Genomic DNA, 56,331 nt, shown 5'->3' on the forward strand with positions numbered 1-56,331 from the left:
TAAAGTAGAACTCGCCGTCTTCGTAGAGGAACTCAAACGTACCGGCACCGCGGTAGCCAATCTTCTTGCAGGCAGCAACGCAGCGCTCACCAATGCGTTCGATCAGTTTGCGGTTGATACCGGGCGCAGGAGACTCTTCCAGCACCTTTTGGTGGCGGCGTTGCATCGAGCAATCGCGCTCGCCCAGGTAGACCGCATTCTTGTGCTTGTCCGCCAGGATCTGGATTTCAATGTGGCGTGGGTTCTGGAGAAACTTCTCCATGTACACCGCCGGGTTGCCAAACGCAGCCCCGGCTTCTGCCTTGGTCATGGCTACGGCGTTCACCAAGGCGGCCTCGGTGTGGACTACGCGCATACCGCGACCACCGCCACCGCCGGCAGCCTTGATGATCACGGGGTAGCCCACGGCCTTGGCCATGCGGCGGATTTGCACGGGATCGTCAGGCAGTTCACCTTCTGAACCGGGTACGCAGGGCACACCGGCGCGGATCATGGCCTGCTTGGCCGACACCTTGTCACCCATGATACGGATGGACTCGGGTGTGGGGCCGATGAACTGGAAACCGCTTTTTTCGACGCGCTCGGCAAAGTCTGCGTTTTCGCTCAAAAAGCCATAGCCAGGGTGAATGGCTTCGGCATCCGTGACCTCGGCGGCCGAGATGATGGCCGGCATATTGAGGTAACTCTGAGCGGAAGGCGCGGGTCCGATGCAAACAGCCTCTTCGGCCAGCTTGACGTACTTGGCTTCGCGATCCGCCTCGGAATAGACCATGACCGCCTTGATACCCAGCTCGCGGCAAGCGCGCTGGATCCGCAAGGCAATCTCGCCACGGTTGGCGACCAGGATTTTCTTGAACATGGATGCGTGTGCTTATTCGATGATGAACAAAGGCTGGCCGTACTCAACCGCTTGCCCGTTTTCGCACAGGATCTGGGTGACGGTGCCAGACTTGTCGGCTTCGATCTCGTTGAGGATCTTCATCGCCTCAATGATGCAGATGGTATCGCCCTGCTTGATGCTGTCCCCCACTTCCACAAAGGGCTTGGCCCCCGGGGAAGACGAGCGGTAGAACGTGCCCACCATGGGCGATTTGACGGCATGGCCTGCAGGTGCGGCTTCGACCACTGGGGCAGCAACTGCAGCGGCTGGCGCTGCAGGGGCTTGGGTGGGAGGGGCTGCATAGACGGGCGCTGCGGCATAACCTTGCACCATGGCACCACCGCCCTTGACGATACGAACTTTGCCTTCGGCTTCGGTGATTTCCAGTTCCGACACATTGGAATCGGACACCAAGTCGATCAGGGTCTTGAGTTTGCGTAAATCCATGGAATCTCCAACAACCGATATTTGCGAAGCGGCGAATTTACCGCAAAAATACCGGCATTTGCTGATAATTTTTACTATCTCTGCGCAAAAACAGCGATTTTTGCCTACCGAACTGATAGGCCAGGGCATTGAAACAAGCCTGCGAAGGCAGGCCCCAACCTAGGCTGAGCCCTCTATTTTAACCCAGCCCATGCGGCCAGATCTTCGGGCAGCAGGCGACCCATCTTGCGCTGGATGACCGTGCCGTCCGACGCCACGGCCACCGAGAACGGCAGGCCACCGGTCAGGTTGCCCAGCTCGCGCCCCAGCTCCGTACCCGCCAAACCGGCCAGTGCAATGGGAAACTCCAGCGGCATGGTTTGGAGAAATTTTTGCACCGACTCTCTTTTGTCGATGGCCAATCCCAGCACTTGCCAGCCGTTACCCTTGTTTTCGCGGTAGAAGCGATTGATGAGCGGCAGCTCGTCCACGCAGGGTGGGCACCAGGTGGCCCAGAAATTCACCAGCAGCGGCCGCCCCTTGAACGCAGCCAGGGACACCACTTTGCCGTCCGGGGCCTCCCAGTGGTGGGCCCAAAAACCCGGCACCGGCTCTGCCGCGACCACTGCAGGCCCCGCGGATTGCCGCCAAACGGCCACGCCAATACCCGCCAACGCAGCCCCCACCGCCACGCCACCTAGCAGCGTGCGGCGCGAAACCGGTTCGGGCTCGGGAGAAGTGGGCAGTGGCTCAGTCATGGGCTACATCATGCAACAAGCGCTGCAGGGCCGCCGCATCACCTCGCGGACGCCGCCCGCGCGCATCGGGCTGCAACGCGCCCCGCACATCGTCCAGGTCATACACCAGCAAATGCACGCCCACTTGCTCGTTCAGCGGGCGGCACAACGCATGCACACTGAGCGCATCCACCATCTCGCCATGCAGGCCGGGCACGGAGCGAGCCTCAAAACGCACGCCGCCGTCAATCAGGGCAATTTCTGCGGATTTGGGGTCATCGCAAAACAACTGCAGATAAATGTCAGACCGTCGCGTAGCCGTACCATGCCAAACCGCCCCACTGACATGGGGACGGAACGGGGCCAGTCGGTCCATCCATTCCAGCGCCAGCACACGCAGGGCCTGCAGCTCCTGAGGTTGGGTGTCCGCACAGAACAGAGCGATGTACTCCTGCACCGCTGCTTCCAACTGGTCGTTGTCGGGCAAGGCCACACGCGCCGACACGCCCAGTTGCTTGACCGCACGGCGCTTGGCGGCGCCGTATTCCAGGCCTTCTTCCACCACCATGCGGGCGGCGGTGGCGGCGATTTCTTCTTTCAAGTCGTCCATGTCGCCATTGTGCCGCGCGCCTTACGCCCCTGATGCCGCACCGGGATTGCTTCAATTTTGATAGCTACTTGCGCACAGTTGATGGGGGCTAGAGGCTTAAAAGGCTTCAGGAGCGCCCAGCCACAGCCACGTAAAATAAGCCCATGCATATTCATATTCTTGGTATTTGTGGCACTTTCATGGGCGGTTTGGCTGCCCTGGCCCGCGAGGCCGGACACCGCGTCACCGGTTGCGACGCAGGCGTCTACCCCCCCATGAGCGACCAGCTGCGCGCCCTGGGCATCGAGCTGATCGAAGGCTTTGGCGCCGACCAGATGGCGCTCCAACCCGACATGTTCGTCATCGGCAACGTGATAAGCCGCGCCCACCTGGCCGACGGCACGCCCAAATTCCCACTGATGGAAGCGATTCTGGACGCCGGCGCCCCCTACACCAGCGGCCCGCAGTGGCTGGCCGAGCATGTGCTCCAGGGCCGCCATGTGCTGGCCGTGGCCGGTACCCATGGCAAAACCACGACGACTGCCATGCTGAGCTGGATTCTGGAAAGCGCCGGCCTGCAACCCGGCTTCCTGGTCGGCGGCGTGCCCATGAATTTCGGCATCTCGGCGCGCTTGGGAGGCGGGACGGCACCGGATTCTGCTCCGTGTCCCCCGCCCGCTTTGCGGGCTCCTCCTTTACCTACGCACAACCCGGTGCCGTCGCGCCTCCCGGTTTTTGTGATCGAAGCCGACGAATACGACACCGCCTTCTTCGACAAACGCAGCAAGTTTGTGCACTACCGCCCACGCACCGCCGTGCTGAACAACTTGGAATTCGACCACGCCGACATCTTTGACAACCTGGCCGCCATCGAACGCCAATTCCACCACCTGGTGCGTACCGTACCCAGCACCGGGCGCGTGGTGGTGAACGATGTGGAAGAAAGCCTGACCCGCGTGCTGCACCAGGGCTGCTGGAGCGAGGTGCGCAGCTTTGGCGCCGCGGTGAGCGACTTCACCGCCGTCGGTGAACCGCATGACTTTGCGGTGCACTACCAGGGCACACGTGTCGCCCAGGTGCAATGGGCGCTGGGCGGCGTGCACAACCAGCTCAACGCGCTGGCCGCCATCGCCGCGGCTGACCATGTGGGCGTGAGCCCCGCCGTGGCGGCAAAAGCGCTGGCCAGCTTTGAGAACGTGAAGCGCCGCATGGAAGTGCGCGGTGAAGTCACCCTGGCAGCTGGCGGCGCGGCCGTCACCGTGTACGACGACTTTGCCCACCACCCCACCGCCATCCACACCACCGTCAACGGCCTGCGCCGCAAAGTGGGGGCGGCGCGCATCTTGGCGGTGTTTGAGCCACGCTCCAACACCATGAAGCTGGGCGCGATGAAAGCCCAGCTGCCCTGGAGCCTGGAAGAAACCGACCTGGCGTTTTGCCACAGCGGCGGTTTGGGCTGGGACGCGGCGGAGGCACTGGCGCCCATGGGCGCACGCGCCGTGGTGTCGGACTCGATTGATGCGCTGGCCCGCCAGGTGGTGGCGCAAGTCCACCCCGGCGACCACATCCTGTGCATGAGCAATGGAGGCTTTGGCGGCATCCACGCCAAACTGTTGGCACTGCTGCAGGCGGCCTGATCCCGCGCTTATTTCAGTGCGCGGCGGGCCTTTACGGCCGCTGACAGCACATCCAACGATTCGATCGAATCGTCCCAACCCAGGCAGGCATCGGTAATGCTCTTGCCGTACTCCAGCTTCGCAGCATCGTCTTTGCCGGGGGTGAATTTCTGGGCACCGGCGTTCAGGTGGCTTTCCACCATCACGCCAAAAATGCTCTTGGAGCCTGCGCTGATCTGACCCGCGATGTCCTTGGCCACGTCCAGCTGCTTCTCGTGCTGCTTGCTGCTGTTGGCGTGGCTGCAGTCCACCATCAGGGTCTGGGGCAGCTTGGCCTTGGCTAGGTCGGCACAGGCGGCGGCCACATTGGCGGCGTCGTAGTTGGGCGTCTTGCCACCGCGCAGGATCACGTGGCAGTCCGGGTTGCCATTGGTTTGGACAATCGCCACCTGGCCGTTTTTGTGGACGGACAGGAAGTGGTGACCACCGGCTGCGGCCTGAATGGCATCGGTGGCGATCTTGATGTTGCCATCGGTGCCGTTCTTGAAGCCGATGGGAGCGGAGATGCCAGATGCAAGCTCGCGGTGCACCTGGCTCTCGGTGGTGCGCGCACCAATCGCGCCCCAGGAAATCAAGTCGCCCAGGTACTGCGGCGAAATCACGTCCAGAAATTCACTACCGGCGGGCAGGCCCAGGCGGTTGATCTCGATGAGCAGCTGGCGTGCAATGCGCAGGCCTTCATCGATGCGAAAGCTCTCGTCCAGGTAGGGGTCGTTGATCAGGCCCTTCCAGCCCACGGTGGTGCGGGGTTTCTCGAAGTAGACGCGCATCACGATTTCCAGCGTGTCCTTGTACTTTTCGCGCTCGGCCTTGAGGCGGCGGGCGTAGTCCAGCGCGGCGGCGGGGTCGTGGATGGAGCAGGGCCCGATGATGACCAGCAGGCGGTCGTCTTTGCCGGACATGATGTTCTGGATGGCACCGCGGGTGTCGGTGATCAGGGACTCCACCGGCGTGCCGCGGATGGGGAAAAAGCGGATGAGGTGCTCAGGAGGTGGCAACACGGTGATGTCCTTGATGCGTTCGTCGTCGGTCTTGCTGGTGCGGTCGGCGGGGTGGGACTGGCCGTACCAGTCACCGGTAGCCGTGGCTTGTGCGTTCATGGGTCGCTCCTGATGTCAAAGTTAAAGAGAAAAAGGCATAAAAAAACCGCCGGAGGTGCCGGCGGTTTTTTGGAAGATTCAGGACGTTTCTTGTGGGTACGTTCAGATCTCTCGACCGCCGGATGTGCGTGAGAACCAAAAGTAGCTAAAAAAGAAACGTGCGGAATGCATGGGGCTCAATGTAGCACAGGTTTCTGACAAGGCCTTACGCGGTGCCACCCACGGTCAACCCGTCGATGCGCAAGGTGGGCTGACCCACACCCACGGGCACGCTCTGGCCTTCCTTGCCGCAAGTGCCCACACCGCTGTCCAGCTTCATGTCGTTGCCTATCATGGAGACACGCTTGAGGCAGTCCGGACCGCTGCCCACCAGTGTGGCGCCCTTGACGGGATACTGGATCTTGCCGTTCTCCACCCAGTAGGCTTCGGAGGCTGAGAACACGAATTTGCCGCTGGTGATGTCCACCTGGCCGCCCCCGAAGTTGACCGCGTACAGGCCCTTCTTGATGCTCTTGACGATCTCTTCAGGTTCCTTGTCGCCACCCAGCATGTAGGTGTTGGTCATGCGCGGCATGGGCACATGGGCGTAACTCTCGCGCCGGCCGTTACCGGTGGGCGCCACGCCCATCAGGCGCGCGTTCATGCTGTCCTGGATGTAGCCCTTCAAGATGCCGTCTTCGATCAGTACATTGCGTTGGCTGGCGTTGCCCTCGTCGTCCACATTGAGTGAGCCGCGGCGGTCGGCAATGGTGCCGTCGTCCAGCACCGTCACGCCCTTGGCCGCCACGCGTTGGCCAATGCGGCCGCTGAAGGCGCTGCTGCCCTTGCGGTTGAAGTCGCCTTCCAGCCCGTGGCCAATGGCCTCGTGCAGCAGGATGCCGGGCCAGCCCGAACCGAGCACCACGGTCATCTCGCCGGCTGGCGCAGGGCGCGCATCCAGGTTGGTCAGCGCCGCGTGCACGGCCTGGTTCACATACTCTTCAATCTGCGCATCGGTGAAATAGGCCAAGCCAAAGCGGCCACCGCCGCCGCTGGAGCCGACTTCGCGCCGCCCCTTTTGCTCGGCAATCACGGTCACGCTCAGGCGCACCAAGGGGCGCACATCAGCGGCAATGGTGCCGTCGGCGCGCGCCACCATCACCACGTCGTATTCGCTGGCCAGACCGGCCATCACCTGGATGATGCGCGGGTCCTTGGCACGGGCCAGCTTTTCCACCTTGCCGAGCAGCTCCACCTTGGTGGTGCTGTCCAGCGTGGAGATCGGATCCAGCCCGGCGTACAGCTTGCGGCTGCCGGCAATCTTGGTGGTGGCGGTCTTGGTGCGCTTGGACTGGGCCGCGCTGGAGATGGTACGCACGGTGCGCGCCGCGTCCAGCAGGCTGGCTTCGGAAATGTCGTCGGAGTAGGCAAAGGCGGTTTTCTCGCCACTGACGGCACGCACGCCCACGCCCTGGTCGATGCTGAAGGAACCGGTTTTCACAATGCCCTCTTCCAGACTCCAGCCCTCGGAGCGGGTGTACTGGAAGTAGAGGTCCGCCTCATCCACCTGGTGCGCCTTGATTTCGTTCAGCGCCTTGGTGAGATGGCTCTCATCCAGCCCAAACGGGGTCAGCAGCAGGGACTTGGCCGTGGCCAAGCGTTCAATGGTGGGTTCGCGGGTGATCATTCGGCCATTTTAGGCCGCTGCAGAAATGCCAGCAGGGCGCCGTCGTCCAGCCCTTCCAGCCCTGCGGCTACTGCCGCGGCAAACACCGCGCTGGCAGCGTCACCCAGCGGACCCGCAAAGCCTGCTTGGGCCGCGGCTTCTTGCGCCAGGCGTGTGTCCTTGGCCAAGAGCGTCATGTGGGCGCGTGGCGCCAGGTCGCCCGCAATGGCGCGGCGCATGCGGTCGCTGCCAATCCAGCTCTGGCCGCTGGACTGCTCCACCACGTCCAGCGTGCGGTTCAGGTCCAGCCCCAGGCGACCCGCCAAAGCCATCACTTCGGCCGCGCCCACCAAGTTGATACCGGCCAGCAGGTTGTTGACCAGCTTGGTGCGCGCGCCGTCGCCCACGCGCTGGCTGATGTGAAACACCTTGCCCGAGAGCGCATCGAGCAGCGGCTGCACGCGGGCCACCACGGCGTCTTCGCCCGCAACCATGAGGCTCATGCTGCCGTCGCGCGCACGTGCCGGCCCGCCGGACATGGGCGCGTCGACGGTGTGGATGCCGCGCTCGGCCAACTGGGCGGCGATGGCTTCCACGTCTTGCGGGGCGATGGTGGGGCAGAGCAGCACCACATGACCGGCCGGCAGCTGCGGCGCCAAGCCCTGGGGGCCGAACAGTACATCGCGAGTCTGTGCAGCGTCGACCACACAGACGATAGTTGCTATGGATTTGCTAGCTGCTTGCGCACTATCGACGGGGGCTAGAGAACCAAAAGGCACCAAAGCCTGCACCTTGGTGGCATCGATGTCATGCACCCACGGCACCCAGCCCAGGCTGCACAGGCGCTGCGCCATAGCGCCGCCCATATTGCCCACCCCAACAATTCCAACGCTGAAACTCATGTCACGACTGAACCAGCCGTTTGGAATTCGAGATCGACATCAGAATGCCCAGCGCCAGCCCCAGCGTCACCATGGCGGTGCCGCCATAGCTGATGAAGGGCAGCGGCACGCCCACCACGGGCAGGATGCCGCTGACCATGCCCATGTTCACAAAGGCATAGGTGAAGAAGATCATGGTCACGGCCCCGGCCAGCAGGCGCGAGAACAGCGTGGGCGCCTCCAGCGCAATGGCCAGGCCGCGCAGCACCAGGAAGATGAAGGCCGAGATCAGCGCCAGCGTGCCAATGAGGCCAAACTCCTCCGAGAAGGCCGCGAAGATGAAGTCGGTGGTGCGCTCGGGGATGAATTCCAGGTGGGTCTGCGTGCCCTTCATGAAGCCCATGCCGGTGACGCCGCCCGAGCCGATGGCAATCATGCCCTGGATGATGTGAAAGCCCTTGCCCAGCGGGTCGCGTGTGGGGTCCAGCAGCGTGCAGATGCGCTGCTGCTGGTAGTCGTGCAGCACGGGCCAGCGCACGCCGTCGGCGCAAAGCTGGGGCTCGAAGAACACGATGAGCACAATGCCCACCAGCCCAATGGCCACGGGCGGGATCACCAGCTTCCAGCTCATGCCGGCAAAAAAGATGACCGACAGGCCTGCCGCCAGCACCAGCAGCGCGGTGCCCAGGTCGGGCTGTTTCATGATCAGGCCCACGGGCACGGCCAGCAGAATGCCGGCCACACCAAAGTCCAACGGGCGCAGCTGGCCCTCGCGCTTCTGGAACCACCAGGCCAGCATCAGCGGCATGGCGATCTTGAGAATCTCGCTGGGCTGGATGGTCACACCCACATTGAGCCAGCGCCGCGCGCCCTTTTTGGTGATGCCAAAGATGGCCACCGCAATCAGCAGCGCCACGCCCACGGTGTACAGCGGCACGGCCACGGCCATGAGGCGCTGCGGCGGGATCTGCGCCACCACAAACATGATGGTGGCGGCGATCAGCATGTTGCGGCCATGGTCCTCAAAGCGGGTGCCGTGGTCGTAGCCCGAGGAGTACATGGTCAGCATGCCCGCGCAGGCCAGCAGGAACACGGCAAACGCCAGCGGCCCGTCAAAACCCGCAAACCAGGGCGCAATGCGGTGGCGCAGGGGGACTTTTCCGAATTGGTACGACATCCTCGAATTATCCCGCCAACTATCATGGCCTCATGGCCTCTAACCCCACAAACTCCCCGATTACCCACCTGCTTTACTTGCACGGTTTCCGCTCCTCGCCCCAGTCCACGAAGGCGCGCGCGCTGGCCGCTCACATGGCGACCCACCACCCGCAGGTGCACTGGTGGTGCCCGCAGCTGCCACCCTCGCCCCAGGCGGCGATGGACGTGCTGCTGGCCGGCATTGCCACCTGGCCGCAGGAGACCATGGCGGTGGTGGGCTCCAGCCTGGGCGGGTTCTATGCCACCCATGTGGCCGAGCGCACCGGCTGCCGGGCCGTGCTGATCAACCCCGCGGTGGACCCCGCCCGCGACCTGGCCAAGTACATCGGCGAGCAAACCAGTTGGCACGCCCCTGAAGAGCGTTTTTTCTTCCGACCCGAGTACGTGGACGAGTTGCGCGCACTGGCCTGCGGCCCGCTGGCCCACCCCGAGCGGTATTTGGCCTTCATCGCCAAGGGCGACGAGGTGCTGGACTGGCGCGAAATGCATGCGCGCTATGCGGCCGGCTCCATGCGCTTGCTGGAGGGCGGTGACCATGCCCTCAGCGACTTTGACGATCACTTGCCCACCCTCCTGGCCTTTCTGGGCCTGACCTGAATCCGTCCCCAAGGACTGACTCATTTTGCGGGGACAATCAGTCCCCTATGTTTGTACTGTTTGAAGAAGCCGGAAAATTCATGGCCGGTCGGGTGCTGTCGGAGGCGGAAGCCTCTGCACAGGTGGAACTGGATTCCGGCAAGCGCGTCAAGGTCAAGAGCGCCAATGTCCTCATCAAATTCGAGAAACCCGCCCCGGCGGAGTTGATCGCGGCCGCCCAGAGCCAGGCCCAGGCCATTGAGCTGGAAATGGCCTACGAGTTCTCGCCCGACGAGGAATTCGGCTTTGCCGACCTGGCCAAAGACTATTTCTCGGCCCAGGCCACGCTGACCGAGCAGGCTGGGATGCTGTTCAAGCTGTTCGACACCCCCCACTACTTCCGCCGCGCGGGCAAGGGCCGTTTCAAGAAGGCGCCGGCCGACATCATTGCGCAGGCCCTGGCCGCGATTGAGAAAAAGCGTGTGATCGCCGAACAGATCGCCCAGTGGGCGACCGACCTGGGCGCGGGCACCTGCCCCGAGCCGATCAAGGAGCAGCTCTACAAGATCCTCTTCAAGCCCGACAAGAACGCGCCCGAGTACAAGGCCGTGGTCGAGGCCAGCCGCGCCACCCACACCGCGCCGCTGGAACTGCTGCAAAAGGCCGGTGCGATTGCCTCGCCCTACCAGTTCCACTGGAAGCGCTTTTTGCTGGAGAACTTCCCCAAGGGCACGGGCTTCCCCGCCATCACCGCGCCACCCATTGCGGACGAATTGCCACTGGCCCCAGTGCAGGCCTACTCCATCGACGATTCGCAGACCACCGAAATTGACGACGCGCTGAGCCTGCAGGGCCTGGGCAGCGGCACAGTCACCATCGGCATCCACATCGCCGCGCCCGGCCTAGCCGTGCAGCCCGGCAGCCCCATCGATGTGCTGGGCCGTGCCCGCCTGTCCACGGTCTACATGCCCGGCTACAAGGTCACCATGCTGCCCGACGACGTGGTGCAAACCTACACGCTGCAAGAAGGGCGCGACTGCCCAGCCCTGTCGCTGTATGTGACGCTGGACGAAGCGACGCTGGAGATCAAGGGCAGCGAGACCAAGCTGGAGCGCGTGCCGATTGCGCACAACCTGCGCCACGACCAGCTCGACGCCGTGGTCACCGAACCCTGGCTGCTGGACCCCACGTTTGAGCACCAAAACACGCCCCAGCCCTTGCCAGCATTGCGCGAGCAGCTATCATTTTTATACCGCCTGGCACGTGACCTGAAAGCCAAACGCGAGGTGGTGCGCGGCAAACCCGAGACCTTCAACCGGCCGGACTACAACTTCCGCCTGCAAGGCAACAACGGCGCCGAGCCGCAGGGCGACGAGACCGTGCTGATCAGCATTCGCCAGCGCGGTGCGCCGCTGGACCTGATCGTGGCCGAGGCCATGATCCTGGCCAACAGCACCTGGGGCAGCTGGATGGCCGAAATGGGTGTGCCCGCCATCTACCGCAGCCAGGCCAGCCTGGCGCCCGGCGTCAAGGTGCGCATGGGCACCAAGGCGCTGCCGCACGCCGGCATAGGCGTCAAGAGCTACGCCTGGGCCACCTCGCCGCTGCGCCGTTACACCGACCTGGTGAACCAGTGGCAGATCATGGCCTGCGCACGCCACGGCAAGACCGCCGCACTCGTGGCACCCTTCAAACCCAAGGATGCCGAGCTATTCGCCATCATCTCGGCCTTCGACACGGCCTACAGCGCCTACAACGGCTACCAGGGCGCCATGGAGCGCTTCTGGACCCTGCGCTATGTGCAGCAGCACGGCATCACCGAACTGGTGGCCACGGTGTTCAAGGAGAACATGGTGCGCGCCGACGACATTCCGCTGGTGCTGCCCGTGATGGGCGCGCAAGGGCTGCCGCGCAATGCCAAGGTGCGCATCAAGCTGGGCGAGATGGACCTGATCACGCTGGATGTGCACGGCACCGTGACTGAGCGCCTGGACGCACCGGTGGATGCTGCCGCGCCCGAAGAGGACGAAGGCGACGACGAGGAAGTGGCCGGCCCGATTGCGATTGCCGTGGACGTGAACGAAGCGCCCGAGGGCGGCAGCGATAATTCTGCTTCGTGAAGCTGCGCAACATCACCACACTCCAATGGGCCTTGGGTGCATCCATCGCGGTGCACGCGGTGCTGTTGACCGTGCGCTTTGTGGACCCCGAGGCGTTCAACCGCGTCTTTGAGGACAAGCCGCTGGAAGTGATTTTGGTGAATGCCAAGAGCAACGAGAAACCCGACAAGGCCCAGGCCATCGCGCAGACCAGCATGGCCGGCGGCGGCGACGTGGAAAAAGGCCGGGCTACCAGCCCCCTGCCGCCGTCCGCGCTGATGGATGTGGGCGATTCGCTGGAAGAAGAATCCGCCAAGAAACTCCAGACCCTGCAGGAACAGCAAAACCTGCTGCTGGCCCAGGTGAAGAACCAGTTGGCCGCCATGCCCCCGCCCGACCCCAGCCAACAGGCCAACAAGGCCGAGCAGGCCGACCGCGAAGAAAAGCGCAAACAGCTCATCAAGCTGCTGGCCGAGATCGAGCGGCGCATCAACATGGAAAACGCGCGGCCCAAGAAGCGCTATGTGAGCCCCGCGGTGCGCGAAGAGGTGTACGCGGTGTACTACGACGGGCTGCGCCGCGCCATTGAAGACCGGGGCACCGAGAACTTCCCGCAAAAAGGCGGCAAAAAACTCTATGGCGAGCTGACCATGGTGGTCACCGTGAACTTTGACGGCCGCGTGCTGGCCACCGAGGTGGTGCAAAGCTCGGGCAACTCCACGCTGGACAAACAGGCCGAGGCCATTGCCCACACGGCCGGGCCGTTTGGTGCGTTCAGCACGCCCATGCGCCGCCAGGCGGACCAGATTCTGGTGGTCTCGCGCTTCAAGTTCACGCGCGAAGAAACACTGGAAGCCAAGGTGTCGGCCTCGCAATGAAGTACGTGCTGCGTTGGCTGGTGCTGTGCATCGTGGCCCTGGTGGGGCTGCAGCTGTACTTTGTGGCCCGCATCGCCGCCATGGCCGTGGTGGCACCGCAAAGCACGGCGTTTGAGCGCTCGGAGGCCTGGCGCATCACTACCGAAAAAGGCGAACTGCGCTGGCACCAGGAGTGGGTGGACTACGCGCAGATTTCCGATCACCTCAAGCGCGCGGTCATCGCGTCGGAAGACGATGGTTTCAGCCAGCACGACGGTGTGGACTGGGAAGCATTGGAAAAGGCCTGGGCCAAGAACGCCAAGGCCGAGCAGCGTGCCGAGTTGCGTGCCCCCACCGGCAAGGCACCGGCCAAGCCGCCCAAGATTGTGGGCGGCTCCACGATCACGCAGCAGTTGGCCAAGAATCTGTTTCTGTCAGGCGAGCGCACGTTGGTACGCAAGGGCCAGGAATTTGTGCTCACGCTGTTGCTGGAGCATTTGCTGAGCAAGGAGCGTATTCTGGAGATTTACCTGAACAGTGTGGAGTGGGGTGAAGGCGTGTTTGGTGCCGAGGCTGCGGCCCAGCACTATTACCGCAAGCCCGCCAGCAAGCTCAACGCCTACGAGGCGGCGCGCTTGGCCGTGATGTTGCCGCGGCCCAAGTACTTTGAGAAGGTGCCCAACTCGGGCTACCTGGCAAGCCGCGCGGGGACCATCGTGGCGCGGATGTCCGACGCGCAGTTGCCCTAGGTCTTTTTGTTGCTCTCGCCCGCAGCGGACCAGGGGTGAGCCCCGCCGCTCGTGTCCCCCGGGGCGTGAGGGCCCTCCTCCTTGACCTCGCTTTGGTGCCCACCCCTGGTCCGCTGCTCGATCGATTTGCAACGCACGTCCATCACCCGGCTCCGGTGGGTGGGGTGCTCTGCGCAGTGAGGTCAAGGAGGAGGCCCTGGAGGGCCGGGGGACACGAACGGAGCAGAGTACCCCGCCCACCGGAGCCAGCGAGAGAAAACCCGCAGCGAAACACATGAACCCCTCTGTATCATCCCCGCCATGCTAGCCAAGATGATGAGTTACTTCCTGCTCGGCCTGATACGGGTGCTGACCGGTGCGCAAGCGCGCTGGCACGGTTGCCCGCCCAAGGCTGAACAGCGCATTTACTTTGCCAACCACCAAAGCCACGCCGACTTGGTGATGATCTGGGCCGCCCTGCCCCGAGAGCTGCGCCACATCACCCGCGCCATTGCCGCCAAAGACTACTGGACCAAGACACCGTTCAAGAAATGGCTCACCACCGAAGTGTTTCATGTGATCTACGTCTCGCGCGACCGCAGTGCAGTGGAAGACCCGCTGGAGCCGCTGATCGAGGCGCTCACCAATGGCGACTCCATCATCCTGTTTCCTGAGGGCACGCGCGGCCACTTTGAGGAACCCCAGGCCTTCAAGGCCGGGCTGTACAACCTGGCCACCAAGTTTCCCAACGTGGTGCTGGTGCCCGCGTGGATCAACAACGTGCAGCACGTGCTGCCCAAGGGCGAAGTAGTGCCGGTGCCGGTGCTGTGCTCGGTCACCTTTGGGGCGCCCATGCAGGTGGAAGCTGGCGAGGAGCGCCGCGCGTTTTTGGACCGGGCCCGCAGCGCCGTGATGGCCCTGCGTGAGGTATAGCCATGTACTTTTATCTGAAAAACATGACCGCCACGCAGCAGATCGGCGCGCTGTTCTTCATCGTGTTCGGACTGCTGTTTCTCGCTAGCTGCGTGTCCCTGGTGCTGTCCCTGCGCGAGCACGGCGATGACGACGCGGGCGATTTGCGTCGCAAGGAGCTGAAGAACCTGGACGGCGTGATCCGCACCAGCTGGCTCATGATGTTTGTGTTCTGGATCGGCTGGGTGGCGGGCGACTGGGTGGCGCTCACGCTGTTCGGCCTCGTGTCCTTCTTCGCGCTGCGCGAGTTCTTGACGCTGTCCCCCACGCGCCGCGGTGACCACCGCAGCCTGGTGCTGGCGTTCTTTGTGGTGCTGCCCATCCAGTACTGGCTGGTGGGCACCGAACACTTTGACATGTTTGCGGTGTTCATCCCCGTGTTTGTGTTTCTGGCGCTGCCGCTGACCAGCGCGCTGGCCAACGACCCGCTGCGCTTTCTGGAGCGCAATGCCAAGCTGCAATGGGGCATCATGGTCTGCATCTACGGCATGAGCCACGTGCCTGCGCTGCTGATGCTGAACTTCCCCCATTACAACAACAAAAACGCCTTCATGGTCTTCTTTCTGGTGCTGGTGGTGCAGACCTGCATGGCCGTGCAGCACCTGGTCTCGCGCAAGCTGCAGCGTGCGCCCGTGGCGCCCGCCATCAGCCGCAGCTTCAACTGGCCCAGCTGGTGGATTGGCATTGGCGTGGCCAGCGTGTTTGGTGCTGCATTGGCCGGTATCACACCCTGGGTACCGGGCACGGCATTCGCCTTCAGCTTCATTGCCTGCGTGGCAGGCTCCATGGGGCACTTTGTGATGAAGGCACTCAAGCGCGACCGCGGCATTCCGAGTTGGGGCGACGAGGGCACGGGCGTGACCGGTGCCGGCGGCCTGCTGGACCGGGTGGACGCGCTGTGCTTTGCTGCACCGGTCTTCTTCCATTCGGCCAGGTGGTATTTTGACCTCTAGCCCCCGTGGAACCTGCGCGAGCAGCTACTAAAACCATAGCATGCGAATTCTTGGCATAGACCCCGGCCTGCGCACCACCGGATTCGGCATCGTGGACGTGGTGGGCGCCGACGTGCGCTATGTGGCCAGCGGCACCATAGGCACCCAGCATCTGGACACGCGCGCCCTGCCCGAGCGCCTGAAGGTGCTGTTTGACGGCATCCGCGAGGTGGTGGAGCGCTACCAGCCCACCTGCGCATCTATTGAGATTGTGTTCGTCAACGTCAACCCACAGTCCACGCTGTTGCTGGGCCAGGCACGCGGCGCGCTGATCACCGCACTCGTCACCGCCAACCTGCCGGTAGCGGAGTACACCGCGCTGCAAATGAAGCAAGCCGTGGCCGGACATGGCCGCGCGCACAAGGACCAGATCCAGGAGATGGTGAAACGCCTGCTGAGCCTGCCCGGCCTGCCGGGGCCCGATGCGGCCGATGCGCTGGGCCTGGCCATCACCCACGCCCATGCGGGCAAAGCCATGGCCCGGCTGGCCGCAGCCGATGGGCTGGGCGGCAACGGCAAGTCGTCGTACCGCGCGGGACGTAGTCGCTAAACGGAAAGCTGGGGGTTCAGGCCTTGGTGTCCAGCAGGACGCCGGTCATCTTGTTGCTGGTTTTGAACACGGCCAGGTTGGCCATGAAGCTGTGTTTGGCTTGCAACTGCGACACCACGTCGGTCTCCAGCGCATTACCCGCGTTCTCTGCCCGGCGCACAGACGCCTGAACGCCGCCACCCGACTGCTCGGTCTGCACCGTTTCCTGGCGTTTGAAGCCCTCAGTCGCCAGGTTGGCCACGTTGTGGGCGGTGGTATCGAGCTTGGTTTGGGCCGCGTTCATGCTCGAGAGGGCAATCGAAGACAAGGAGTTCATGGGGCAATCCTTTCGCGGCAGGGCCAGAAGTGGCGCGGTCCCTATTATGCAACCCGCTCCAAAATCAGTACCGTGAAAAATCCCCCTGCGGCCAGCAGGGTCCATTTCAGGGTGGTCCAGCCATAGCGCTTGAAGCGTGGGTGACCCGTGCCCACATAGAAGGCAAAGCACACCGCCGCGCCCAGCAGGCACAGCATGATCAGCCAGCGAAATAGCAGCATGTACCTAGCTCACGCGGGCAACTCGCCGCCGGGCCGCCCCAAGGCGAGTTAGCCCCCTTGGGGGGCAGCGACCCGTGCAACGGCGGAGCGTGGGGGCCATATCACCAAGCCCGGGCGGGCTGGGCAAAGCCCACGGGGGCCTGTTTCACGTCTTCGAAGGTCACCACTTCCCAGCATTCGGGGTGGGCTTGCAGTTCGCGCAGCAGCTTGTTGTTCAGCGCATGGCCGGAGCGGCGTGCGCTGTAGGCGGCCAGCAGGGGCTTGCCGATGATGTAGAGGTCGCCCATGGCGTCCAGGATCTTGTGCTTGACGAATTCGTCGTCGTAGCGCAGCCCGTCGGCGTTGAGCACCTTGTAGTCGTCCATCACGATGGCGTTGTCCAGACCACCGCCCAGGGCCAGGCCGTTGGAGCGCATCATTTCCACGTCTTTGGTGAAGCCAAAGGTACGCGCCCGCGCAATGTCGCGCGAATACGAGCCCGTGCTCAGGTCAAACTCCACACGCTGGCCGGTGGAGTCCACCGCCGGGTGGTTGAAGTCGATCTCGAAACTCAACTTGTAGCCGTGGTAGGGCTCCAGGCGCGCCCACTTCTCGGTGGGGCCACTGCCCTCGCGCACTTCCACCGGCTTGGTCAAACGGATGAAGCGGCGCGGCGCGTTCTGCATCTCGATGCCCGCACTCTGCAGCAGGAACACAAAGGACGCCGCCGAGCCGTCGAGAATCGGAATCTCTTCGGCCGTGATGTCCACAAACAGGTTGTCCACGCCCAGGCCGGCGCAGGCCGACATCAGGTGTTCCACCGTGTGCACCTTGGCATTGCCGCAGGACAGCGTGGACGCCAGGCGCGTGTCGGTCACCGACTCGGCCGAGACCACGATGTCCGGCGCATTCGGCAAATCCACCCGGCGAAACACGATGCCCGTATCCGGCGCTGCCGGGCGCAGTGTGATTTCCACACGCTGGCCGCTGTGCAGGCCCACGCCAACGGCGCGGGTCAGGGATTTGAGGGTTCGTTGTTTCAGCACAGGCTGGATTTTACCGGGGCGCCAATTCACCTTCAGTCTGCCTGTTTACGCAGAAAAGCAGGGATTTCGTAGTCATCCATGCCGCCGCTGGACAGCGCGTCCACCTTGGCTGCCGCTTGTGTGCGGTTGGTGCGCCACACGCTGGGGGTGGCCATGCTGCCGTAGTCGGGCTGGGCCGCGCTCGCACCTGTGCCACCCAAGGCCGCTGCCGCGCCGGAAGGCTGGGCAATGGTGTTGAGCGTAGGCACGTGGAAAGGCACGTTGTCGGTACCGGTGCGCAGCACCTGCAGCGGAGGGGCTGTGCGACGGGCACCTTGGCGGCTCAAACCGGTGGCCACTACGGTCACGCGGATTTCCTCGCCCAGCGAGTCGTCGTAGGCCGTGCCGTAGATCACGTGCGCATCGGGCGACGCGTAGGCACGGATGGTGTTCATCGCCAGTTTGGACTCGGACAGCTTCAAGCTGCCCTTGGCGGCGGTGATCAACACCAGTACACCCTTGGCGCCCGACAGGTCGATGCCTTCGAGCAGTGGGCAGGCCACGGCCTGTTCCGCCGCAATGCGTGCACGGTCCGGGCCCTTGGCCACGGCGGTACCCATCATGGCCTTGCCGGGTTCACCCATCACGGTGCGCACGTCTTCAAAGTCGACGTTCACATGGCCGGGCACGTTGATGATTTCGGCAATGCCGCCCACGGCGTTCTTCAGCACATCGTTGGCATGGGCAAAGGCTTCGTCCTGGCTCACGTCGTCGCCCAGCACTTCCAGCAGTTTCTCGTTCAGCACCACGATCAGCGAATCCACATTGGCTTCGAGCTCGGCCAGGCCGCTGTCGGCGTTGGTCATGCGGCGGCCACCTTCGAAGTCGAAGGGCTTGGTTACCACACCCACGGTCAGGATGCCCATTTCCTTGGCCACGCGCGCAATCACGGGGGCCGCACCGGTACCGGTGCCGCCGCCCATGCCGGCGGTGATGAAGAGCATGTGCGCGCCATGGATGGCGGTGCGAATGTCGTCTTCGGCCTGCTGCGCGGCGTCACGGCCCTTGTCGGGCTTGCTACCGGCGCCCAGACCGCTGCCACCCAGCTGGATGGTCTTGTGGGCGCTGCTGCGGGACAGGGCTTGTGCGTCGGTGTTGGCGCAGATGAATTCCACGCCGCCCACGGCGGTCTGGATCATGTGCTCGACCGCGTTGCCGCCGCCGCCGCCCACGCCGATGACCTTGATTTGGGTGCCTTGGTTGAACGCTTCTTCTTCGATCATTTCGATGGCCATGTTGTTACTCCTGAAAAACTATTTGAATGAAAACTGGTGAAAACTGGGTGGGGGGTTTGGAGGTACGTGTTCATTTATGAAGGCGGACTCCCCCGTGCAAGCCAAAGTCTGTGTTTCATGGTTAGAAGTTCCCCACGAACCAGTCCTTGACGGAACCGAATGCTGTTTTCATCGAGCCGGCTTTTTGCGCCACCTTGTAGCCACGCATGCGGGCCAAGCGGGCCTCTTCGAGCAAGCCCATGACGGTGGCCGCACGGGGCTGCGCCACCATGTCGGCCAACGCGCTGTTGTATTTGGGGATGCCGCGGCGCACCGGCTTGAGGAAGATGTCCTCGCCCAACTCCACCATGCCCGGCATGATGCAGCTGCCGCCAGTCAGCACAATGCCGCTGGACAGCACTTCTTCGTAGCCCGACTCACGCATCACCTGGTTCACCAGGCTGAAGATTTCCTCAATGCGTGGCTCGATCACGCCGGCCAGCGCCTGGCGGCTCAGCATGCGGGGTCCGCGGTCGCCCAAACCAGGCACTTCCACCTGCGTCTCGGGATCCACCAGCAGCTGCTTGGCGTGGCCGCTCTCCACCTTGATGTCCTCGGCGTCCTTGGTCGGGGTGCGCAGTGCCATGGCGATGTCGCTGGTGATCAGGTCACCGGCAATCGGGATCACGGCCGTGTGGCGGATCGCGCCGTTGGTAAAGATCGCCACGTCCGTCGTGCCGGCGCCAATGTCTACCAGCGCCACGCCGAGTTCACGTTCGTCTTCGGTCAGCACGCTCAGGCTGCTGGCCAGCGGGTTCAGCATCAGCTGCTCCACTTCCAGGCCGCAGCGGCGCACGCATTTGATGATGTTCTCGGCCGCGCTCTGCGCGCCGGTGACGATGTGCACCTTGGCTTCCAGGCGGATGCCGCTCATGCCGATGGGCTCGCGCACGTCCTGGCCGTCGATGATGAATTCCTGTGGTTCCACCAGCAGCAGACGCTGGTCGGTGCTGATGTTGATGGCCTTGGCGGTTTCCACCACGCGGGCCACGTCAGCCTGCGTCACTTCGCGGTCTTTCACGGCCACCATGCCGCTGCTGTTGATGCCGCGGATGTGGCTACCGGTGATGCCGGTGTAGACCCGCGTGATCTTGCAGTCGGCCATCAACTCGGCTTCTTTGAGGGCCTGCTGGATGCTGGCCACCGTGGCGTCGATGTTGACCACCACCCCGCGCTTGAGGCCGTTGCTGGGCGCCACGCCGAAGCCTGCGAGCTTGAGTTCGCCACCGGGCATGACCTCGGCCACCACAGCCATGACCTTGGCGGTTCCGATGTCCAGCCCGACGACTAGATCCTTGTATTCTTTTGCCATAGTTGCACCTGGTACTTCTGTTATCGCTACTTTTTGGGGGCATCCGCTGCTAGCGTGGTCACGCCGCGCAGCCGGATGGCATACCCGTTCTCATGCCGCAGGTCCGCCGACTCCACGGCCGTCAGCGGCCGTGCGTAGCGGGTGGTGACCTGCGTCAGGGTTTTCAAAAATCGGTCCACGCGCGCGTTCACTTCGTCCGCATGGCCTCGGCCCAGCTCCAGCACCGCACCACTCTCCAGGCGCGCACGCCAGCTGCCACGGCCGGTAAGCTCCAGCTGCTCCAGCGGCAACTCCATCTTGTCGAACTGCGGCGCCAGCACGCGGTACAGCGCCAGCACCTCGGCACTCTGGCCCTCGGGGCCATTCAGGCGCGGCAGCGCTTCCTGCTCCACCTCGCCCACGTTGGCCTCGAACACTTCGCCGTAGTTGTTGATCAGGCGCAGCTCGGGGTCGGCGCCCCAATAGGCCACAGCCTGGTGTTCTTGCAGGTCCACCCGTAGGCGGTTGGGAAACTCGCGCCGCACCACCGCATGGCGCACCCAGGGCACCGCCTCAAACGCCGAGCGCACACGCGCCAGGTCCACGGTGAAGAAGGTGCCGTTCAGGCCCGGCGCCACGTTGGCGCGCAGGGTCAGCGGGTTGTTGTGGTTCATGTCGCCGGTGACGCTGATGCCCTGCAGGTCAAACACCGGCAGACGCGATACCCAGCGCGCCGCGGCCACCATAGCCAGACCGGCAAACGCCATGAACAGCACCACAGCGGTGGTGTTCATGAGTTTGACGTCCAGCGGGGTGGCCACGGAAGAGTTCATGCAGAAACGCCTCCGTCCGTCGCGGTGCTTTGCAGCAGACGCACGCACAGGTCTTCGTAGCTGATGCCGGCCGCGCGGGCCGACATGGGCACCAGCGAGTGGCCGGTCATGCCGGGCGAGGTGTTGATCTCCAGCAGGTAGGGTGTGCGGGTTGTCGCGTCGATCATGACGTCGGCGCGGGCCCAGCCGCGGCAGCCCAGCACTTGGTAGGCCTTGCAGACCATGGCCTGGATCGCTTCTTCTTCCCCCACGGGCAGTTGGGCGGGCACCAGGTACTGCGTCACATCGGTGAAGTACTTGTTCTGGTAGTCGTAGTTGCCCTCGGGCGCCACGATACGAATCACTGGGAAGGCCTCGGGCTGGTCGTTGGGGCCCAGCACCGGGCAGGTCACCTCGTCGCCCGCGATGAACTGCTCGCACAGCACCACAGGGTCGTGTTGCGAGGCCAACGCGTAGGCTGCGTCGCACTGGTCGGCCGACAGCACCTTGGTGAACCCGATGGAGGAGCCTTCGCGCGCGGGCTTGACGATCATGGGCGCGCCCAACGCAGCCAACGCTGCATGGGTTTGCGCTGCGCTGCTGACCTGTTGCCAGGCCGGGGTGGACAGGCCTTCGAAGCGCCAGATGCGCTTGGTCATGACCTTGTCCATGGAAATGGCGGAGGCCATGACACCGGAGCCGGTGTAGGGAATGCCCAGCAATTCGAGTGCGCCCTGCACCGTGCCGTCTTCACCATAGCGGCCATGCAGCGCGATGAAGCAGCGCGCAAAGCCTTCGCGTTTCAGATCGTCCAACGGGCGCTCAGACGGGTCAAACGCGTGTGCGTCCACCCCCTTGGACAGCAGGGCCTTGAGCACACCGCTGCCCGACATGAGGGACACCTCACGCTCCGCCGAAGCACCGCCCATCAGGACAGCCACCTTACCGAGATTCAAGTCATTTTGAGCCATAGCCCTTATCCACGCTGCGCAAGCAGCTCCTGTTTTTGTAGCATGTCAGCAATCTTTCCGGGCACAGCGCCAATCGACCCGGCCCCCATGCACATCAGCACATCGCCATCGCGGGCGTTGTCAATCGCGGCCTGCGGCATGTCGGTAATTTCGTCCACGAAGATGGGCTCCACCTTGCCGCCGATGCGCAGTGCGCGCGCCAGCGAACGGCCGTCAGCCGCCACGATGGGCGCCTCGCCCGCGGCGTACACCTCGGCCAGCAGCACCGAATCTGCGCCTGCGCCAATCACCTTCACAAAGTCTTCAAAGCAATCCCGCGTGCGCGTGTAACGGTGCGGCTGGAACGCCAGCACCAGGCGGCGACCCGGGAAGGCACCGCGCGCCGCGGCCAGCGTGGCTGCCATTTCCACGGGGTGGTGGCCGTAGTCATCAATGACCGTGACCGTGCCGCCCGGCTTGCCATCGATGCTGGGCAGGGCTAGATCGCCATAGCGCTGGAAGCGGCGGCCCACGCCCTTGAACTCGGCCAGCGCCTTGACCACGGCGGCGTCGGCAATGTTGAGTTCTACCGCCACGGCGATGGCCGACAGCGCGTTGAGCACGTTGTGCAAGCCCGGCAGGTTCAGCACCACGTCCAGGTCGGGCAACACCACGCCATTGCGGCGCTGCACGGTGAAATGCATCTGGCCACCCATGGCGCGCACGTTCACGGCGCGCACTTCAGCGTCCTCGTTGAAGCCATAGCTGGTGATGGGGCAGGTGACCTGCTCGCTGATCTCACGCACGGCTGCATCGTCGGTGCAGAGGATGGCGGTGCCGTAGAAGGGCATGCGGTGCAGGAAATCGACAAAGGCTTTCTTCAGCTTGCCGAAGTCGTGCCCATAGGTCTCCATATGGTCCGCGTCGATATTCGTCACCACGGCCATCACCGGCAGCAGGTTCAGAAAGGACGCATCCGACTCGTCGGCCTCCACCACGATGTAGTCGCCGCTGCCCAGACGCGCATTGGCGCCCGCACTGTTCAAGCGGCCGCCAATCACGAAGGTGGGGTCCAGCCCGGCCTCGGCCAGCACGCTGGCCACCAGGCTGGTGGTGGTGGTCTTGCCGTGGGTACCGGCAATGGCCACACCCTGTTTCAGGCGCATCAGCTCCGCCAGCATCAATGCGCGCGGCACCACGGGAATCTTCATCTCCCGGGCGCGGATGACTTCCGGGTTGTCCGCCTGCACGGCAGTCGACGTGACCACCGCATCGGCCCCGGTCACGTTCTCGGCCGCGTGGCCCACATAGGTCTGGATGCCCAAGGCTGCCAACCGCTGGGTGGTTGCGTTGTCCGCCAGGTCAGAGCCCGAAATGGTGTAGCCCAGGTTGCTCAGCACCTCGGCGATGCCCGACATACCGGAGCCGCCCACGCCGACAAAATGGATGTGTTTGACTGCGTGTTTCATGTTGCGAGCTCCTCGCAGGCTGCCACCACCGCTTCGGTGGCATTGAGTTTTTGCATCTTTTTGGCCTCCAGCCCCCTTTGAATCAGCGCGGGGCGCTCTGTTTTTTGCAGCAAAGCGGCCAAGACCGCGGGCGTCATGTCCGCCTGGGGCAGTAGCCAGCCACCGCCCTGGTCGACCAGGAAGCGGGCATTGAAGGTCTGGTGGTCGTCCACCGCGGCCGGGAATGGAACAAACACGGCGGCGGCGCCCACGGCGGCAATCTCGGTCACGGTGCTGGCGCCGGCACGGCAGATCACCAGGTCGGCATCGGCAAAGGCCTGGGCCGTGTTGTCAATGAAAGGCGTCAGGGTGGCTTGGACACCCGCCGCCGCATAGTTGGCACGCAGCTCGTCAATCTGCTTTTCGCCGGCCTGGTGCGTCACCACGGGGCGCTGCGCTTCAGGAATCAGCGCCAGCGCTTGGGGTACCACGGTGTTGAGCGCGCGCGCCCCCAGGCTGCCACCCACCACCAAGACTTTCAGCGGGCCGCTGCGGCCGGCAAAGCGAGCCTCGGGCGCGGGCTGGTTCAGGAATTCGGTGCGCAGCGGGTTGCCCACCCACTCGGCCTTGGCCAGCACCTGGGGGAAGGCCGCAAACACGCGGTCGGCCACACCGGCCAGCACCTTGTTGGCCATGCCGGCCACGGAGTTCTGTTCGTGCAGCACCAGGGGCTTGCCGCACAGCACGCCCATCATGCCGCCGGGGAAAGTGATGTAACCGCCCAGGCCCACCACCACATCGGGCTTCACGCGGCGCACCACCTGCAGGCTTTGCCAGAAGGCGCGCAGCAGTTTGAAGGGCAGCAGCGCCAGCGTGCTCAGGCCCTTGCCGCGCACACCACTAAAGTCCACCAACTCCAGCGGAATGCCACGGGCTGGCACGATGCGGCTTTCCATGCTGCCGGGCGCGCCCAACCAGTGCACGCGCCAGCCGGTGTTCAGCAGGGCCTGCGCCACGGCCAGCCCCGGGAAGATGTGACCGCCGGTACCGCCGGCCATGATGAGAGCGCACTTCTGTGTCATACGCGCCCCCCGTGCATGAGCTGTCTGTTCTCATAGTCCACGCGCAGCACTACGGCGATCGAAATCAGGTTCAGCAGAATGGCCGAACCTCCGTAGCTCATGAGCGGCAATGTCAGGCCCTTGGTAGGCAGCGCGCCCAGGTTCACGCCCATGTTGATGAAGGCCTGAAAGCCCATCCAGATGCCCACACCCTGCGCCACCAAGCCAGCAAACACGCGGTCCAGTGCGATGGCCTGGCGGCCGATGTGCATGATGCGCCGCGTCAGCCACAGGAACAGGCCGATCACGATGACCACGCCGACCAAGCCGAACTCTTCACCGATCACGGCGAGCAAAAAGTCGGTATGCGCCTCGGGCAGCCAGTGCAGCTTTTCCACACTGCCGCCCAGGCCCACACCAAAAATCTCCCCGCGCCCGATGGCAATCAGCGAGTGCGAGAGCTGGTAGCCCTTGCCCAGCGTCAGCTTTTCGTCCCAGGGGTTCAGGTAGGCAAAAATGCGCTCACGCCGCCATTCCGAGGTGGCAATCACCAGCGCAAAGAGCAGCACCAGAATGGTGGCGATCAGGAAGAACATCCGCGCATTCACGCCACCCAAAAACAAAATACCCATGGCGATCACGGCAATCACCATGAAGGCGCCCATGTCAGGCTCCGCCAGCAACAACAGGCCAATGATGGCCACCGCCACGCCCATGGGCAGCACGGCACGGAAGAAGCGCTCCTTCACATCCATCTTGCGCACCATGTAGTCGGCCGCGTACAGCAGCACGGCAAACTTGGCCAACTCGGAGGGCTGGAAGTTCATGATGCCCAGCGAGATCCAGCGGCGCGCACCGTTCACACCACGGCCGATGAAGGGCACCAGCACCGCAATCAACAGCACCAGCGACAGCACGAACAGCCAGGGCGCGTACTTTTCCCAGGTGGCCAGCGGAATCTGGAACGCAATCAGCGCCGCCACAAACGCCACCAACAGGGACACCACGTGACGCGTCAGAAAGTGGGTGTGGGCGTAGAGCGCAAACTTGGGGTTGTCGGGCATGGCGATGGAGGCCGAATACACCATCACCAGGCCCCACAGCAGCAGGGCCACGGTGACCCAGACCAGGGGCTGGTCGAAGCCCTTCACCTGCGCTGGCGTGGGACTGGTGGCGGCAAACGAGCCGCGCCCGCCCAGACGCACCGGCAGCGCGCCCGTGGCGGCTTCGGTCTCGGCGCCGAACCAGCCGGCCAGGCGTTGGCGCAGGGCGTTCATGCGGTGTGCTCCATGTCCACGCCGTTGGCCAGGGCCAGCGCGCGCACCGCGTCGCAGAAGACCTGGGCACGGTGTTCGTAGTTCTTGAACATGTCAAAGCTGGCACAGGCCGGCGACATCAGCACCGCGTCACCCGCATGGGCGCGCGTGTTGGCCAAGGCCACGGCCGACTCCATGGAGTCGGCATCGACCAGCGGTACTTCGGCAGAGGCAATGGCCTCGCGGATCAGCGGGGCATCGCGACCAATCAGCACCACGGCGCGCACATAGCGGGCAATGGGTGCGGCCAGCGGCGTGAAGTCCTGTCCCTTACCCTCGCCCCCCAGAATCACCACCACCTTGCGGTCGGCGCCCAGGCCCTGCAGGGCGGCCACCGTGGCACCCACGTTGGTGCCCTTGCTGTCGTCAAAGAATTCGACTTCGTTGAGGATGCCAATCGGCTCCACGCGGTGCGGCTCGCCGCGGTACTCGCGCAGGCCAAACAAAATAGGCCCCAGCGCGCAGCCCGCTGCGGCGCACAGCGCAAGCGCGGCCAGCGCGTTGCTGGCGTTGTGGCGACCACGGATGCGCAGGGCATCGGCCGGCATCAGGCGCTGGATGTGCAGCTCTTCCTCGTCGTCCTTGCGTTTTTTGCGGGTCTCGTCTGCTTCCAGTGCGCGCACCAGCCACACCATGCCGTTGACCTCTTCCAGGCCAAAATCACCGGGGCGCTGAGGCATGTCGCTGCCAAAGGTGGTGTGGGCGCGCTCCTGTGGGCGCTGCAGCTTGACGCGCAGCGGCGCGGGCAACATGGCCATCACGCCCGCATCGTCGCGGTTCAGCACCATCAGGCCAGTCTGACCGAAGATGCGTGCCTTGGCCGCGGCATAGGCGGGCATGCTGCCGTGCCAGTCCAGGTGGTCTTGCGTCACGTTGAGCACTACGGCCGCCGTGGGCTCAAAGCCCACCACGCCATCGAGCTGAAAACTGGACAGCTCCAACACCCAGACCTCGGGCAGCGTGTCGGCGTCCAGATGGCCGCTCAGCGTGTCCAGCAGCGTGGGGCCAATGTTGCCGGCCACGGCCACGGTCTTGCCTGCGTGGGCGACCAACTGGCCGGTCAGCGAGGTCACGGTGGTCTTGCCATTGGTACCGGTGATGGCCAGCACCGCGGGGGCATAGGCCCGGGCGGTGCGCAGCGCCTGCAGCGCCATCGCATACAAGTCTAATTCGCCTCCAGCCCGCACAGACTCTGCGCCAGCAGCTACCAAAACAGGAGCAACTTCTGCGGGGCTCAGACCGGGGGAGTGGTACACCGCCTGCAGGTTCTGGCCTTCGACCAACGCTGCGTCAAAGGCACCGGGTACAAAACGTACTTGCGGCAGCTCCTGCTGCAGCGTGGCCAACTGGGGTGGGGCTGCGCGCGTGTCCGCCACGGTGATGCTGGCTGCACCCGTACGGGCGCACCAGCGCGCCATGGCCAGGCCGGAGGCGCCCAAACCCAGGATCAGGATGTTCTGGCCCAGCAACGGTTGGAAAGGTGCGTCCACCAGTGGCTCCGGGGCCAAGGCCTCCTCAAGCTCTACCTGCGCATCGTCCACCAGCACCACGGGCTCAGCCTTCTCGGCATGCGTGTCCGCAAAAATCTGCGCCACAAAAGCCGCAGCGTCGCGCGCGGCCGTCAGCGTGGTGGGCAGGCCACGGGCTTCCTTGGCGGATTCCACCGGTTCAGCAAGCTCGACCGTGACAGGTACGGCCTCTACGGCAGGCACGTCTGACACCTCTTCTGGCGCAGCGGGCTGCGCGTCGGGCACAGACGGCTGCGCCCCGCCGTCCGGAGTGGACGCTGCGGGGTGTTCGCCGGGGAGGTGCTCTTCGTGTTCGTTCATCGCAATTTCAGGGTGGACAGGCCCACCAGGCAGAGCAGCATGGTGATGATCCAGAAGCGGACCACCACCTGGGTTTCTTTCCAACCCGACTTTTCAAAGTGGTGGTGCAGCGGCGCCATCTTCAGCAGGCGACGGCCTTCGCCAAATTTCTTCTTGGTGTATTTGAAGTAGGTCACCTGCAGCATCACCGACACGGCTTCGGCGACAAAAACACCGCCCATGATGGCCAGCACAATTTCCTGCCGCACGATGATGGCGATGGTGCCCAGCGCGCCACCGAGAGCCAACGCACCCACATCACCCATAAACACCTGGGCAGGATGGGTGTTGAACCACAAAAACGCCAGACCCGCACCGGCCATGGCCGAACAGAAAATCAGCAGCTCGCCGGAACCCGGGATGTAGGGGAAGAACAGGTACTTGGAATAGACCACGCTACCCGTCACATAGGCAAACACGCCCAGTGCCGAGCCCACCATCACCACGGGCATGATGGCCAGACCGTCCAGGCCGTCAGTCAGGTTCACCGCATTGCTGGAGCCCACGATCACCAAATACGTCAACACCACAAAGCCCAAAACCCCCAAGGGGTAGGTCACTTCCTTGATGAAGGGCAGCAACAGCCCGGCCTTGGGCGGCAGGTTCACATCGAAACCGGAGCGCACCCAGTTAAAGAACAGCTCGATCACGCGCAGGTTGGAGCTTTCGGAAATGCTGAACACCAGGTACAGCGCGGCCAGCAGACCAATCACCGATTGCCAGAAATACTTCTCGCGTGAGCGCATGCCCTCGGGGTCTTTGTGCACCACCTTGCGCCAATCGTCGGCCCAGCCAATGGCGCCGAAACCCAGGGTCACCAGCAGCACGATCCAGACAAAGCGGTTGGACAGGTCGGCCCACAGCAACGTGGAGGTGGCAATGGCCAGCAAGATCAGCACACCACCCATGGTGGGCGTGCCGCTCTTGCTCAGGTGCGATTCCATGCCATAGCCGCGAATCGGCTGGCCAATCTTGAGCTCACGCAGGCGGCGAATCACATAGGGACCTGCCGCCAAACCGATCAGCAAGGCCGTCATGGCCGCCATCACCGCACGGAAAGTGAGGTACTGGAACACGCGAAAAAACCCGAACTCGGGCGACAGGCTTTGCAGCCATTGGGCCAGGCTCAGCAGCATGAAAACTCTCCAAACAGATCAGGCCGCATGGGATGGGGCCTCCGGGGAAACAGGGAGCGCCGAGAGCGCTTCGACGACACGCTCCATACGCATGAAGCGCGAACCCTTGACCAGCACGCTGGCCACCCGGGGCAGCAAAGCCAAGGCGGCGTCGTTGAGCGCGTGCACATCGTTGAAATGGCGGGCCACGGCACAGGTCTGCACCACATGCACGCTCAACACCCCCAGCACCAGCACATGGTCGATGCCGCGCGCCTGGGCATAGGCCCCGGCTTCGGCATGGAACTCGGGGCCTTGCTCGCCCACCTCGCCCATGTCGCCCAGCACCAGCAGGCGCGGGCCCGGCAGGTCGGCCAGCACATCGATGGCGGCACGCACGGAGTCGGGGTTGGCGTTGTAGGTGTCGTCCACCAGCGTGGCGTCCACAGACGCGGCGGACAGCTGCATTGCACGGCAGCGGCCCTTGACCGGGAGGAAGGCGTTGAGCCCCTGCTCCACCGCGACCACGGGCACACCGGCCGCCAGCGCGCACGCAGCGGCGGCCAAAGAATTCTTCACGTTGTGGCGGCCCGCAATGGCCAGCCGGTAACGCAGTGCGCCTTGCGGAGCCGTAGCTTGCACCTGCCAGGCACCAGCCGCCCACTGTGCGTGCTGGCCCACCACCTGGGCCGTCGGTGCATCCACCGCAAACTGGCTGCTCGCGCGCACGCCCGTCAAGCCTTGCCACAGCGGGGTGAAGGCGTCGTCAGCCGGGAACACCGCCGTGCCGTTGGTGGGCAGCGATTGGATCACGGCGCCGTTTTCCCAAGCCACGGCTTCCACGGTTTGCATGAACTCCAGGTGTTCGCGCTGCGCGTTGTTCACCAGGGCCACAGTAGGCTGCACCATGGCGGCCAGCACCGGAATCTCGCCCCGGTGGTTCATGCCCAACTCGACCACGGCGATACGGTGCTCGGCGCGCATGCGCAGCAACGTCAGGGGCACACCAATGTCGTTGTTGAAATTGCCCTTGGTGGCCAGCGCCGCACCATGGGGGGCGTAGGCATCCAGAATGCTGGCCAGCATCTGGGTCACCGTGGTTTTGCCGTTGCTACCAGTCACAGCGATCACCGGCAGGCTGAACTGGGCACGCCACTGGGTGGCGAGTTGGCCCAGCGCAGCCTTGGTGTCGGCCACCTCTACGCGCGGCAAGCCTGCAGGGTAAGACGCAGCATCCAAGCCAGCGTGGCACAGGACTGCCGCTGCGCCTTGGGACTGGGCATCTTGCAAAAAATCGTTCGCGTCAAAGCGTTCACCGCGCAGCGCCACAAACAGGTCGCCGGTTGCAATCGTGCGGGTATCGGTGTGCACCCGCAGGATGCGGGTGCTGGGGTCGCCCACGGCCTGTCCGCCGGTCCACGCAGCCAGTTGGGCCAGTGTCATCATGGGGCTCATGCGCGCGCCTCCAACGCCAGGGCCACGTGGGCCCGGTCAGAAAACACGTGCTTGGTGCCGGCGATGTCCTGCGTGGCTTCGTGGCCCTTGCCGGCCACCAAAATCACGTCCTGGCTCTGTGCACCCAGCACCGCCTGGCGAATCGCCTGGGCGCGGTCCACGTCCACATCCACACCTTTAGCGTCCACCATGCCCAGCAAAATCTGGGCAAGGATGGCTTCGGGTTTTTCGCTGCGCGGGTTGTCGCTGGTCACCACCACACGGTCGGCCTGCTGCACGGCAATGGCGCCCATCAGCGGGCGCTTGGAGGCATCGCGGTCACCACCGCAACCAAACACACACCAGAGCTGTCCGCCACGCTCTTGCGCAATCGGGCGCAGTGCCAGCAGCGCCTGGGCCAGCGCGTCGGGCGTGTGGGCATAGTCCACTGCCACCAGGGGCGCTTGCTCGCCACCCAGGCACTCCATGCGGCCAGGCACGGGCCGCAGTGCGGCGCAAGCCTGCACTGCAGCGTCCAGCGCCACACCGAGGCAGCGCATGGAGGCAATCACACCCAACAAATTCGACACGTTGTACAGGCCCACGGCCTGGGACTGCAACGTATGCACCGCAGTGCCCTCCACCACGTCAAACACCATGCCGTGGGCGTTGTGGCGCACGTTGCGAGCCTGCAGGCGCGCAGGCTGCTGCACCGAGGTGGTCCACACGTCCAGCGCGCTATCGGCCAGCTCATCGGCCAACACCAGGCCCTGCGGGTCATCGATGTTGAGCACCGCATGCGCCAGACCCGGCCAGCCAAACAGCTTGCGCTTGGCCTGCCAGTAGGTCTGCATGCTGCCGTGGTAGTCCAGATGGTCTTGGGTGAAATTGGTGAGCACGGCCACGCGCACGGCCATGCCCTGTAGGCGATGCTCCTCGATACCAATCGACGAAGCTTCGATGGCGCAGGCACGCAGCCCATCGTCCACAAACTGGCGCAGGGTTTTCTGCAGCAGCACAGGGTCGGGCGTCGTTAAGCCGGTGGACTCCACCACGGGCGGGCGGCCCACACCCAGGGTGCCAATCACGCCGCAGGGCAACGCCTGCCCGGCAGGCAGAGCAGACAGGGCCTGGGCCAGCCACCAGGCGGTGCTGGTCTTGCCATTGGTGCCAGTAATCGCCACCATGGCCAGGGACTGCGACGGCTCGCCATAAAACGCGGAGGCAATGGAGCCGGTGTCGGCCTTCAGGCCTGCATAGCTGCCCACGACATCGGTCGGCAGGTCAAACGCCCCGGCACCGTCCTGCTCGACCAAGCACGCCAGCGCGCCTTGGGTCAGCGCTTGCGGCACAAAACGGCGCGCATCTACTGCTGCGCCAGGCCAGGCAATAAAGGCATCGCCTGCGGTCACGGCGCGGCTGTCTGAAGCCAGGGCGGTGCAGCCCTGGCTACGCAACCACTGCACCACGTCAAGAGGCGTGCTGAGCGTGTGCATCAGAAGCTCTCCTCCACGGCATCGGCCTGGATTTGCGGGCGCACCGCCATGTCGGGCTGCACGCCGAGCATGCGCAGGGTCTGCTGCACGGTTTCGCTGAACACCGGGGCCGCCACATCGCCGCCGAAGTACTTGCCGTTGCTGGGCTCGTCCAGCATCACGCCCACAATCACGCGCGGCTGGTCGATGGGCGCCATGCCCACAAACCAGCTGCGGTACTTGCGGTTGCCATCGGTGCCGTATCCCTTGCCCACTTGCTTGTAAGCGGTGCCGGACTTGCCACCCACCGAGTAGCCAATGGTTTGCGCCTTGGGGCCGGTACCGCCAGGGCCAGCGGCCATTTGCAGCATGTGGCGGATCTTGGCCGCGGTCTGCTCCGAGAACACGGGCACGCCCACCGCAGGCTCGCTGGTCTTGAGCAGGGTGGCCGGAATGATGTTGCCGCCGTGCGAAAACACGGTGTAGGAGCGCACCATCTGGAACAGCGAGGCCGACATGCCATAGCCGTACGAAATGGTGGCCTGCTCGATGGGGCGCCACGACTTGTAAGGGCGCAGGCGGCCCGACACAGCCCCCGGGAATTCAATCTGCGGCTTCTGACCAAACCCGGCTTGCGAGAAGGTTTGCCACATCTCGCTGGCAGGCATTTGCATGGCGATCTTGGTGGTGCCCACGTTGCTGGACACCTGGATCACCTGCTCCACCGTCAGCGCGCCATGGGGGTGCGAATCGTGGATAGTCGCCCCCGTGATGGTGACCGAGCCGGGGGCCGTATCGATGATGGTGGACGGCTTGACGCGTCCGGTTTCCAGCGCCAGCCCCACGGTGAAAGGCTTCATCACCGAGCCAGGCTCGAAGGTGTCGGTCAGCGCGCGGTTGCGCAGCTGCGCCCCAGTCAGGTTCTGGCGCTTGTCGGGCGTGTAGCTAGGGTAGTTGGCCAGGGCCAGCACTTCGCCCGTGATGGCGTCCAGCACCACCACGCTGCCAGCCTTGGCCTTGTTGCTCAGCACCGAGTCGCGCAGCTTCTGGTAGGCAAAGAATTGGATCTTGCTGTCGATGCTGAGCTGCAAGTCACGCCCGGCCACGGGCTGCACCACCTCACCCACGTCTTCCACAGCGCGGCCCAGGCGGTCCTTGATCACATGGCGCATGCCGGGGCGGCCCAGCAGCTCCTTGTTGAACATGAGCTCCACGCCTTCCTGGCCGTTGTCCTCCACATTGGTGAAACCCACGATGTGCGCAGCAGACTCCCCCTCGGGGTACTGGCGCTTGTACTCCTTGCGCTGGTAAATGCCCTTGATGTTGAGGTCGCTGATTTTCTTGGCAACGTCCGCGTCCACCTGCCGCTTGATCCAGACAAAGGACTTGTCCTCGTCGTCCAGCTTCTTGGACAGGTCAGCAGCCGGCATCTCCAGCAGCTTGGCCAGTTGGGCCAGTTGGCCTTTTTCCAGCTCCACGTCTTCGGGAATCGCCCAGATGCTGGGCGCAGGCACGCTGGAGCCCAGAATCAGGCCATTGCGGTCCAGAATGCGGCCGCGGTTGGCAGGCAGGTCGATGGTGCGGGCAAACCGCACTTCACCCTGGCGCTGGAAAAAATCATTGGCCACCACCTGGATATAGGCAGCACGCGCCACCAGACCCGTGAAGCCCAGCGCAATCGCACCCACCACAAACTTGCTGCGCCACACCGGCGTGCGACTGGCCAGGAGCGGGCTGGACGTGTATTGAATCCCGCGGCGCGTCATTTGCTGCCCTGCCCCGCAGATGCATTGGTAGCCACACTGGCAGCCGCCTCGGGGGCGCTGTAGGTCACATAGCTGGTGATGGCAGGGGTCACCTGACGCATTTGCAGCTTCTCGCGCGCCAGGCGCTCTACGCGGGCGGAGGTGGCCTGTTCGCGCTTCTCCACTTGCAGGCGGCCGTACTCGGTTTCCAGACGCCGTGCGTCGGCGCGGGACTTGTCCAGCTCAGTGAACACGCGGCGCGACTCGTACTGCACACCCACCAAATACAAAGCGCTGGCCACAACGGCCAGCACCAGCACCAGATTGATGCGCATCATGCTGCCATCCTTTGTGCAACGCGCAAGATGGCGCTGCGCGAGCGGGGGTTGCCCGCCACTTCGGCCGCGCTGGGTTTGATGCGGTCCAGCGCCTTGAGCTTCATGACTTTGGGCACCGCAAAGGGCGCACGGCGGTCGTATTCTTCTTTGGAGTGCTTGGCAATGAACTGCTTGACGATGCGGTCTTCCAGTGAGTGAAAGCTGATCACTGCCAGGCGCCCACCCACCTCCAGCACGTCCAGGCTCGCATCTAACGCTTGTTGCAACTCCTCAAGCTCGGCGTTGATGAAAATCCGAAGAGCCTGAAATGTGCGCGTTGCAGGGTTCTGGCCCTGCTCGCGGGTTTTGACCGTGTCAGCCACGAGTTGGGCCAGCTCGGAGGTGGTTGAAATTGGCCCCCGTTCCTGTCGGCGAGCAGCAATCGCCTTTGCAATTGGCCCAGCAAACCGTTCTTCACCATATTCACGTATCACCTCCGCGATTTGATTGATCTCGGCCGTTGCCAGCCACTGGGCCACACTCTCACCGCGCGTGGTGTCCATGCGCATATCCAGGGGACCTTCAAAGCGGAAGCTGAAGCCCCGCTGTGGGTTGTCAATCTGGGGGGAGCTCACACCCAGATCCATCAGCACACCAGCTAGGCTGGCCGCGGGCAGTTCACCCAGATGGGAGAAACCTTCGTGGCGGATAGAGAAACGGGGGTCGGTGATGCTGGCGGATTGCGCCACGGCGTCGGGATCGCGGTCAAAGGCGACCAAGCGACCAGTGGGACTCAATTGCTCAAGAATGCGGCGCGAATGGCCGCCGCGACCAAAGGTGGCATCGACGTAGGTGCCGTCCGCCGCGCCCGCATAGGCCTGCCCGTCGTTGCTGAACAATGCGTCTACTGCTTCGTTCAACAAGACGGTGGTGTGGGTCCAAGGAGCTTCCACCGTCACACCTTAGAAAGAAAAGTCTTTGAAGACATCGGGCATCTCGCCCTGCATGGCCTTGGCCTCTTGGGCGTCGTAAGTGGCCTTGTCCCAGAGTTCAAAGTGGTTGCCCATGCCCAGCAGCATGGTGTCTTTGGCAATGCCTGCCGCTTCACGCAGCTCGGGGGACACCAGCACACGCCCAGTAGCGTCCATCTCCACGTCCATGGCGTTGCCCAGAAAGATGCGCTTCCACCACTGGGCGGACATCGGCAACGCAGCAATGCGCTCGCGAAATTTTTCCCACTCCGGGCGGGGGAACACCATCAGGCAGCCATGGGGGTGTTTGGTGATCGTGAGTTGGCCGGCGGCCGTCGCGCTCAAGACGTCACGATGCCGAGTCGGTACTGATAACCGACCTTTCGCATCCAGACTGAGAGACGAGGCCCCTTGAAACACGCTAAAACACCCTTTTTCTACTGCGACAGCTTGGAATAGCAATTTCGCGGCACTTTTCACCACTAAATTGCACTTTTTTGCACTGTATCAGCAAAAGCCATGTTCGCAAGAGGGCTTGCGCGAATTTTTTCCAATGAAATCAAGGACTTAGAAGCGATTTTGCAGGCAACGAATGCCTGAAAATCGTTCTAAATTAAGCACTTAGCGCACCTTATGAAAGTGATGCTTGAAGCGCCGGGGCAAATACCGCTCGTCCGACAGGGGTTACAGGATGTAACGCGAAAGATCCTCGTTCTGGCTGAGCTCTCCCAGGCGAGCGTCTACATAGGCAGCATCCACCTGCACGGTTTGGCCAGCCAGGTCCACCGCCCCAAAGCTTACTTCATCCAGCAGGCGCTCCATGACGGTGGACAGGCGCCGGGCGCCGATGTTTTCCGTGCGTTCGTTCACCTCAAAGGCGATTTGCGCCAGACGCGTGATGCCTTCAGGTGTGAAGGTCAGCGTCACCTGCTCGGTGGCCAGCAGCGCCTGGTATTGCTTGACCAGCGAGGCATGGGTTTGCGTGAGGATGGCTTCAAAGTCCTGCACCGAGAGCGACTGCAGCTCCACGCGAATCGGAAAGCGCCCTTGCAACTCGGGGATCAAATCACTGGGCTTGCTGAGATGGAACGCGCCTGAAGCCACAAAGAGAATGTGGTCGGTCTTGACCATGCCGTATTTGGTGGACACCGTGGTGCCCTCCACCAGCGGCAGCAAGTCCCGTTGCACCCCCTGGCGCGAGACTTCGGCGCCACTGCCTTCGCTGCGCGAAGTCACCTTGTCAATCTCGTCAATGAACACAATGCCGCTCTGCTCCAGCAGGTGCAAGGCCTGGCTCTTGATGTCGTCCTCGTTGACGAGCTTGGCAGCCTCTTCGTCTACCAGCAGCTTGTGCGCTTCGCTGATCTTGAGCTTGCGGGTCTGGCGCTTGTTCTGGCCCATCTGGCCGAACATGCCGCGCAGTTGCTCTGTCATTTCTTCCATGCCCGCCGGCCCCATCACTTCCAACTGCGGCGTGGGAGCGGCTACATCGATTTCAACCTCACGGTCCGCCAACTGGCCTTCGCGCAACTTCTTGCGGAAGGTCTGGCGTGCCGTGCTCTCAGGTGCGTCGCCAGCCGCGGCAAAGCCAAACTCCGCGCGTGGTGGCGGAACCAGAATATCCAGAATGCGTTCTTCCGCAGCGTCTTCGGCGCGGGCTCGCACCTTGGCTTTCTCGGCCTCGCGGGTTTGCTTCACTGCGATGTCGGCCAAGTCACGGATGATGGAGTCCACATCCTTGCCCACATAGCCCACCTCGGTGAACTTGGTCGCCTCGACCTTGATGAACGGGGCATCGGCCAGACGCGCCAGACGGCGGGCGATCTCGGTCTTGCCCACGCCCGTGGGACCAATCATCAGGATGTTTTTGGGCGTAATTTCGCTGCGCAGCGCTGCGTCCACCATTTGCCGACGCCAGCGGTTGCGCAAAGCGATGGCTACCGCGCGCTTGGCCTGGGCCTGCCCAACGATGTGTTTGTCGAGTTCGGCAACGATGTCTTGGGGAGAGAGGGATTGCATGGTCTCAGAGCGTTTCGATGGTGTGGTGCATGTTTGTGTAAATGCACAGCTCGCCGGCAATTTCCAGGGAGCGTTTCACGATGTCGGCGGCGGGCAACTCGGTATGGTTGAGCAGCGCGACCGCCGCGGCCTGCGCGTAGGCTCCGCCAGAGCCAATAGTCACGATGCCGTTCTCAGGCTCCAGCACATCGCCATTGCCGGTGATGATGAGAGACGCATCCTTGTCGGCCACGGCCAGCATGGCCTCCAGCCGGCGCAGCACGCGGTCGGTGCGCCAGTCCTTGGTCAACTCAATCGCGGCGCGCACCAAGTGCCCCTGGTGTTTGTCCAGCTTGGCCTCAAAGCGCTCAAAGAGGGTGAAGGCATCGGCGGTGGCGCCAGCAAAACCGGCCAGCACCTTGCCATGGTGCAGCTTGCGCACCTTGCGGGCCGAGCCCTTGACGACGATGTTGCCCAGGGTGACTTGCCCATCGCCACCGATAGCGACCTGGTCGCCCTGCGGGGTTTTGCGGCGAACGCTGATGATGGTGGTGCCGTGAAATTGTTCCATGCTGTCTGACATGCGGGGGTTGGCGCCGAATTCAAGCCGCAGCACCTGCCGCGGCATCTACTCAGATGGCGCGGGGGATGACACGGGCATGCTCATTGATGCCAATGACGTTGAAAAAAGCAGCAACCAGGCGGTGCACATCCTGAAACTGCACCAGGCAGCCTTCGGATTCGCGCATGGCCACCCAGTTGAGAATACTGCCGGCTGCCGAAAAATCCACCCGAATCAGGTGGCGGCACGACACCGCGATGCGGCCGCCCTCCTCGCGGGCCGCATCCAGCCCCGCCAACGCCTGCGTGGCATCACCCAGCACATCACCGCGCAACTCCAAACCGGTGGTCTGGGGAGTGTCCAGCCCCATGGGCACGGTGGCGGCATTTTCAAAACCACGTCCGCCGTCGCGGGCTCCATCCGCACCGGCGGCAGCACCGCTGTGCACCAATTCGAAGGTACACCGGGCTGGCTCCCAAGCGGGCGGCGAGACTTCATAGGTGACGCAGTAGTCCAGCGCAACCAGCTCAAATTCGTCAAGCATTTCCATGGCACGCAGGGCATTCAGGCGCACGCCCCACCAAGAGGAATCCACACCGCGGTCCCCCGATGGCGTGATGCTGCGCAAGGCCTGGACCAGACTGTCGGCGCCGCTGAAGCACAGTGACACCGGTTCATCGCACAGGCTGGCAAACAGGCCGCCCAACAAAGGCATCGCCTGCGCATCAATGCGTGTGAGGTGGGACCAACCAATCACCCAAGGCGGTGGCTGGAAGGACATGGCATCGCGCAGGTCTTCCATGGCTTGCACGGTGAGCTCAGAGGGGCTGTGCCAGACGGCATCTACATGGGCCTCACCGGGCCCAGAAGCCAAGGGTGCGGAAGACGTGGTCCCAGCACTCTGCGCGGCGTTTGGCAACGACTCCCAGCTGGGAATGGCAGCCCCCCACCACTGGGCAAACTCGACCACTGCCCAATCAAAACGCTCCCGGTTGTTGGTTGCGCGGTACAGGTCCAGCAACGCAGCAGCCCACGACAAGGCGACTTCCGGCACCAGTGCACTACCGCACAATGCCATCAACAGGCCACTTTCCGCACCACCGTCATCCCCATTGGCGAAGCGGATGGCGGCCTCCTCCAACTCAGGGTCGGTGGCCATGTCGTCTACCTCGATCGCGAACAGCTTGGAGGTGGAAAACGACAGGTCGGAGTTTTCATCACCCGTCAAACCCTGGCCCACCGGAGGCATGGGCATGGGGGTACGCGTACGCGGCACCGCATGCAAGGGCACGTGGGACGACATGGGGGGCGGCATGCCCACACCCATTTCGGTGGGGGCGTATTCCGAGAGCTGGCCGCTGGGTGGGCTGGAGCCCAGATCAGAGGATTCGGTGGCGTCAAAATGGGACGACAGGGTGGCAGGCACAGTAGGCGCAGAAGAGCCCGGGTGCTGGGGCATGGGCAGCGACAGGTCTGCTGACGGGCCGTCATCCGACGCAGCCGCCCCGCCATTGGCTTGGGCCGCGGCAGCATCCTGCTTACCCTTCCACCACTGCTTGGACATCTGGGCCTCGATCTCGTCGATTTTCTTCAACGTGACCGCACGGCCATCCGGGTCGGTGGGAATGCTGGTCTGGAAAAACGAGGGGCGCGCCAGCCCCGCAGCGGCGGATGGATCGCGGTTGCGCAGTTTGCGCAGCTGGTCGAACTCGCGCTTGCGGACAAAGTCATTTTGCCGCTTGCGCTCGATCATGGCCTTGAGGGCCTGTTTGTCATAACCACTTTCCTGCTCGGGCTCGGCGCGGTCCAGCTCTGACCAGTCTTTGGTCGGATTGCGGACAAACATCGCCACCTTGGACAACAAACCGGGTCGATCGTCTTTGGTCGCCATAGAGTAATGAAACGGGCTGGTTCAGCGCAGAAACAATCAGTCGCCAAACATTTTCTGCTTGAGCTCACGGCGCTGCTGCGCTTCCAGCGACAGCGTGGCCGTGGGACGCGCCAGCAAACGTCCGACACCGATAGGCTCACCGGTTTCGTCGCAGTAGCCGTAGTCGCCTGCATCAATGCGCACGATGGACTGCTCGATTTTCTTCAGCAGCTTGCGCTCCCGGTCGCGGGTGCGCAGCTCCAGCGCGTGTTCTTCTTCAATAGTGGCGCGGTCTGCGGGATCGGGCACCACGGAGGTGTCTTCACGCAGATGCTCGGTGGTTTCACCGGCGCTGTTCAAGATGTCGCGCTTGAGGATGGAGAGCTTGAGGCGGAACGCAGCCAGTTGCACGTCGTTCATGTACTCGGAGTCGGGCATGGCCAGCAACTCGGCATCGGTCAACTCCGCGACGGGCTTGGACTTCCAGTTGTTGGCAAGCTTGGCGTCCTTCTTGGCAATGGACGGAATAACGGGGGCAATCACGGGGGAGGACATGGTAAGGGTGTAGGTGGCTTTGGCGGCTGTGGAGGCCACAGATTGCGCCATGGATGGCACGGTAAGTTGCGCCAACCGGGAAGAAGGGCGCCCTGATTTCGCAGGGACCACGGGCACTGGCGCCACCGCCACCACCGCAGCCGCTTTGGCGGGACTGGGTTTGCTGGCAGCGGGCGTCGGCGCCTTGATTTTAACTGCTGGCTTGGGCGCGGCCTTGGGGGCCACCTTCGCAACAGGTTTGGCAGCGGCTTTGGCCACTGTTTTCGCTGGGGCTTTGGCGACCGCTTTCACGGGGGCCTTGGCCACAGGCTTGCTGGCCTTGACCGCTTTGGCGGCGGGTTTGGCTGCTGGCTTGGCAACGGCTTTGGGCGCGGCCTTGGCTGCGGGTTTGGCCGCAACCTTGGCGGACACCTTCACCGCCGGCTTGGCTGCTGGCTTGGCAGGTGCTTTGGCACTGGGTTTTGCGCTGACCTTGGCTTTGGCGTCCTTAGCGTTGACGGCTTTGGCTTTGGTATCTTTCCCGGAATTCGCTTTCACTTCTTGTCTCCTGGCAGTACTCGCCTGCACATGGTCCCTGGTGGCTGCAGCCCCTTTCGTCGTCTTTGCAGACGGTGAAACGGGGGTTTCTTCGGCGCGCGAGTGTACAGGTTTCCCCATCGGGAAACCCATCAGTTGCAAAAGCGAGACAATCATTTGGCTCCCAGCCGGTTATTGGTAGGTATCTAGAGGGCAGCCGCTGTCAGACCAAGGATTGCTCCATGCCCTGCAGGAATATGTCCTTGGGCAGATCAATGCCAATGAAGACCATTTTGCTGCACTTCTGCTCCCCCTCGGCCCATGCGGGGCCCAGATCGCTGCCCATGAGCTGGTGCACGCCCTGGAAGATGACCTTGCGCTCGGTGCCTTGCATATAGAGCACGCCCTTGTAACGCAGCATGCGCGGGCCATAGATGTTGACGATGGCGCCCAGGAAGTCTTCGAGCTTGGCGGGGTCAAACGGTCGTTCGGACTTGAAGACGAAGCTTTTTACGTCGTCATCGTGGTGATGGTGGTGGCCGTGGCCGCCATGGTCCCCATGTGCGTGGTCATGCTGGTGCGAGGGATGGTCGCAATGTTCGCCGGGCGCATGGTCATGATCGTGGTGGTCATGGTCGTCTTCCTTGAGGAAGTCGGGGTCGATGTCCAGCTTGGCGTTCAGGTTGAAGCCGCGCAGATCAAACACCTCTTTCAGCGACACGTCGCCAAAATGCACCGCCTTTTGGGGCGCGCGCGGGTTCATGTGCTTGATGCGGTGCATCAAGGCGTCCAACTCGTCCTTGGATACCAGGTCGGACTTGCTGATGAATATCTGGTCGGCGAAGCCGATCTGGCGGCGCGCTTCCTGGCGGTCGTTGAGCTGCTGCACCGCATGCTTGGCGTCCACCAACGTCAGGATGGAGTCCAGCAGGTAGGTCTCGGCAATCTCGTCGTCCATGAAGAAGGTTTGCGCCACGGGGCCGGGGTCGGCCACGCCCGTGGTTTCGATCACCACGCGCTCAAAGTCCAATTCGCCCTTGCGCTTCTTCTCGGCCAGATCTTTCAGCGTGGTGCGCAGGTCTTCGCGGATGGTGCAGCAGACGCAGCCGTTGCTCATCTGGATGATTTGCTCATTCGTGTCGCTGACCAGAATGTCGCTGTCAATGTTTTCTTCACCGAATTCGTTTTCGATGACGGCAATTTTCTGGCCATGGGCTTCGGCCAGCACGCGCTTCAGGAGCGTGGTTTTGCCGGAACCCAGAAAGCCGGTCAGGATGGTGGCGGGAATCAAGCTCATCGTTCAATCCAAAAATGGTGCAGTGCAAAAAGAGGACAACTGCGAAGTGTAGTCAGCAATTCAAAGTTTGGCAGCGCCTGCGCCTATAAGGCCCGCCGCATCACCACCAGCCCCTTGAGGTACTCCCCTTCCGGGAAAGCAATCGTCATGGGGTGGTCGGGTGCGCCGCCCATGCGTTCGGTGATATAGCCGTCCACGCCCGCATCGGAACCCGCCCCCGCGATGATTTTGTGGAACAGGTCGGCGCTGATACCACCCGAGCAGCTGTAGGTGAACAGCACGCCACCGGGCTCCAGCAGCTTGAACGCAAGACGGTTGATGTCCTTGTAAGCACGCGCCGCGCGCTCGGCGTGGGCCACGGTGGGGGCAAACTTGGGCGGGTCCAGGATGATGGCGTCAAAGCTGCGGCCTTCGGCCCCAAAGGCGCGCAGACTGGCGTTCACGTCGGCATCCATGAAACTGGCGCGGCTGGCGTCAAAGCCGTTCAGCGCCACATTGGCCGCTGCTTTTTCAATGGCCGGGCCGCTGGAGTCGATGGAGGTGACATGGCCAGCACCGCCCGACAGGGCCGCCACGGTGAAGCCACCTGTGTAGCAGTAGCAGTTGAGCACGCGTTGAAAGCCCAGGCGGCGCGTCGCATCGGCAAAGCGCTTGCGGCTGTCGCGCTGGTCCAGGTAGAAGCCAGTCTTGTGGCCGTCTGCGATGCTGAGCGCCAGCTTCCAGTCGTGCTCCTGCAGCACCAGGTCGGTTGCACCCTCCCCACGCAGCCAGCCCGTCACCTCGGGCAAGCCCTCCAGCCCACGGCTGCTGGCGTCCGAGCGCTCGTACAGCTTGGTCAAGCCCGTGGCGGCCAACAGCGCGTCGGCAATCACGCCCTTCCACTTCTCCACGCCGGCCGAGGTGAACTGGGCCACCAGCGTGTCGCCATAGCGGTCCACAATCAAACCGGGCAAGCCATCGGACTCGCCGTGGACCAGGCGCACGCCATCGCTCTTGACATCAAATCGGGCTCTAGCCCTCACAGACGCTGCGCAAGCAGCTATAAAAAAGCTAGCATCAATGCGCTGCGCCTCATCAAAACTCCAGACCCGCGCACGGATCTTGGACTGTGGGCTGAAGGCCGCCCAGCCGAGGAACTGGCCTTCGGCGGACTCCACCCGCACGGTCTCGCCGCTGTCACCACTGCCCTTGGCAATGGCAGACTCAAAAATCCAGGGATGGCGGCGCAACAGGGAGCGCTCTTTGCCGGCGCGCAGGCGAATGGTTTTCATGGGGGCGATTGTGCGACACGCGAGGGCCGACACTTGTTTACAAGACTTACAGACTTCGCTCAGTCTTTTTTGGGGGTGCGCAGGCGCGCCCGCGGGTGGGCCGCGTCGTAGGCCTTGGCCAGGTGCTGAAAGTCCAGCCGCGTATAGACCTGCGTGGTGGTGATGTTGGCGTGGCCCAACAGTTCCTGCACGGCGCGCAGGTCGCCGCTGCTTTGCAGCACATGGCTGGCAAACGAGTGACGCAGCATGTGTGGGTGCACCGGGGTGTTCAGGCCTGCCAGTTGGCTGCGGCGCTTGAGGCGCTGCCACACGCTTTGGGCCGTCAGCCGCGTGCCATTGCGCCCGGTAAACAGCGCGGCAGCCGCATCGGCCTGGGTGGCGGCCGTAGGTGCCCCGGTGGCGGTGCCCAGCGGCCCGCGCAGCTCCAGCCAGCGCGTCAAGGCCTCCAGCGCAGTCTTGCCTACCGGCACGGTGCGGCGCTTGCTGCCCTTGCCCAGCACATGGGCCTCGGCGGCCTGCAGGTCCACCCAGCCTTTGGCGTCCTTGCCGGCCACCACGTCCAGCCCCACCAGTTCGCCCACACGCAGACCACTACCGTAGAGCAGTTCCACCATGGCCGCGTCGCGCGCTTCCAGCCAGGCGTTGTCGTCGCTCTCGAAGTCGGCAAACTGCACCGCGTCGTCCACGGCCAGGGCCTTGGGCAGGGGTTTGGGAGCTTTGGGAGAACGCACGTCCTGCACCGGGTTGCTGCTCACAAGGCCCTGGCGGCCCAGCCAGGTGTAGAAGCCGCGCCAACCCGAGAGGATGAGCGCAATGCCGCGGCCGCTGCGACCGCCACTGTGCATCTGTGCCACCCAGCGGCGGATGTGGTTATTTTTAACCTCGACCAAGGCCACCGACAGCTTGGCCGCGTTAGCGCTGAGCTTGCCCAGGTCCAGCGCGTACAGCTCCACCGTTCGCGCCGCGAGGCGTTTTTCTACGCGGACGTACTCCAGGTATTTTTCAACCAGCGAGGCGTCGTCCGTGTTCACGGCCAGTGGGGGTTAACGCAGGCGCGACAGCGCCGCGCTGGCCAGGTCGCCGATGCGGGCCAGGAAGTCGGTGCCCATGCCGCTGTTGAAGCGATGCGCGTCGCTGGAGGCCAGCACCAGGATGCCAAACACGCTGCCACCGCCTTCACCGCTGCGCAGGGGAATCAGCGCCAGCGAGCTGACATGGGCCGTATCGTCCAGCCAACCCACGGCTTCAAAGCCGGTGTTCAGGCCACAAAAGGGCTCGGTCAGCGAGGCGGCGAACACCTTGGCGTCGTCGCTCACGCCCTGTGCACAGGGCAGGCCGGCATACGCGGCGGCCACGTCCCAGAGGCGCAGGCCCACCTGGGGCACGGCGAACTGGTCCTGGATCTCTTGCACGATTTGCGCGGGCAGGGCCTGCAGGTCGTTGGTCAGAAACAGGGTACGCGCCCAGCGCAGGATCTTGTCCGACAGCATGACGTTCTCATTGCCGTTGCGGATCATTTCCATGATGCGCTGCTCCAGCAGTTTGATCTTCTCGCGCAACATCTCGGCTTGGCGTTCCTGCAGGCTCACAGCGCGGTGGCTGTGCGGGCTGGTGAACTGCACCGTGGCCAGCAGCTCGGCATGGCGCTGGAAGAAGTCGGGCGTGTTGGCCAGGTAATTGGCGATGTCGTCTTCGGTGATGGGGTGGGCCAAGGCGTGGTTCACGGGTGTAGTCATGGTGCGATCGTTGGGGTTATTCGGGAAGGTCAATTTCGCCGTGGAACACGGTGGTGGCGGGGCCGGTCATGAACACAGGGGCGTCGCCACCCGCCCATTCGATGGTGAGTACGCCGCCATGGGTTTGCACCTCCACGCGGGCGTCCAGCAGGCCCAAGCGGACGCCGGAAACGACCGCCGCGCAAGCGCCGGTGCCACAAGCCAGGGTTTCACCCACGCCGCGCTCGAACACGCGCAGCCGCACATGGCTGCGGTCCACCACCTGCAGAAAGCCCACGTTCACGCCCTGCGGAAAGCGCGGGTTGGCCTGCACGGCCGGGCCCAGCGTGGCCACGGCGGCGGTGTCCACGTTGTCCACCAGCGTCACCGCATGGGGGTTGCCCATGGACACGGTTGCTATCAAAAGAGGAGCTGCTGGCGCAATATCCACGATGGCTAGAGGCCAATTTCCCCATGCACCCATGGGCTGCAGCGTGAGGCCACTGGCGTCAAACGGAATGTCGGCCAGCGCGAACACCGGCGCCCCCATGTCCACCGTCACCCGGCCATCGGCGTTCAGGCGTGGTTCGATCACGCCCTTCATGGTCTGCACGCGGATGCGGTCTTTGGTGGTCAGGCCCTTGTCGTGCACAAAGCGGGCGAAGCAGCGTGAGCCGTTGCCGCACTGCTCCACCTCATTGCCATCGGCGTTGTGGATGACGTATTCGAAATCAATGCCCTCGGCTGGCGAGGGGCGCACCGTGAGAATCTGGTCGGCGCCCACGCCAAAGTGGCGGTCGCCCAGAAAGCGGTAGTGCGCCTCGGTCAGGCCCAGGCGGCCGCGCGTTTCGTCGAGCACGACAAAGTCATTGCCCGCGCCCTGCATTTTGGTGAACGGAATTCGCATGGCCGAATTATCCGCGTTTGGCCGTACCATCCAGCGCATGGTTAGACCCACCCACATCCTGCCTGCGGATACTTCACCCGCAGCCGCCTCGCTGATCGACGCCTGGCAAACCGACCGCCCCACCCCGCTGCTGCGCAACGTGCTGCGCCTGACCGCCCCGAACCCGGGCGTGATGACCGGCCCCGGCACCAACAGCTACCTGGTAGGCGAGCCCGCCACCGGCTTCACCGTGATCGACCCCGGCCCGGCGGACGCCGACCATGTGCAACGCCTGTGGCAAGCAGCCGCCTTTGAAGACGGCAGCGGCGGCAACATCTTGCGCATCGTCTGCACCCACTCCCACCCCGACCACTCGCCGGGCGCAGCCCCCCTGCAGGCCTTGTGCCAGGGTGGCCCGCCGATTCTGGGCCTGCCATCCGCCCCCACGGCCCGAGCTGCCAGCGATTTCACACCCGATCGGCCGCTATTAAATCAGGAGCTGCTCGCGCATATGCTGCCTGGGCTGGACGTCGAAAGTGCTTTGAAACCCGTGCACACCCTGCAGGTGATTTACACACCGGGCCACGCGGCCAACCATGTCTGCCTGCTATTGGAGGAAGACGGCCTGCTGTTCAGCGGTGACCACATCCTCAATGGCAGCACCACGGTGATAGACCCGCCTGACGGCAATATGCGCGACTACCTGGATTCGCTGGACGCGTTGACCGCGGCCTGTACCGAACTGGGCGTGCAGTACATCCTGCCGGCGCATGGCCATGTGATCGACGGCGCGCTGGAGGCGATTGCCAAGCTGAAAGCCCACCGCTTGGCGCGTGAGGCCAAGATTGCCGCCGTGATGAAAGCTAATCCGCTGGGCAGCCTGGACGATTGGCTGCCGCTGGCCTATGACGATGTGGACCCGCGCATCTGGCCCGTGGCCAAGCGCTCGTTGCTGGCGCATGTGGAGCGCATTTACGCCCTGGACAATCCGGGTGCCCCCCAAAAACAAGAAGGCCAGCCATGAGCACTCCGGACTCCAAGCCCCCACGCCCCACGCTGCGCAAACCAGTCAAACCGCCGCGCGCCCTGGTGGCGCCTGCACCGGTAGTGCCCAGGCCCAGCCCGGTCACCCCTGCGGCCACCCCAGCCCCCTCCACCAAAAAGCCCCGTTTCCGCAAGCCACGCAAAGAGCCCGTTGCCGTGGCACCGGTGGCGGCGGAGACGGGCGAGCGCCTGTCCAAGCGCGTAATGGCCCTCAAAGACTGCTCGCGCAAAGAGGCCGAGCAGTACATCGCCGGCGGCTGGGTGCGCGTAAATGACGTGGTGGTGGAAGAGCCTGCGCACCGCGTGGACAAACAGACCGTCACGCTGGACGCCGATGCCACCCTGCTGAGCCTCAGCGACGTGACCTTGCTGCTGAACAAGCCTGCGGGGTATTCCGATGGCACCGAGGAACTGGAGCCCGTGCGCGGGCGCAAGGCCGCACCCGACGCGCGCAGTCTCCTGACCGCGCAAACCCATTGGGAACACGACCCCACGGACACGCCGGTGCTCAAGCGCCATTTCAGCAACCTGGAAGCCGACATCGAACTCGAAAATGGCGCCACCGGTCTGGTGGTGTTCACCCAAGACTGGCGCACCACGCGCAAGCTCACCGAAGACATGGGCACCATGGAGCACGAGTTTTTGGTGGAGGTGAAGGGCGAGGTGGCGCCCGAAGCGCTCAAGCCGATTGGCTATGCACTCAAAGATGAGCGCAACGACCTGCCGCCCGTGAAGTTCAGCGTGAGCAGTAGCACGCCCGAGATGAGCCGCGTGCGCTTTGCCATCAAGGGCTCACACCCGGGCCTAGTGGCCTACCTGTGCGCGCAAGCGAATTTGGAAATTCTGGCGATGCGCCGCATCCGCCTGGGACGGGTCACGATTGCCGACCTGCCGGTGGGGCAGTGGCGCTTCTTGGCGGGCTACGAGAAGTTCTAGAGTTCAGGAAGAAATGTAATTCTGCAGCTGGGTAATGGTGAGTTCGCGGTCCTTGATGATGTTGTCCATCAGGTCACGGATCGAGATCATGCCCAGCACCTTGCTGCCCTCCACTACCGGCAAGTGGCGGATCTTCTTCTGGCTCATGAGAGCCATGCAGTCGTCAGTCGAAGTTCTGGGAGTGACCGTCAGCACCTGGGCGGTCATGATCTCACTGACCTTGGTGTCTTTGGATGAGCGCCCCGCCAAGGCAATTTTGCGGGTGTAATCGCGCTCGGAAAACACGCCGACCAGCTTGTCGCCATCCATCACCATGAGGGCACCCACGTTCCAGTCCGCCAGCATTTCGAGCGCGTTGTACACGCTGTCATCGGGGCTCAAGCTCCAGATGGCGCCACCTTGCTTTTCCAACAGTTCAAGAATCGGTCGCATGGTCCCATCTCCCAATAACTGTGAAGACTCGACCATACAACAAAAAAAGTGTGAAGCCCACCGATAAGCCGGATTCTGTGCATGGGGGTTTCCCCCCATGTGACCACCATTACTCTGGGCCGCTGGTCACCCAAACGGCTCGATGCTACCTACCCGCCAACTCCGGGGGCCCCGTCAACGTTGGCCTACTTGGTATTGCTGCGCGTAGAGATTGCCCGTTTCACCCGCACTAAAGCGGCTCGTCTCTGTTGCTCTAATCCTCACCTTAGGGCCATGCACTTGCGTACACAGCTTGTCAGTGGACAGTCGTTAACTGCTACGCTGCCCTATGCAGTCCGGACGTTCCTCCAGTGCCTGGTTTCCCAGATTGCACCAGCGATGGTCTGGCGGGCTTCACCGCCCCATTATCGGTCCTGCGGGGGCTGGTATATCGATATGCCCAAACTGTCGCTCGCCAGTCATGCATTTGGCAGAGAATGGTTGCGTTCTTTTCCAACACGGAGACTCCCCATGGCCTTTGACAACGTCCTGCAAACCATTGGTAACACGCCCCATATCCGCATCAACAAGCTGTTTGGCAGCACCCACAAGGTGTACGTGAAGAGTGAACGCAGCAACCCGGGCGGTTCGATCAAGGACCGCATTGCGCTGGCGATGGTGGAAGACGCCGAGAAACGTGGCGTACTGAAACCCGGCGCCACCATCATTGAGCCCACATCGGGCAACACCGGCGTGGGCCTGGCCCTGGTGGCCGCGGTCAAAGGCTACAAGCTGATTTTGGTCATGCCCGACAGCATGTCGATCGAACGCCGCCGCCTCATGCTGGCCTACGGCGCTACGTTTGACCTGACCCCGCGCGAGAAAGGCATGAAAGGCGCCATCGCCCGCGCCCAGGAGCTGGCCGAGCAGACGCCGGGGGCGTGGATTCCCCAGCAGTTCGAGAACCCCGCCAACATCGACGTGCATGCACGCACTACGGCGCAGGAAATCCTCAAAGACTTCCCGAATGGGGTGGACGTCCTCATCACCGGCGTGGGCACAGGCGGCCACATCAGTGGCGTGGCGCAAGTGCTCAAGGCCCAATGGCCCAAGCTCAAAGTGTTCGCGGTGGAGCCCACCGCATCACCCGTAATCAGCGGCGGTGCACCCGCGCCCCACCCCATCCAGGGCATTGGCGCAGGTTTTATCCCCAAAAACCTGAAGACCGAATTGCTGGACGGCGTGATCCAGGTGGACGCCGAACCGGCCCGCGAATACGCACGCCGCAGCGCACGCGAAGAAGGCCTGCTGGTGGGCATTTCCAGCGGCGCCACGCTGGCCGCCATCGCGCAAAAACTGCCCGAGATTCCAGTCGGGGCCACTGTGCTGGGGTTCAATTACGACACGGGTGAACGCTATTTGTCGGTGGACGGCTTCCTGCCCACCTGATAGTCCATTCCATCAGCCCTTCACACACGCCACCGTTTCCGCGGTTGAAGAAGGTGGCGGCTCCTGGGGCGGGAAGGCGACAAACACGTAGTCATCACGCCCCTTGGCTTGGTTGATCCGACTGTAAGAGTTGAGAACCAAGTGGCTGCCCTGCAGCACTCCATCGAATTCCACGGCGCCGTAGGTGCTGTTGGCAACAAAAGACAACGCGTTGCCGCGCAACACCACTTTTCCGCTCAGTAGCTGCGGGTTGTCTTTGTGGAACCACCTCAGAATTTCCGCCACTTGCCCCGTTGAGCTAACCGTCACCGCGGTGCTGTCGGCATAGAACCGAAAATATTGCCAGTAGGGTCGGCCATCGGACGCCTTTTGCTCATTACGGTACAGGCCGTCATAACGCAAACACGGCGTGTTAGCCGCACCACTTTCCAATCCGGCCTGCGCAAAGCAGGACAGGCCAAAGGCCACGGCATAGACGGTGAGCACCGCTTTGAAAATTCTCGCCACAAGTTGCATAGGAGGTACCCGCCGTAAAAAAGGAACCGGCTGCATCGTAGCCGCACGGTGCGGGGATTCCACTACGATGCGGGGCAAACGTCACCTTTTCTGTAGAAGGATTCCCCTCACATGACCACCTTCATCACCCGCTGGATGGTGGCTGCCGTTCTTGGTCTGGCGTCCCTGGTACCGGTGTACGCGCTGGAGGCTGGCGATGCCGCCAACCTGAAGGCGGGCACTGTATTGAGTCTTCCTTCAGCCAACAACAGTGGGGCACGCACGCTCACCATTGCCCATGTCCACCCCGTGCGCAGCGACGATGGCGTCTGGTACCAAATCCTCGGCAGTTCTGCCGATGGGCAAGAACAGTTGGTCTACGCCGACCTTTCGGCCAAACCGCCCAAAGTGGAGGTCATGGTCAAGCGGGTCAACCTGCGCAAGCTCGTGGACCGCCCCCGCAAGTTTCTGGACGCCGTGGAAGACGATGAAAAAGGCGAACTGACCCTGGACGGCGTGGTGTACCGCTACAACGACAAAGAGTCCGACGACGGCTCCCTGGAACCCGATGGCAATGCCGCGCAGGCGCAGGCCTTCAACTACTTGGTGTTCACCTCCACCCAGGACCCTAGCCTCAGCATCCAGGTGATGCGCTGGACGGATGAGAAGTTTGACGCCTACCTGATCCAGCAGGTGTCCGCCGCCGACGCAAAACTTCAATAGCCAAGCGGACCTAGCGCAACAGAAAGTTGCCCTGCTCCACCCCCTGCAGCCGTACGCTGCCCTCAGTCTCGTCCTTGAGCTCCACGCCCGAGAGTTGGCGCTCGCGCGCCTCGGTCAGCAGGTAATGCAGCTTAAAGGCCGCGTCCTCATACACCAGCCCCGCGGGGCGCACGTTGGAGATGCAGTTGCGGCTGGCATCGGTCAGCCCCAGACGGGGCATCCAGGTCAGGTACAGGCCCATGCTGTCGGGCGAGCTAAGGCCCGGGCGCTCGCCAATCAACACCACCACCGCTTTGGCGCCCAGCGCCTGCCCGATCTCATCGCCAATGGCCACACGGGACTGCTGGGCCATGCACAGAGGCGCCACACGCCAGCCCTCCCCGCCCATGCGGTGGTACAGCGCCCGCAGGAACGGGGCGGCATTCTGCTCCACCGCCAGAGCCGACAGGCCATCGGCCACGACAAAGGCCACGTCGTACGGACGGTCCGGCGACGTGGCATCGACCGATGCCGGCAGGTACAGCTGCGACAGCACCTCCAGTGATGCGGCATCCAGTCGCCGCCCCAGGTCGGGGCGCTGCAGGTAGTGGTTGCGGTCGATGGCAGCGCTGTGCAGCAGCACACAGGGCGGCGGCGCATCGGGCCAGGCCGCGGCCAGCGCATCGGCCAGACGGGGCACATCCAGACTGCGGTGCACGGCGTCACGCGCCCGGGCGTGCGCCAGTTGGAAGGCCAGGTGTGCGGTTGTGGGCAGGCTCACGCCCGAGCGTCCTAGCGCAATGCGCGCGTCGGTGAACTGGCGCAGCACCGACCAGGGGTTGGCGGTGACGGGGGACAGGGGTTCGCTCATGGGGCTCAGGTCAGTTGCAGCAGGGCTTTGTGGAACGCCGGGGGCAGCGTGGGGTGCAGGGCAAAGGCGGGGCCCGCCTCGCTGAAGATCTGCATGCGCTGCAGCCAGGCCTCGAACTCGGGCGCGGGGCGCAGGCCCAACACCCGGCGGGCGTACAGCGCGTCGTGGAACGAGGTGGTCTGGTAGTTCAGCATGATGTCGTCCGAGCCCGGAATACCCATCACAAAGTTACAGCCCGCGGCGCCCAGCAGCGTGAGCAGCACGTCCATGTCGTTCTGGTCTGCCTCGGCGTGGTTGGTGTAGCAGACGTCACAGCCCATGGGCAGGCCCAGCAGCTTGGCGCAGAAGTGGTCTTCCAGCCCAGCGCGGATGATCTGCTTGCCGTCAAACAGGTACTCGGGGCCAATGAAGCCCACCACGGTGTTGACCAGCAGCGGCTTGTAGTGGCGCGCCACCGCGTAGGCGCGCGCCTCGCAGGTCTGCTGGTCCATGCCATGGTGCGCGTTGGCCGACAGGGCGCTGCCCTGCCCGGTCTCGAAATACATCACGTTGTCGCCCACCGTGCCGCGCTGCAGCGACAAGGCCGCACTGCGCGCCTCGGCCAGCAGCGCCAGGTTCAGGCCAAAGCTGCTGTTGGTCGCCTCGGTCCCGCCGATGGACTGGAACACCAGATCCACCGGCGCGCCGCGTTCGATGGCCTGCATGGAGTTGGTCACATGCGTCAGCACGCAGGACTGGGTGGGGATGCCGTACTGGCTGATGATGTCGTCCATCATGTGCACCAGCTTGACCACCTGGGCCACGTTGTCGGTGGCCGGGTTGATGCCAATCACCGCATCGCCGCTGCCGTACAACAGCCCGTCCAGCAGGCTGGCGGCGATGCCGGTGGTGTCGTCGGTCGGGTGGTTGGGCTGCAGGCGCGTGGCCATGCGCCCGGCCAGGCCGATGGTGTTGCGGAATGCGGTGACCACACGGCATTTTTTGGCCACCAGAATCAAATCCTGGTTGCGCATGAGCTTGCTGACCGCAGCCGCCATCTCGGGTGTGATTCCGGGTGCCAGGGCCGTCAAGGTGGCGCTGTCCACTGCATCGCTGAGCAGCCAGTTGCGAAAGTCCCCCACCGTCAGGTGGCTCACGGGCGCAAAGGCCGCAGCGTCGTGGCTATCTAGGATCAGGCGTGTGACCTCGTCCGTCTCGTACGGCACCAGCGCTTCGCTCAAAAACGTGCGCAGCGGCACCTCGGCCAGCGCCATTTGCGCCACAGCACGTTCCTCGGCGCTGTGGGCCGCTACGCCCGCCAGCAGGTCGCCCGAACGCAGCGGTGTGGCCTTGGCCATCAGGTCTTTGAGATCGCGAAAGCCGTAGGTACGGGGACCCAGGGTGTAGGAGTAGGTATGACTTGGCACATGAAGACCCAAGCAATCAACGTGCCTGCGCGCACTGCAACGCTCGTCCCTTTAAAATCGCGGCCTTGCTTGATAACCACGAGCCCTCCCCATGATCCGCCTCACAGAACTCAAACTCCCCCTGTCCGCCTTGCCCGTGGAGGCCCGCCGTGCCGCGGACGCCCCCACCGAGACCGACGCCGACCGCGCCCCCGTGGCGCACCCGATTGACGCGCTGAAACGCCTGTGCGCCCAGGCGCTGGGCATTGACCCGGCGGCCATTGCCGACCTGCACGTCTTCAAACGCAGCTTTGATGCGCGAAAAGCGGACCTACTTGCCGTCTACATCACCGACATCACGCTGGCCAACCCTGCGTTGGAAGCCGCGCTGTTGGCCCAGTTCCTCAACCACCCGCACATCAGCGCTACGCCTGACATGGCCTACCGTTTTGTCGCGCAAGCGCCGGCCGACCTGGCGGAACGCCCCGTGGTGGTGGGCTTTGGGCCCTGCGGCATGTTTGCGGCGCTGGTGCTGGCGCAGATGGGGTTCAAGCCCATCGTGCTGGAGCGCGGCAAACCGGTGCGCGAACGTACCAAGGACACCTGGGGCCTGTGGCGCAAGAAAACCCTGAACCCCGAGAGCAATGTCCAGTTTGGCGAGGGCGGTGCTGGTACGTTTTCGGACGGCAAGCTGTACAGCCAGATCAAGGACCCGCGCTTTCTGGGCCGCAAGGTCATGCACGAGTTTGTGCAGCACGGCGCCCCGGCCGAGATACTTTACGAGGCACACCCGCACATCGGCACCTTCAAGCTGGTGAAGGTGGTGGAGGGCATCCGCGAGCAGATCATCGCGCTGGGTGGTGAGATCCGGTTTGAACAGCGCGTGACGGACGTGCTATTGAATCAGGAGCTGCCCGCGCAATGTCTACGCGGGCTAGAGGTCGAAAACCTTCAAAATGGCAGCCGCTACGAGCTGCCCGCCCGTCATGTGGTGATGGCGCTGGGCCACAGCTCGCGCGACACCTTTGCCATGCTCTATGAGCGCGGCGTGGCCATGCACGCCAAACCGTTCTCCGTGGGCTTTCGCATTGAGCACCCGCAGGGCGTGATCGACCGCGCACGCTGGGGCCGCCATGCAGGCCACCCGCTTTTGGGCGCAGCCGACTACAAGCTAGTGCACCACGCCGCCAATGGGCGTGCGGTCTACAGCTTCTGCATGTGCCCCGGCGGCACCGTGGTGGCCGCCACCAGCGAGCCAGGCCGCGTGGTTACCAACGGCATGAGCCAGTATTCGCGCAACGAGCGCAATGCCAATGCTGGCATGGTGGTGGGCATCGACCCGCCGGACTACCCGGATGACGCGACCACCTTTGTGCACGCCTTTGGTGAAGAGAAAGGCCAGCGCTACGCGGCCGAGGCGGCGGCGATGAAAGCCCAGAACCCCAACGCCGCGCATCCCATGTCCGGCATTGCCTTCCAGCGCCAGCTGGAGAGCGGCGCCTACACCCTGGGCGGCGGCACTTACGAGGCACCGGGTCAACTGGTGGGCGACTTCATCGCGGCCAAACCTTCTACAGAATTTGGCAGCGTCACGCCGTCGTACAAACCCGGCGTGAAGCTGGGCGACCTGGCCCCCAGCCTGCCCAACTACGCGATTGCTGCGCTGCGCGAGGCGCTGCCCGCGTTTGGCAAGAAGATCAAGGGCTTTGACATGGCCGATGCCGTGCTGACCGGCGTAGAAACCCGCACCTCCAGCCCCATCAAGATGCCGCGCGGGGACGACCTGCAAAGTACCAATGTGCGGGGCCTGTACCCGGCGGGAGAAGGTGCCTCGTATGCGGGCGGCATTCTGTCGGCGGGGGTGGATGGCATCAAGGTGGCGGAGGCCCTGGCCCTAGCCATGTGCCAACCGGCCTAGCCGCCGTTCAAAATCTCCAATACCGGCAAGCCCTTGGCGGCCTTCATTTCCCGCAGGGAGATGCTGGAGCGGATGCTCAACACGCCGGGCAATTGGCGCAAGAAACGTTCAACGAACCGGCTGTAGTCGTCCAGGTCCTTGGCGACGACCTTCAGCAGAAAATCGGCTTCGCCGGTGATGTTGTGGCAGTCCAGCACGTTGGGGCAGGCCCGTACTTGGCGCTCAAAATTCGCTGTGATCTCTTCGCCGTGCTGTGTGCAGACGATTTGGACAAAGGCCATCACACCGATGCCCAGCTTGCGGCGATTCAGGGTGGCTTGGTAACCCTCTATCACCCCGGCCTCCTCCAGCCGCTTTTGCCTGCGCCAGCATGAGGCCTCACTCAGGGAAAACGCCTCGGCCAGCTTCGCATTGGGCAGTCGGCCATCCTGCTGAAGCTTGGCCAATATGGCGAGATCAATTTTGTCCAGACCATCCATTGTGAAAGACTCCTTCATCCAGGCGCACCGCGGCGAAACCGTTTATCAAAAACACCCACTTTCTACCTCAAAACAGAAGAATATCTTCATTGGTAATTTTTATACTGATGGAATCATTCAACGCCAAGGATTTTCATGAAAGCAGTGGTTTACGAAGCCTTTTCCGCACCACCCCAACTCCAGCAGGTGCCCGACCCTTCGCCGCACAACCATGGGGTGGTCATCCAGGTGATGGCCACGGGCGTCTGCCGCAGCGACTGGCATGGCTGGGTGGGCCATGACTCAGACATTCACCTTCCCCACATTCCGGGCCATGAGTTCGCGGGCATCGTCCAAGCGGTGGGCAAGGACGTGAAGCATTGGAAGCGGGGCGATCGCGTAACGGTGCCGTTCGTCGCGGCTTGCGGCCATTGCCCCGAATGCCACGCGGGGCATCACCAGGTGTGCGACCACCAGTTTCAGCCAGGCTTTACCCATTGGGGTTCGTTTGCCGAGTACGTGGCCATCGACCAGGCCGACATCAACCTGGTGGCACTGCCCGACACGCTGGACTTTGCCACTGCAGCCAGCCTGGGCTGCCGTTTCGCCACCTCATTTCGCGCGGTCGTCGACCAGGGCAAAACCTCTGCCGGACAGTGGGTGGCCGTGCATGGCTGCGGCGGCGTGGGCTTGTCGGCCATCATGATTGCCAACGCCGTGGGCGCCAACGTCATTGCCATCGACATTTCCGACGACAAACTGCAACTGGCCCGCGCGCTGGGGGCCGTTGCCACGGTGAACGCCACGCAGGTGGCCAACGTGGTCGAAGCCGTACGCGACATCAGTCAAGGCGGCGCACACGTGTCGCTGGACGCCTTGGGGCACCCCACCACCTGCTTCAACTCCATCAGCAACCTGCGCAAGCGGGGCAAGCACATCCAGGTGGGGCTCATGCTGGGTGAACACACCACGCCAGCCATTCCCATGGCCAAGGTCATTGCCCACGAGCTGGAAATCCTGGGCAGCCATGGCATGCAGGCCCACCGCTACGACGCCATGCTGGCCATGATCAACTCGGGCAAGCTGGCGCCCGAGAAACTGGTGGGGCAAAAAATCAGCCTTGCCCAGTCGATTGATGCGCTCATGAACATGGACAAGTTCGAGGTGGCTGGCGCCACCGTTGTGACGGAGTTTTAAGTCGCGTTTTGCAGCGCTGCGATGCGCTCTTCAATCGGCGGGTGGGTCGAGAACAGCTGGCCAATGCCGCCTGTAATGCCGAAGGCGGCCACGCTCTTGGGCAACTCGCCGGGCGTCATGCCGCCCAGGCGGGCCAGCGCGTTCATCATGGGCTGCTTGCGGCCCATGAGTTGCGCCGCACCGGCGTCCGC

54 protein-coding genes, 1 other RNA gene and 1 pseudogene (2 of these 56 cut by a window edge) are annotated in these 56,331 nt (G+C 63.6%); 14 read left to right on the plus strand and 42 right to left on the minus strand.

Annotated elements, in window-relative coordinates; genetic code table 11:
• The 4 genes from accC to J2X15_RS06015 form a co-directional block, all read right to left on the minus strand.
• A protein-coding gene (gene accC / locus J2X15_RS06000) for an acetyl-CoA carboxylase biotin carboxylase subunit (protein WP_310340303.1) crosses the window boundary here: on the minus strand, window positions 1–859 show its 5' portion. 491 nt of this gene lie to the left of the window's left edge; only the first 859 of its 1,350 coding nucleotides appear in the window; it begins with the start codon at window positions 857–859; its stop codon lies off the left edge, out of view.
• 12 nt (window positions 860–871) lie between these two features.
• Window positions 872–1,327 (minus strand): acetyl-CoA carboxylase biotin carboxyl carrier protein, encoded by a 456-nt coding sequence (gene accB / locus J2X15_RS06005; protein ID WP_310340306.1) that lies wholly within the window; start codon window positions 1,325–1,327, stop codon window positions 872–874.
• Window positions 1,328–1,500: 173 nt separating this feature from the next.
• The gene (locus tag J2X15_RS06010) at window positions 1,501–2,064 is read right to left on the minus strand and encodes a redoxin family protein (protein WP_310340310.1); all 564 of its coding nucleotides are present in this window, start codon (window positions 2,062–2,064) and stop codon (window positions 1,501–1,503) included.
• Window positions 2,057–2,653, minus strand: coding sequence for a hypothetical protein (locus J2X15_RS06015; RefSeq protein WP_310340312.1), 597 nt, complete (start codon window positions 2,651–2,653; stop codon window positions 2,057–2,059). Before J2X15_RS06015 ends, J2X15_RS06010 begins: the two co-directional genes overlap by 8 nt.
• A 143-nt stretch (window positions 2,654–2,796) precedes the next feature.
• Here J2X15_RS06015 and mpl point away from each other — a divergent pair, with 143 nt between their 5' ends.
• Window positions 2,797–4,269, plus strand: coding sequence for a UDP-N-acetylmuramate:L-alanyl-gamma-D-glutamyl-meso-diaminopimelate ligase (gene mpl, locus J2X15_RS06020; protein ID WP_310340315.1), 1,473 nt, complete (start codon window positions 2,797–2,799; stop codon window positions 4,267–4,269).
• A gap of 8 nt (window positions 4,270–4,277) precedes the next feature.
• Here mpl and J2X15_RS06025 read toward each other — a convergent pair whose 3' ends face one another.
• The 4 genes from J2X15_RS06025 to rodA all read right to left on the minus strand — a co-directional run bounded on the left by J2X15_RS06025 (window position 4,278) and on the right by rodA (window position 9,111).
• Window positions 4,278–5,408: a 3-deoxy-7-phosphoheptulonate synthase gene (locus J2X15_RS06025; protein ID WP_310340317.1), complete on the minus strand. Its 1,131-nt coding sequence runs from the start codon at window positions 5,406–5,408 to the stop codon at window positions 4,278–4,280.
• Window positions 5,409–5,613: 205 nt separating this feature from the next.
• Complete coding sequence (tldD, locus tag J2X15_RS06030) at window positions 5,614–7,074, minus strand: metalloprotease TldD (protein ID WP_310340320.1); 1,461 nt, start codon at window positions 7,072–7,074, stop codon at window positions 5,614–5,616.
• A complete protein-coding gene (locus tag J2X15_RS06035) occupies window positions 7,071–7,955 on the minus strand; it encodes an NAD(P)-dependent oxidoreductase (protein ID WP_310340322.1) in 885 nt (294 codons plus the stop codon). The genes tldD and J2X15_RS06035 overlap by 4 nt, the downstream gene beginning before the upstream one ends.
• A 1-nt stretch (window position 7,956) precedes the next feature.
• A complete protein-coding gene (rodA, locus tag J2X15_RS06040; protein ID WP_310340324.1) occupies window positions 7,957–9,111 on the minus strand; it encodes a rod shape-determining protein RodA in 1,155 nt (384 codons plus the stop codon).
• 32 nt (window positions 9,112–9,143) lie between these two features.
• On the opposite strand from rodA, the gene J2X15_RS06045 reads away from it, so the two are divergent.
• From J2X15_RS06045 to ruvC, 7 genes are all read left to right on the plus strand, one after another.
• Entirely contained in the window at window positions 9,144–9,749 is a 606-nt protein-coding gene (locus J2X15_RS06045) for a YqiA/YcfP family alpha/beta fold hydrolase (RefSeq protein ID WP_310340327.1), read from the plus strand.
• Between the two features lie 47 nt (window positions 9,750–9,796).
• Window positions 9,797–11,848, plus strand: coding sequence for a ribonuclease catalytic domain-containing protein (locus tag J2X15_RS06050; protein WP_310340329.1), 2,052 nt, complete (start codon window positions 9,797–9,799; stop codon window positions 11,846–11,848).
• Entirely contained in the window at window positions 11,845–12,705 is an 861-nt protein-coding gene (locus J2X15_RS06055) for an energy transducer TonB (protein ID WP_409034252.1), read from the plus strand. Before J2X15_RS06050 ends, J2X15_RS06055 begins: the two co-directional genes overlap by 4 nt.
• Window positions 12,702–13,433: a monofunctional biosynthetic peptidoglycan transglycosylase gene (gene mtgA / locus J2X15_RS06060; protein WP_310340330.1), complete on the plus strand. Its 732-nt coding sequence runs from the start codon at window positions 12,702–12,704 to the stop codon at window positions 13,431–13,433. Before J2X15_RS06055 ends, mtgA begins: the two co-directional genes overlap by 4 nt.
• Before the next feature lie 300 nt (window positions 13,434–13,733).
• Window positions 13,734–14,345, plus strand: coding sequence for a lysophospholipid acyltransferase family protein (locus J2X15_RS06065; RefSeq protein WP_310340332.1), 612 nt, complete (start codon window positions 13,734–13,736; stop codon window positions 14,343–14,345).
• A gap of 2 nt (window positions 14,346–14,347) precedes the next feature.
• Complete coding sequence (locus J2X15_RS06070; RefSeq protein ID WP_310340335.1) at window positions 14,348–15,337, plus strand: phosphatidate cytidylyltransferase; 990 nt, start codon at window positions 14,348–14,350, stop codon at window positions 15,335–15,337.
• A 40-nt stretch (window positions 15,338–15,377) separates the two neighbouring features.
• Window positions 15,378–15,926, plus strand: a complete 549-nt coding sequence (gene ruvC / locus J2X15_RS06075; protein ID WP_310340338.1) for a crossover junction endodeoxyribonuclease RuvC — start codon at window positions 15,378–15,380, stop codon at window positions 15,924–15,926.
• A gap of 16 nt (window positions 15,927–15,942) precedes the next feature.
• Here the strand turns inward: ruvC and J2X15_RS06080 are convergent, their stop codons facing one another.
• The 27 genes from J2X15_RS06080 to dapF all read right to left on the minus strand — a co-directional run bounded on the left by J2X15_RS06080 (window position 15,943) and on the right by dapF (window position 45,295).
• On the minus strand, window positions 15,943–16,242 hold the full coding sequence (locus tag J2X15_RS06080; protein ID WP_310340340.1) for a flagellar basal body protein: 300 nt from the start codon (window positions 16,240–16,242) through the stop codon (window positions 15,943–15,945).
• Window positions 16,243–16,286: 44 nt separating this feature from the next.
• The gene (locus tag J2X15_RS06085) at window positions 16,287–16,463 is read right to left on the minus strand and encodes a hypothetical protein (protein ID WP_310340343.1); all 177 of its coding nucleotides are present in this window, start codon (window positions 16,461–16,463) and stop codon (window positions 16,287–16,289) included.
• A gap of 101 nt (window positions 16,464–16,564) precedes the next feature.
• Window positions 16,565–17,488 (minus strand): UDP-3-O-acyl-N-acetylglucosamine deacetylase, encoded by a 924-nt coding sequence (lpxC, locus tag J2X15_RS06090; protein WP_310340346.1) that lies wholly within the window; start codon window positions 17,486–17,488, stop codon window positions 16,565–16,567.
• Window positions 17,489–17,520: 32 nt separating this feature from the next.
• The gene (gene ftsZ, locus J2X15_RS06095) at window positions 17,521–18,762 is read right to left on the minus strand and encodes a cell division protein FtsZ (RefSeq protein WP_310340349.1); all 1,242 of its coding nucleotides are present in this window, start codon (window positions 18,760–18,762) and stop codon (window positions 17,521–17,523) included.
• Window positions 18,763–18,883: 121 nt separating this feature from the next.
• Entirely contained in the window at window positions 18,884–20,113 is a 1,230-nt protein-coding gene (gene ftsA / locus J2X15_RS06100) for a cell division protein FtsA (RefSeq protein WP_310340352.1), read from the minus strand.
• Window positions 20,114–20,139: 26 nt separating this feature from the next.
• Window positions 20,140–20,925 carry a cell division protein FtsQ/DivIB gene (locus J2X15_RS06105; protein ID WP_310340354.1) on the minus strand — a complete coding sequence of 262 codons (786 nt, stop codon included), beginning with the start codon at window positions 20,923–20,925 and terminating at the stop codon, window positions 20,140–20,142.
• Window positions 20,922–21,875, minus strand: coding sequence for a D-alanine--D-alanine ligase (locus tag J2X15_RS06110; protein WP_310340355.1), 954 nt, complete (start codon window positions 21,873–21,875; stop codon window positions 20,922–20,924). The genes J2X15_RS06105 and J2X15_RS06110 overlap by 4 nt, the downstream gene beginning before the upstream one ends.
• 5 nt (window positions 21,876–21,880) lie before the next feature.
• Entirely contained in the window at window positions 21,881–23,323 is a 1,443-nt protein-coding gene (gene murC, locus J2X15_RS06115; protein WP_310340358.1) for a UDP-N-acetylmuramate--L-alanine ligase, read from the minus strand.
• Window positions 23,320–24,384: an undecaprenyldiphospho-muramoylpentapeptide beta-N-acetylglucosaminyltransferase gene (murG, locus tag J2X15_RS06120; RefSeq protein ID WP_310340359.1), complete on the minus strand. Its 1,065-nt coding sequence runs from the start codon at window positions 24,382–24,384 to the stop codon at window positions 23,320–23,322. The genes murC and murG overlap by 4 nt, the downstream gene beginning before the upstream one ends.
• Window positions 24,381–25,640 (minus strand): putative lipid II flippase FtsW, encoded by a 1,260-nt coding sequence (gene ftsW, locus J2X15_RS06125; protein ID WP_310340362.1) that lies wholly within the window; start codon window positions 25,638–25,640, stop codon window positions 24,381–24,383. Before ftsW ends, murG begins: the two co-directional genes overlap by 4 nt.
• Entirely contained in the window at window positions 25,637–27,508 is a 1,872-nt protein-coding gene (murD, locus tag J2X15_RS06130; protein ID WP_310340364.1) for a UDP-N-acetylmuramoyl-L-alanine--D-glutamate ligase, read from the minus strand. Before murD ends, ftsW begins: the two co-directional genes overlap by 4 nt.
• Window positions 27,505–28,683, minus strand: a complete 1,179-nt coding sequence (gene mraY, locus J2X15_RS06135; RefSeq protein WP_310340366.1) for a phospho-N-acetylmuramoyl-pentapeptide-transferase — start codon at window positions 28,681–28,683, stop codon at window positions 27,505–27,507. The genes murD and mraY overlap by 4 nt, the downstream gene beginning before the upstream one ends.
• Before the next feature lie 18 nt (window positions 28,684–28,701).
• Window positions 28,702–30,108, minus strand: a complete 1,407-nt coding sequence (locus J2X15_RS06140; RefSeq protein WP_310341231.1) for a UDP-N-acetylmuramoyl-tripeptide--D-alanyl-D-alanine ligase — start codon at window positions 30,106–30,108, stop codon at window positions 28,702–28,704.
• 5 nt (window positions 30,109–30,113) lie between these two features.
• On the minus strand, window positions 30,114–31,592 hold the full coding sequence (locus tag J2X15_RS06145) for a UDP-N-acetylmuramoyl-L-alanyl-D-glutamate--2,6-diaminopimelate ligase (protein WP_310340369.1): 1,479 nt from the start codon (window positions 31,590–31,592) through the stop codon (window positions 30,114–30,116).
• Window positions 31,592–33,337, minus strand: a complete 1,746-nt coding sequence (locus J2X15_RS06150) for a peptidoglycan D,D-transpeptidase FtsI family protein (protein ID WP_310340372.1) — start codon at window positions 33,335–33,337, stop codon at window positions 31,592–31,594. Before J2X15_RS06150 ends, J2X15_RS06145 begins: the two co-directional genes overlap by 1 nt.
• Window positions 33,334–33,654, minus strand: coding sequence for a cell division protein FtsL (ftsL, locus tag J2X15_RS06155; protein ID WP_310340374.1), 321 nt, complete (start codon window positions 33,652–33,654; stop codon window positions 33,334–33,336). Before ftsL ends, J2X15_RS06150 begins: the two co-directional genes overlap by 4 nt.
• A complete protein-coding gene (rsmH, locus tag J2X15_RS06160) occupies window positions 33,651–34,586 on the minus strand; it encodes a 16S rRNA (cytosine(1402)-N(4))-methyltransferase RsmH (protein ID WP_310340376.1) in 936 nt (311 codons plus the stop codon). The genes ftsL and rsmH overlap by 4 nt, the downstream gene beginning before the upstream one ends.
• Window positions 34,587–34,595: 9 nt before the next feature.
• Window positions 34,596–35,024, minus strand: coding sequence for a division/cell wall cluster transcriptional repressor MraZ (mraZ, locus tag J2X15_RS06165; protein WP_094482051.1), 429 nt, complete (start codon window positions 35,022–35,024; stop codon window positions 34,596–34,598).
• Between the two features lie 264 nt (window positions 35,025–35,288).
• The gene (gene hslU, locus J2X15_RS06170; protein ID WP_310340384.1) at window positions 35,289–36,623 is read right to left on the minus strand and encodes an ATP-dependent protease ATPase subunit HslU; all 1,335 of its coding nucleotides are present in this window, start codon (window positions 36,621–36,623) and stop codon (window positions 35,289–35,291) included.
• Between the two features lie 4 nt (window positions 36,624–36,627).
• The gene (gene hslV / locus J2X15_RS06175; RefSeq protein WP_105262083.1) at window positions 36,628–37,173 is read right to left on the minus strand and encodes an ATP-dependent protease subunit HslV; all 546 of its coding nucleotides are present in this window, start codon (window positions 37,171–37,173) and stop codon (window positions 36,628–36,630) included.
• 61 nt (window positions 37,174–37,234) lie between these two features.
• Window positions 37,235–39,055 carry an STAS domain-containing protein gene (locus tag J2X15_RS06180; RefSeq protein WP_310340387.1) on the minus strand — a complete coding sequence of 607 codons (1,821 nt, stop codon included), beginning with the start codon at window positions 39,053–39,055 and terminating at the stop codon, window positions 37,235–37,237.
• 36 nt (window positions 39,056–39,091) lie between these two features.
• Complete coding sequence (dksA, locus tag J2X15_RS06185; protein ID WP_310340390.1) at window positions 39,092–40,126, minus strand: RNA polymerase-binding protein DksA; 1,035 nt, start codon at window positions 40,124–40,126, stop codon at window positions 39,092–39,094.
• 202 nt (window positions 40,127–40,328) lie between these two features.
• Window positions 40,329–41,402, minus strand: coding sequence for a CobW family GTP-binding protein (locus J2X15_RS06190; RefSeq protein WP_310340393.1), 1,074 nt, complete (start codon window positions 41,400–41,402; stop codon window positions 40,329–40,331).
• 83 nt (window positions 41,403–41,485) lie between these two features.
• Window positions 41,486–42,673, minus strand: coding sequence for a class I SAM-dependent rRNA methyltransferase (locus J2X15_RS06195; protein ID WP_310340397.1), 1,188 nt, complete (start codon window positions 42,671–42,673; stop codon window positions 41,486–41,488).
• A gap of 59 nt (window positions 42,674–42,732) precedes the next feature.
• Window positions 42,733–43,704 carry a tyrosine recombinase XerC gene (locus J2X15_RS06200; RefSeq protein ID WP_310340399.1) on the minus strand — a complete coding sequence of 324 codons (972 nt, stop codon included), beginning with the start codon at window positions 43,702–43,704 and terminating at the stop codon, window positions 42,733–42,735.
• Between the two features lie 12 nt (window positions 43,705–43,716).
• Window positions 43,717–44,409 carry a DUF484 family protein gene (locus tag J2X15_RS06205; RefSeq protein ID WP_310340400.1) on the minus strand — a complete coding sequence of 231 codons (693 nt, stop codon included), beginning with the start codon at window positions 44,407–44,409 and terminating at the stop codon, window positions 43,717–43,719.
• Between the two features lie 16 nt (window positions 44,410–44,425).
• On the minus strand, window positions 44,426–45,295 hold the full coding sequence (gene dapF / locus J2X15_RS06210; RefSeq protein ID WP_310340402.1) for a diaminopimelate epimerase: 870 nt from the start codon (window positions 45,293–45,295) through the stop codon (window positions 44,426–44,428).
• Between the two features lie 103 nt (window positions 45,296–45,398).
• Here dapF and J2X15_RS06215 point away from each other — a divergent pair.
• Window positions 45,399–46,298, plus strand: a pseudogene (locus J2X15_RS06215) (MBL fold metallo-hydrolase); the annotation flags it as partial.
• Window positions 46,295–47,254 carry an RNA pseudouridine synthase gene (locus J2X15_RS06220; protein WP_310340404.1) on the plus strand — a complete coding sequence of 320 codons (960 nt, stop codon included), beginning with the start codon at window positions 46,295–46,297 and terminating at the stop codon, window positions 47,252–47,254. The pseudogene J2X15_RS06215 and the gene J2X15_RS06220, both read left to right, overlap by 4 nt.
• Before the next feature lie 3 nt (window positions 47,255–47,257).
• Here J2X15_RS06220 and J2X15_RS06225 read toward each other — a convergent pair whose 3' ends face one another.
• The gene (locus tag J2X15_RS06225; protein WP_310340407.1) at window positions 47,258–47,686 is read right to left on the minus strand and encodes a CBS domain-containing protein; all 429 of its coding nucleotides are present in this window, start codon (window positions 47,684–47,686) and stop codon (window positions 47,258–47,260) included.
• Between the two features lie 48 nt (window positions 47,687–47,734).
• Window positions 47,735–48,081: RNase P RNA component class A (gene rnpB / locus J2X15_RS06230), an RNA gene on the minus strand.
• A 115-nt stretch (window positions 48,082–48,196) separates the two neighbouring features.
• Between rnpB and cysK the strand changes: the two genes are divergently transcribed.
• Window positions 48,197–49,114, plus strand: coding sequence for a cysteine synthase A (gene cysK / locus J2X15_RS06235; RefSeq protein ID WP_310340409.1), 918 nt, complete (start codon window positions 48,197–48,199; stop codon window positions 49,112–49,114).
• A gap of 12 nt (window positions 49,115–49,126) precedes the next feature.
• Here the strand turns inward: cysK and J2X15_RS06240 are convergent, their stop codons facing one another.
• Window positions 49,127–49,630 carry a hypothetical protein gene (locus tag J2X15_RS06240; RefSeq protein WP_310340411.1) on the minus strand — a complete coding sequence of 168 codons (504 nt, stop codon included), beginning with the start codon at window positions 49,628–49,630 and terminating at the stop codon, window positions 49,127–49,129.
• A 111-nt stretch (window positions 49,631–49,741) separates the two neighbouring features.
• Here J2X15_RS06240 and J2X15_RS06245 point away from each other — a divergent pair, with 111 nt between their 5' ends.
• The gene (locus J2X15_RS06245; RefSeq protein WP_310340413.1) at window positions 49,742–50,332 is read left to right on the plus strand and encodes a hypothetical protein; all 591 of its coding nucleotides are present in this window, start codon (window positions 49,742–49,744) and stop codon (window positions 50,330–50,332) included.
• Between the two features lie 10 nt (window positions 50,333–50,342).
• Here the strand turns inward: J2X15_RS06245 and eutC are convergent, their stop codons facing one another.
• On the minus strand, window positions 50,343–51,182 hold the full coding sequence (gene eutC, locus J2X15_RS06250; protein WP_310340416.1) for an ethanolamine ammonia-lyase subunit EutC: 840 nt from the start codon (window positions 51,180–51,182) through the stop codon (window positions 50,343–50,345).
• A gap of 5 nt (window positions 51,183–51,187) precedes the next feature.
• Window positions 51,188–52,588 (minus strand): ethanolamine ammonia-lyase subunit EutB, encoded by a 1,401-nt coding sequence (locus tag J2X15_RS06255; RefSeq protein WP_310340419.1) that lies wholly within the window; start codon window positions 52,586–52,588, stop codon window positions 51,188–51,190.
• Window positions 52,589–52,679: 91 nt separating this feature from the next.
• Here J2X15_RS06255 and J2X15_RS06260 point away from each other — a divergent pair, with 91 nt between their 5' ends.
• Complete coding sequence (locus J2X15_RS06260) at window positions 52,680–54,485, plus strand: NAD(P)/FAD-dependent oxidoreductase (protein ID WP_310340421.1); 1,806 nt, start codon at window positions 52,680–52,682, stop codon at window positions 54,483–54,485.
• On the opposite strand, the gene J2X15_RS06265 is transcribed toward J2X15_RS06260, so the two are convergent.
• A complete protein-coding gene (locus J2X15_RS06265) occupies window positions 54,482–54,964 on the minus strand; it encodes an Lrp/AsnC family transcriptional regulator (RefSeq protein ID WP_310340425.1) in 483 nt (160 codons plus the stop codon). The two genes, J2X15_RS06260 and J2X15_RS06265, sit on opposite strands and share 4 nt — an antisense overlap.
• Window positions 54,965–55,099: 135 nt before the next feature.
• Between J2X15_RS06265 and J2X15_RS06270 the strand changes: the two genes are divergently transcribed.
• Window positions 55,100–56,140, plus strand: a complete 1,041-nt coding sequence (locus J2X15_RS06270; protein ID WP_310340428.1) for a zinc-dependent alcohol dehydrogenase family protein — start codon at window positions 55,100–55,102, stop codon at window positions 56,138–56,140.
• On the opposite strand, the gene htpX is transcribed toward J2X15_RS06270, so the two are convergent.
• Window positions 56,137–56,331, minus strand: partial view of a protease HtpX gene (htpX, locus tag J2X15_RS06275; protein ID WP_310340429.1) — the final stretch only. It continues 678 nt past the right edge of the window; only the last 195 of its 873 coding nucleotides appear in the window; its start codon lies beyond the right edge, outside the window; its stop codon occupies window positions 56,137–56,139. The two genes, J2X15_RS06270 and htpX, sit on opposite strands and share 4 nt — an antisense overlap.

This window comes from Rhodoferax saidenbachensis, assembly GCF_031457975.1.
Lineage (GTDB): Bacteria > Pseudomonadota > Gammaproteobacteria > Burkholderiales > Burkholderiaceae_C > Allorhodoferax > Allorhodoferax saidenbachensis_A.

Excerpts from the sequence above, each read along its gene's own strand:
- J2X15_RS06050 (WP_310340329.1), top strand. The coding sequence starts at position 9,797 with ATGTTTGTACTGTTTGAAGAAGCCGGAAAATTCATGGCCGGTCGGGTG.
- J2X15_RS06180 (WP_310340387.1), bottom strand. The coding sequence starts at position 39,055 with ATGGCGACCAAAGACGATCGACCCGGTTTGTTGTCCAAGGTGGCGATG.
- J2X15_RS06140 (WP_310341231.1), bottom strand. The coding sequence starts at position 30,108 with ATGATGACACTGGCCCAACTGGCTGCGTGGACCGGCGGACAGGCCGTG.
- J2X15_RS06195 (WP_310340397.1), bottom strand. The coding sequence starts at position 42,673 with ATGAAAACCATTCGCCTGCGCGCCGGCAAAGAGCGCTCCCTGTTGCGC.
- J2X15_RS06190 (WP_310340393.1), bottom strand. The coding sequence starts at position 41,402 with ATGAGCTTGATTCCCGCCACCATCCTGACCGGCTTTCTGGGTTCCGGC.
- J2X15_RS06220 (WP_310340404.1), top strand. The coding sequence starts at position 46,295 with ATGAGCACTCCGGACTCCAAGCCCCCACGCCCCACGCTGCGCAAACCA.
- murG (WP_310340359.1), bottom strand. The coding sequence starts at position 24,384 with ATGACACAGAAGTGCGCTCTCATCATGGCCGGCGGTACCGGCGGTCAC.
- J2X15_RS06205 (WP_310340400.1), bottom strand. The coding sequence starts at position 44,409 with ATGACTACACCCGTGAACCACGCCTTGGCCCACCCCATCACCGAAGAC.
- J2X15_RS06035 (WP_310340322.1), bottom strand. The coding sequence starts at position 7,955 with ATGAGTTTCAGCGTTGGAATTGTTGGGGTGGGCAATATGGGCGGCGCT.
- murD (WP_310340364.1), bottom strand. The coding sequence starts at position 27,508 with ATGAACGAACACGAAGAGCACCTCCCCGGCGAACACCCCGCAGCGTCC.
- J2X15_RS06045 (WP_310340327.1), top strand. The coding sequence starts at position 9,144 with ATGGCCTCTAACCCCACAAACTCCCCGATTACCCACCTGCTTTACTTG.
- J2X15_RS06025 (WP_310340317.1), bottom strand. The coding sequence starts at position 5,408 with ATGAACGCACAAGCCACGGCTACCGGTGACTGGTACGGCCAGTCCCAC.
- ftsZ (WP_310340349.1), bottom strand. The coding sequence starts at position 18,762 with ATGGCCATCGAAATGATCGAAGAAGAAGCGTTCAACCAAGGCACCCAA.
- J2X15_RS06240 (WP_310340411.1), bottom strand. The coding sequence starts at position 49,630 with ATGCAACTTGTGGCGAGAATTTTCAAAGCGGTGCTCACCGTCTATGCC.
- J2X15_RS06270 (WP_310340428.1), top strand. The coding sequence starts at position 55,100 with ATGAAAGCAGTGGTTTACGAAGCCTTTTCCGCACCACCCCAACTCCAG.
- ftsW (WP_310340362.1), bottom strand. The coding sequence starts at position 25,640 with ATGAACGCCCTGCGCCAACGCCTGGCCGGCTGGTTCGGCGCCGAGACC.
- J2X15_RS06245 (WP_310340413.1), top strand. The coding sequence starts at position 49,742 with ATGACCACCTTCATCACCCGCTGGATGGTGGCTGCCGTTCTTGGTCTG.
- mtgA (WP_310340330.1), top strand. The coding sequence starts at position 12,702 with ATGAAGTACGTGCTGCGTTGGCTGGTGCTGTGCATCGTGGCCCTGGTG.
- mpl (WP_310340315.1), top strand. The coding sequence starts at position 2,797 with ATGCATATTCATATTCTTGGTATTTGTGGCACTTTCATGGGCGGTTTG.
- J2X15_RS06070 (WP_310340335.1), top strand. The coding sequence starts at position 14,348 with ATGTACTTTTATCTGAAAAACATGACCGCCACGCAGCAGATCGGCGCG.
- J2X15_RS06065 (WP_310340332.1), top strand. The coding sequence starts at position 13,734 with ATGCTAGCCAAGATGATGAGTTACTTCCTGCTCGGCCTGATACGGGTG.
- hslV (WP_105262083.1), bottom strand. The coding sequence starts at position 37,173 with ATGGAACAATTTCACGGCACCACCATCATCAGCGTTCGCCGCAAAACC.
- murC (WP_310340358.1), bottom strand. The coding sequence starts at position 23,323 with ATGAAACACGCAGTCAAACACATCCATTTTGTCGGCGTGGGCGGCTCC.
- tldD (WP_310340320.1), bottom strand. The coding sequence starts at position 7,074 with ATGATCACCCGCGAACCCACCATTGAACGCTTGGCCACGGCCAAGTCC.
- J2X15_RS06265 (WP_310340425.1), bottom strand. The coding sequence starts at position 54,964 with ATGGATGGTCTGGACAAAATTGATCTCGCCATATTGGCCAAGCTTCAG.
- J2X15_RS06145 (WP_310340369.1), bottom strand. The coding sequence starts at position 31,592 with ATGCACACGCTCAGCACGCCTCTTGACGTGGTGCAGTGGTTGCGTAGC.
- dapF (WP_310340402.1), bottom strand. The coding sequence starts at position 45,295 with ATGCGAATTCCGTTCACCAAAATGCAGGGCGCGGGCAATGACTTTGTC.
- ftsL (WP_310340374.1), bottom strand. The coding sequence starts at position 33,654 with ATGATGCGCATCAATCTGGTGCTGGTGCTGGCCGTTGTGGCCAGCGCT.
- eutC (WP_310340416.1), bottom strand. The coding sequence starts at position 51,182 with ATGAGCGAACCCCTGTCCCCCGTCACCGCCAACCCCTGGTCGGTGCTG.
- J2X15_RS06105 (WP_310340354.1), bottom strand. The coding sequence starts at position 20,925 with ATGAACTCTTCCGTGGCCACCCCGCTGGACGTCAAACTCATGAACACC.
- J2X15_RS06015 (WP_310340312.1), bottom strand. The coding sequence starts at position 2,653 with ATGGACGACTTGAAAGAAGAAATCGCCGCCACCGCCGCCCGCATGGTG.
- J2X15_RS06260 (WP_310340421.1), top strand. The coding sequence starts at position 52,680 with ATGATCCGCCTCACAGAACTCAAACTCCCCCTGTCCGCCTTGCCCGTG.
- ruvC (WP_310340338.1), top strand. The coding sequence starts at position 15,378 with ATGCGAATTCTTGGCATAGACCCCGGCCTGCGCACCACCGGATTCGGC.
- rodA (WP_310340324.1), bottom strand. The coding sequence starts at position 9,111 with ATGTCGTACCAATTCGGAAAAGTCCCCCTGCGCCACCGCATTGCGCCC.
- accB (WP_310340306.1), bottom strand. The coding sequence starts at position 1,327 with ATGGATTTACGCAAACTCAAGACCCTGATCGACTTGGTGTCCGATTCC.
- J2X15_RS06225 (WP_310340407.1), bottom strand. The coding sequence starts at position 47,686 with ATGCGACCGATTCTTGAACTGTTGGAAAAGCAAGGTGGCGCCATCTGG.
- J2X15_RS06080 (WP_310340340.1), bottom strand. The coding sequence starts at position 16,242 with ATGAACTCCTTGTCTTCGATTGCCCTCTCGAGCATGAACGCGGCCCAA.
- J2X15_RS06085 (WP_310340343.1), bottom strand. The coding sequence starts at position 16,463 with ATGCTGCTATTTCGCTGGCTGATCATGCTGTGCCTGCTGGGCGCGGCG.
- J2X15_RS06110 (WP_310340355.1), bottom strand. The coding sequence starts at position 21,875 with ATGGCTCAAAATGACTTGAATCTCGGTAAGGTGGCTGTCCTGATGGGC.
- hslU (WP_310340384.1), bottom strand. The coding sequence starts at position 36,623 with ATGCAATCCCTCTCTCCCCAAGACATCGTTGCCGAACTCGACAAACAC.
- ftsA (WP_310340352.1), bottom strand. The coding sequence starts at position 20,113 with ATGGCAAAAGAATACAAGGATCTAGTCGTCGGGCTGGACATCGGAACC.
- J2X15_RS06010 (WP_310340310.1), bottom strand. The coding sequence starts at position 2,064 with ATGACTGAGCCACTGCCCACTTCTCCCGAGCCCGAACCGGTTTCGCGC.
- mraY (WP_310340366.1), bottom strand. The coding sequence starts at position 28,683 with ATGCTGCTGAGCCTGGCCCAATGGCTGCAAAGCCTGTCGCCCGAGTTC.
- J2X15_RS06150 (WP_310340372.1), bottom strand. The coding sequence starts at position 33,337 with ATGACGCGCCGCGGGATTCAATACACGTCCAGCCCGCTCCTGGCCAGT.
- cysK (WP_310340409.1), top strand. The coding sequence starts at position 48,197 with ATGGCCTTTGACAACGTCCTGCAAACCATTGGTAACACGCCCCATATC.